We start from the raw sequence: 52,807 nt of genomic DNA, 5'->3' as shown, positions 1-52,807 counted from the left end.
GTGCGAAGGACGGCTCATCTTAACGCTTCGAGATCCTCGTCGGTGAGTTCGATCGATCCTGCGGCGACGTTCTCCTCAAGATGCTCGATCGACGACGTGCCGGGTATAGGGAGCATGACGGGCGAACGTTGGAGAAGCCACGCGAGCGCGACCTGCCGCGGTGTCGCGTCGCGTCGGTTGGCGACACGTTCGAGAGCCTCGTCCTTGGAGCCGAAGCTACCCGCGCCGAGAGGGAACCACGGCATGAAGCCTATACCGTGGCGCTCGGAGTAGTCGACAACGTCGTCGTGTTCGCGGTCGGCGACGTTGTAACGGTTCTGCACCGTCGCTATATCGACGACGTCGCGTGCGCGCTCTATCTCCTCGACACCTACCTCGCTTAGACCTATATGACGGACGTAGCCTTCGTCCTTGAGTTCGGCGAGGGCGTGTAAGGAGTCTTCGAGAGGAACACAGTCCTCGACACGGTGTAGCTGGTACAGGTCGATCGTACCGACGCCGAGACGGTCGACTGAGCAGAGGCACGCGTTCTTCAGGTAGTCGGGGTCGGCGTTGCGCACCCATTCGCCGTCGGGACGGCGCATAAGACCGCCTTTGGTCGCCACCGTAACGTCGTCGTACGGTGCGAGCGTCTCACGTATGAGGCGTTCGCTCACGCCGGGACCGTACGAGTCGGCGGTGTCTATGAAGTCGACGCCGAGTTCGACGGCGCGGTTCAGGACGGCACGCGCCTGTTCTGTATCGTCGGGCTTGCCTATGATGTCGTCGCCCGTGATACGCATAGCGCCGTATCCGAGACGGTTCACGCTTATACCGTCGCCTATACCGAAGGTTTCGGGCTGGTCGGTACCCATACTTCAGGTTGTGGGTCACGGCGTAAAAGTTACGCGCCGAAGATACGGTACGCCGCCTGTCCGACCGCGACAGTCTCGCCGTCCTGTTCGATCCGTATCTCGGACACGCCGACGCTGTTTCCCGCACGGACGACGGAACCGCGCGCGACGAGGTCACCGTCGGCACCGCGGAGGTAGTTGACGTTGAGGTTTATCGTCGCGACCTGATCGCTGAACGGGTTTTCGAGATGGGGACGTAGAGCCAGACTCCCCACCGTGTCTACGAGTGTTGCGGTCGTACCCCCGTGTACGGTCGGGGGTTCGGTGGCGTTCGTTACGTGGTCATCGAAAGGAAGACGTATGACAGCACCGTCGTGGTTTACGTCGACGACCTCGCCGCCTATCCATGCGAAGAAGCTACCTTCGTCTTCGAGACGTTTCTGAACGAAGCCCGCTACGTCGTCGGGGGACTCTTCCATAATCGGGGTTTGAGACAGCGCGACATATCTCCGGCGTTCTTTTGTGACGCCAAGCCGAAGTAGAGGTGATGGAGAAGAACGTCCTTGGCGACGAACTCACACCGTGTAGCGATGAACTATCGACGGGGTTTACGCGTTCGGGATGCTGTGAGACGCATACACAGGATCGCGGTAGACACGAACTGTGCGCCGTTGTGACGCAGGGGTTCTTGGAGTTCAGCAGAAAAAAGGGGAACGACCTTGTGACACCGCGTCCCGAACTCGACTTCCCCGGCTTGCATCCGGGCGACCGTTGGTGTCTCTGCGTTCCACGTTGGAAGGAGGCGAAGGACGCCGACGTAGCCCCGCCCGTGGTTCTCGAAGCGACGAACGAGGCGGTTCTTGATGAGATACCTTTGGAGACGTTACGCGAGCACGCCCATGAGGACGGGCGGCAGGATTAACAGTCGGGAAGACGTATACGCGGCATGGATCCGCCGCGCGTAATGAGCACCCAGCACCCCGACAACGCGACGGTACCGTTCTTCGTCGACGGCGAGGTGGTTGAGGGCGAGGACGAGATACAGGAGGCGTACTACGTCTACTCGCATCTCGGATGCGACGAGCAGATGTGGGACTTCGAGGGTAAGGAGGGCGACGAGTACGCCGTGCAGAAGCTACTTTCGCGCCAGTCGGGTTTCTTCGAGGAGAACGTACTCGGCGAGGATATACGTCTCACGGTACGTGGACCCAACCCCGACGTCGAACCCACGGAGGCGAAGGTACTTCTGGAGATTCTGGAGAGCATACCGCGTTCGTACGACGCCGCGGCGACGTTCGCCGAGGAGTGCGGCGTCGACGAGTTCGCCCCCATACACGAGGTCATCGTGCCTATGGCAACCTCCGCCGAACAGCTACTCCTCGTACGGCGTTACTACGAGGAGTTCGTCGTCGGAAAGGGGGACAGACGCGTCGTCGGCGACCGCACCGTCTCGGACTGGGTCGGCGGGTTCCGACCCGACACCGTCGGCGTCATACCGCTACTCGAAGACCGCGAGCATATGCTCGACATAGACGGAGTCGTCGGCGAGTACGTACGCGAGACGGGCGTCAACGAGCAACGCGTCTTCCTCGCGCGTTCGGATCCGGCGTTGAACTACGGTTCGCTCTCCGCCGACCTTCTAAACCTCGTCGCACTCTCGCGTCTCGGTTCGGTTGAGGAGCGCGAGAGCATCGACGTACATCCGATGTTAGGCGCGGGTAGCGCACCGTTCCGTGGCGGTCTGTCGCCCGACGACGCCGGGAACGTCGCCGAGGCGTATCCGTCGGTCGAGACGTTTACGGCGCAGTCGGCTTTCAAGTACGACCATACGGTTGACGAGGTACGTGACGGTGTCGAGGCACTCAAGGATGCCGACAGGAGCACGGCGCGCCCGATCGACGAGGAGCGCGCACTCGAAACGGTCGACCGCGTCGCCGAGAGGTACAGCAAACAGGTGGGCGTCGTCGCGCCGACGGTCAACCGTATCTCCGACCTCGTGCCCGACAGACGCGCGCGCCGTCTACACGTCGGTCTGTTCGGATACTCGCGCGAGGTGGGTGAGAACGCACTACCGCGCGCCATCGGATACACGGCGGCGCTGTACAGCATCGGTCTGCCGCCGACGCTCCTCGGTATCGCGGGTATGACGGGCGACGACGCGGATTTTGTCGAAGATAACTTTCCGCGTTTCTACGACAACCTCGGCGAGGCGGTTCGTTACTACAACCCGCGCGCCCCCGAGTTCGTAGGTCTCGACGCCGAGGAGGTCGAGGAAGGTCTGGAGTACGTCGACAGAGAGACGAACACGACACACCGCGAGGCTACGGACGCCGCCATAGACGGACTCAAGACGGGCGACTCCGACACCGTAAGAAACGCCGTGCGCGAAGCCGCGAAGGAGCGCGGCTTTCTGGGTTAGTACGCCTCGTCCGCCTCTTTCTCGACCTTCCTTTTGGCGTACCGTTCGGCAACGTCGAAGGCGCGTACCGACTCCTCGGTGTACGTGAACGTCTTCGTCCGAAGAGGGACGGGAACGGTAACCTGCATGACGATACCGTCGCTGAAGGCGTCGGCGGTCTCGGCAACGGTGAAAAGGCTTCCGAGTGCTTCGACGGCTTCGTCACGGTCGTACGTTTCGCGGGCTGCTTCCCAGAAGCCGTCGGCTTCGGCACGGACGATGGGTTCGAGGGCGTCACGGATACGGCGCATACGTTCGACGAGTGCGTCACGGTACCCGTCGTCACGTCCACCCTCGTAGTTACGGTAGAAGGCGTCGTAATGCACGAAGTCGTCGGCGTGGCTGTCGATACCGTCGTAGACAGCACCGATAACTGCGCCGTACTGCTGTTTGAGCGCCCTTTCCTGCCCGTCACGTAGGTCTTCGATCGTCGACGATATGATGCTCTTGGCGCGTTTATCGCTCACGCCGGGAACGTTGACGACGTTGGTCGGCTTGAACTCGTCGGTCGCCTTGCGCGCCACGTACTCCGCGTATCCGTCTAGCTTCTCCGAAACACCGGTCATCGTACGTGTTACGTGTCCGGGGTTAAAATACCCCGCGCCGCGGATGGATTCAAGTGGACACGGTGCTAACGGGGTGCATGGAAGAGGTAGCAGGGCATCCGACGGTTACGTTCGGGGACGGTGACCGTACGCTCGTCGTGGTTCCGGGTCTGAGCGACACGTTCCCTGCGAGCACGGGGTCTAAGATGTCGGAGGTTCTTCTCCAAAGGTACTACTACGCCGACTTCACCGACGACTACACCGTACGTGTCGTCGGGCGTCCGTCGCTCGGAGACGAAGCAACGACACGTGGGATGGCGGAGGGATACGGAGAGGTACTCGGCGCGCTCGGCGAGGGCGTCGACGTACTCGGTCTTTCTCTCGGCGGCATGGTCGCGCAGTACATCGGCGCGGAGCACGCCGAAAACGTAAGACGTCTCGTACTCGGTGTCACGGGGTACCGTCTCGGTGAGGAGGGACGGCGCGTCGTCGAGGGATGGAGGTCGGCGGCTCTCAACGGTGACTGGGACGAGGTATACGTCGACGCAGTCGGGACGACGTACGCGAGCAGGTACAGGGAGGTGGTGTACGCCGCGATCGCACGTCTCCCGGTTGAGTTCTTCGAACCTTCTCGCGACGACTTCGTTGCGTCGTGCAACGCTATCCTGCGACACGACGCCGGCGACGTTCTCGGCGATATAGACGCACGGACGCTCGTCGTCAGCGGGAGCGACGACGTTCTCTTCCCCGACGGTATAGCCGAGGAGACGGCACGGCGTATCCCTCGCGGCGAGCTACACGTCGTTGAAGACTGCGGACACGGAGCCTTCGAGGAGCGCAAGAAGGAGTTCAACGGAGAGGTTCTTAGGTTTCTGAAGGAGTAGGGGAGGCGAGGTGACGGTCGAAGAGGAGAGGAGCCGGAGCGAGGCGATAGAGGTAGGGGTAGACAAAGGGAACCGATAGCCGAATAGAAGAGGTATCAGAACCGGTAGTCGAAGGAAGCGATATGGGGAGTAGCCGAAGGTAAGATACGCACGCGTGACGAAACGGGTGCATGGAGCCGCGTTCGGAGCCTTTCGAGGAGAACACCGAGAGGTACGACGTATGGTTCGACGAACACCCTTACGCGTACAGGTCGGAGCTAAGGGCGCTCGAAACGCTCGTCCCCGACGACCCTGACGGTGTTTCGGTGGGCGTGGGAACGGGGAGGTTCGCTGTGCCCCTCGGTATCGGGACGGGCGTCGATCCGTCTGAACGTATGTTGGAGCGAGCGAAGGAACGTTGTGTGGAGACGGTGCAGGGCGTCGGCGAGGCGCTTCCGTTCCGCGACGGTGTTTTCGGTACCGTCCTGATGGTCACGACTGTCTGTTTCGTCGACGACCTCGGCGCGGCGTTATCCGAGGCGCACCGCGTACTCCGCCCCGGAGGTCGTTTTGTCGCGGGGTACGTCGACCGTGAGAGCGCCCTGGGACAGCGTTACGTCGAAGGGAAGGAGGAGAACCCGTTCTACCGTGAGGCTACCTTCGTCTCGACTGATGAGATAGACGACGCGTTGACCGCCGCGGGCTTCGGTGGGAGAAGGTACGTTCAGACGCTTTTCGGCGCGCCGGAGGGGATGAACCGCACCGACGAGGTACGTGAGGGCTACGGCGACGGCTCCTTCGTCGGTGTGTGCGCCTCACGTGACGCGTAACCTACTTCCGACGCGTCCGCGTAGCGGTTGCGTGGAAAGCATCGAGGAGTACCGCGAGGTACGTTCGGAGGTACGCGAGGTCGGTGAGGAGAAAGCGGAGAGGACACGGGAGCTGTACAGACGTATCGACGATGCCTTCGACGAGTACCGCGAGGACGCGACGGGACACGGCGAGTTCAGGAGGTTCGTCGAGTTCCAGAACATCGTCATAGATATAGAGGAAGGGATCGGGGACGTCTACGGCGCAGAGGATATAGAGACCGCGCTTTCGCGTCTCGACGCGAACACGCTACGCGACAAGCATTTCCGGCGGGCTAACGACGACCTTAGCGATGTCCGTAGCTTCGTCGAGACGTACGAACGTTACCTCGAACTCGGTGACTCATTAGGCGACGAACTCAACGACCTAGAACACCGCGCCGACGAGCTGGAACGGGAGATAACCGCGAAGGAGGACGCGCTTCGTAAGGCGCGCGAAGCCGAGGGCGTCGACGTATCGGCGTTACGCGAAGCCGTCGAAGGGTACAACGAACGGTTGCGTGACGACTTCGGAAGCTTCGTACGCGACGCACCCGCCGTTGAGGTTGCGCGTCTCGGCGAACGGACGCACGACGCGCCTCTGGTGGACGACGCTCCCGTCGAGGAGGGTACAGCCGCCCGTCTCGCGCGTTACGTCGACGATGAGACGGTTGACCGCGTCCTCGAACTCGCCGGTTCGTCCGACGCTAAGCTCTCGCACTACGTCGACGACACAGACGGCTTCCGTGAGGCGGTGCCGCACACGTACTTCGAGACGGCGGGCGCGGAGCGTTTCGAGCTTTCGTACGGATCAGAGGGCGTCGTCCTACGTCGCGCCGAGGAACTTATCTCACTCGTCCGTGGCTTCGCCGAAGACGGGACGGTGACCGCGCTCCGGCGCGTCCGCGACATGGCGGCGAACGGAGACTACGGCGAGATGCGGCGCGCTCTCGTGGCACGCGAGGAGGCGGGCGCGGGCGTCGACGAACTCCAAGATGAACTCGACGAACTCCGCGAGGAGAAGGAGGAGGTCGAAGAACGTACCGCCGAGTTACGCGAACTCTTGGACGAGGCTTAGGGCGTCCGGAGGTACGGTCTCTACGGCGTAGACGCCGTCGCCGCGTTCGACGGCTTCGAGTCCTGTCGCGTCTACCTCGAAGACGACGGGGTCGCCGTGGCGCTCGCCCACCTTGCGCGCCTCGTCGACGGTTTCGGACAGGTAGACCTCGTTACGTCCGACCGGGACGATACCCTCTTCGAGTATCGGCTCCACGTTACCCCGCGCAGTGCCGTGGTAGAGCCTTCCGGGCGTACCGCCGTCGGCGTCGTCGAGCGAGACTTCGACCGAGTGTCCGTACGCGGCACGTATATCCCCGCCGTCACGGTCGAAACGCCCCTTCGGGTCGGTAGAGACGACAGCGTCGACCTCCTCGGAACACGCACTGTCGTAACGTTCGGTTACGGCTTTGACGACCTCACCGTACGACCCCATCCGTTTCTGTCGAGGGTTACGCCGGCGTCGTCGGGGAAATGGCGTAGAACGCCGCTGAGGAACTTCGAGATACGTAGACGGCGGTCGTCGTCGAGTATACCGACGCCCTCCCTACCGCAGTCACAGGCTTCGCCGTCGAAGTATCCGTGTTTAGGGCACCGTCGTACAGGCATGTTCTGAGTACGCGCCGCGCACGGATCTTACCTTTGGTCGGGGTACCGGAAAGAACAAATGCGGGCGACGACACCTTCTCCCATGTCCGGTCTACGTGACGTGGCTCCCTTCGTCGGTATGGCGGCGCTTTTCATCGCCGTCGAACTCCTCGCTATCGCTCTCGTGCCGTCGTTCGAAGCCGCGGGTCTTCAGGCGACCGAGAACGCTCAGGATCCGACGAACTCCGTCATCTACTTCGCCGCCATACTCGTCTTCACGGGCTTCCTACTACTCGCCGTCCGTCTCGGCTACGGTATCGTCCTACGCGCCGTGATCATCGCCAGCGTCGGCGTCCTGTGTTTCTACGCGCTCTCCGCACTCATACCGTTCGCCGCCGCCGTCGCAGGTGGCGTCGGTGTCGCGGCTCTCGTCGCCTTCTACCCCGAATGGTACGTCGTCGACACCGCGGGCGTTCTTATGGGTGCGGCGGGCGCAGGCATCTTCGGCATAAGCTTCGGGATCGTCCCCGCTCTCCTGCTTCTCGTCGTACTCGCAGTCTACGACGCCGTCGCCGTCTACCGTACGGAGCATATGCTAACGCTCGCCGACGGCGTCATGGATCTCAAGCTACCCGTGATGTTCGTCGTACCGCGTAGCGCGGGCTACTCGTTCGTCGATGCGACGGACGAGGTGACCGAGGGTGACGAGAGCGACGCACTGTACATGGGTCTCGGTGACGCCGTCATCCCCGGCGTTCTGGTTGCGAGCGCGGCGCATTTCGTCGGCTACGCGCCCGCCGTCGGCGCTCTCGTCGGCGCTCTCGTCGGCTTCGTTTTCCTCATGCGTAAGGTCGCCGAGGGCGAGCCCCACGCGGGTCTGCCGCTTCTAAACGGCGGCGCTATCGCGGGCTTCTTCATAGCGGCGTACGCCGTCGGTATAACGCCGTTTGAGGCGATGGGTCTATAGACGAGACGACGGCAGAACGTGCCGTATCCGTAAACAGTATGACGCTGGCTACGTAACCTTGGTCATAATGGTAGACGAGATACAGCCCGAAGATCTCAAGAGGAGCATAGACGACGGCGACGCGCCACAGATAATCGACATACGTAACCCACGGAACTTCGAGGAAGGACATATACCGGGTGCTGAGAACGTGCCTTTCAACAAGATCACGGAGAGCATCGACGAGTACGAATGGAGCGACGACATCGTTGTCGCGTGTCCGATCGGTCAGAGTTCACAGCAGGCGGCGCGTCTCATAGAGTCGTACGAGGGATTCGACGGCGAGATTGCGAACCTCGAAGGCGGATACCGCGACTGGGAGTACGAGTTAGAGGACGGTTAGAAGCCGAGAACGAACCTTTGGGGTTCGTCGGACATGTCGATAAAGGCGTCCGCCGCCTCGACGAGATCCGACGACGTGCTACTGCCGAACCCCATTATCTCGACGCGCACGCCTTTCTCACGGACATGGTGAATGAGACGCGTAAAGTCGCCGTCTCCCGTACACAGAACCATGGCGTCGAGATGGGGCGCGAACGTGATGGCGTCGATAGCGATACCCATGTCCCAGTTCGCCTTACGCGTCCCGTCGGGGTAACGTTTCATCTCCTTGACCTTTGTCTCAAAGCCTATACGCGTCAGAGCGTCGAAGAAGCTCTCCTCCTCGTCGTTGTCGGTACGTACGACGTACGCAAGCGCGCGCCTCAGACGTCTGTCGCGTGCCGCCTCCTCAAGAACCGACGAGTAGTCGAGGTTGTTGGAGTAGAGGCTCTGCGCCGCGTGGTACATGTTCTGCGTATCGACGAGGACGGAGACGGACTGGTCGGGATGGACGGGCATTGGACGCCGAAGGAACGCGACGAACTAAGAGGTTCTGGTTACGATGACTCGGAGTAGAGGTAGAGGGCGCAGACGACGATACCTACCTCGACAGCCTTGGAGACCACAGCCATCGGGTTCAGGCTACCCTGTCTGTAGAACGCCTCGACGCCGAACCCCTGAAATACGAACAGGGCGACGATCGTAGCCAGCGCGTACAGAGCCGCGACGACGTAGAGTTCGCGCCGCCAGAACCGCGTGAAGTAAACGGCGGTACCGCCGAAGAAGCCTATACCGTTGAGAGCGAACAGAACGCCGAGCGTGGTACTAAAGCTTATGACGCTAACCGCGAGGAGGAGATGTATGGCACCAGTCACGACGGCAAGGAGTACCATCACGTAGCCGACGGGGTTTTCGGGTGTACTAACGAGCGGTTCCTCTCCGGCTTTGTTGGTTACGCCCATACGGCTACGAACACGCCGTCAACGGATAAGCTTTTGTCCGGTTCCGGTGGTTTGGTGTCAGACCCTGTTCGCCGAAAGGTTTATTAGTTAGCCACACTTACTCTTGGTTAACCTATGTCAGTACAGCTAAAGGTAGGAGGCGTCAAACCCGACGACGCCGGAAGGGGTATAGCGCGTGTAGACAAGGACGCGATGCGTGAACTCGGTGTCGTGTCCGGTGACGTTGTAGAGATAGAGGGCGAACGCGAGACGGTTGCAAAGGTCTGGCCCGGATACTCGCAGGACACGGGCAACGGCGTCATACGTATCGACGGCGAGACGCGTTCGAGCGCCGGCGTCGGTATCGATGACAACGTCGTGGTGTCACAGGTCGACGCGTCGGAGGCGGAGAGCGTAACAGTCGCGCCGACACAGAGCGTCCGTATACGCGGGAGTCAGGCGTACATGGAACGTCTGCTAAAGGAGAAGCTCGAAGGACGCGCCGTTACGAAGGGTCAGCGGATGAAGGTGGGTCTTCTCAACACGCCGCTCGTCTTCGCAGTGACATCGACGAGTCCTTCGGGAACCGTCGTCATCGGTGAAGGGACGGCGGTCAGCTGGAACAACGAGCCGGTCGCAGAGGAGGAGTTCGACGGCGAACGCGGCGATGTCCCCGACGTGACCTACGAGGATATAGGCGGTCTTCAGGACGAACTCGATCAGGTTCGTGAGATGATAGAGCTTCCCCTGCGCCATCCTGAGCTTTTCGAGAACCTCGGTATCGAACCGCCCAAGGGTGTGCTTCTACACGGACCGCCCGGTACGGGTAAGACGATGATAGCCAAGGCGGTTGCGAACGAGGTCGACGCGCATTTCGAGACCGTGTCGGGTCCTGAGATAATGTCGAAGTACTACGGCGAGAGCGAGGAACAGCTACGTGAGATCTTCGAGGAGGCGGAGGAGAACGCGCCTACGGTCATCTTCATAGACGAGATCGACTCGATCGCGCCGTCACGCGACGAGGTTTCGGGTGAGGTCGAGCGCCGCGTCGTCGCACAGTTACTCTCGCTCATGGACGGTCTTGAGGCGCGCGGCGACGTTATCGTAATCGCGGCGACAAACCGTGTCGATGCCGTAGACAACGCCCTCAGACGCGGCGGACGGTTCGACCGCGAGATAGAGGTCGGTGTCCCCGACCGCGACGGACGTCTGGAGATACTAAAGATACATTCACGGAGCATGCCTCTTGCAGACGGGGTCGAACTCGGCGAGTACGCCGACCAGACGTACGGATTCGTGGGCGCGGATATAGCCTCGCTCACAAAGGAGGCGGCGATGTCGGCGCTCCGACGCGTACGTCCGCGTATCGATATAGACGAGGAGGAGATACCCGCCGAGGTTCTCGAAGATCTTGAGGTGACCGTGGGTGACTTCGAGAACGCGATGGGCGCGGTCGAACCAAGCGCTATGCGCGAGGTCTTCGTTGAGGTTCCCGATGTCACGTACGACGACGTGGGCGGTCTCGAAGATATAAAACAGGAACTCGTCGAGGCTGTCGAATGGCCCCTTGACTACCCGGAGGTCTTCGAGGCGCTCGACACCGAACCGCCCAAGGGTATACTGATGTACGGTCCGCCCGGTACGGGTAAGACGCTGTTAGCGAAGGCGGTTGCGAACGCGAGCGACTCCAACTTTATCTCGGTGAAAGGACCCGAGCTACTCAACAAGTACGTCGGTGAGAGCGAGAAGGGCGTACGTGAGGTCTTCAAGAAGGCTCGCCAGAACGCGCCTACGGTTATCTTCTTCGACGAGATCGACTCGATAGCGCCCGAACGCGGCGGTTCGATGGACACGCAGGTGACGGAGCGCGTCGTCTCACAGCTCCTGACGGAGCTTGACGGTATCGAGGAGCTGAAGAACGTCAAGGTCATCGCGGCGACCAACCGCCCCGACCGTATCGACAAGGCGCTCCTGCGTCCGGGACGCCTCGACTCGCTCGTCGAGGTTCCGGTTCCCGACGAGGAGGCGCGGCGCGAGATTCTGGAGATACATACACGCGGCTCGCCGCTTGCGGAAGGCGTCGACCTCGGCGGTATCGCCGAACGTACCGAGGGCTACACGGGTAGCGACCTAGAGGCGCTCGCGCGTTCCGCGAGCATGAACGCGATGCGCGGCTTCATCGGTACGGTCGAAGCCGACGAGATAGGCGAGGCTGTGGGTAACGTCCTCATAACGGCGGACGACTTCGAGGAGGCGCTTGACGATATCAAGGCGTCGCTCGACGAGGACGATATAGAGGAGTACAGAAAGATGGCTGAGGAGATCGGCTCCGAGGAAGTCGACGAGGTGGGTGCGACGGAGAAGACGTTCCAGTAGACGGAGCGGTCTACTCGAACTCTACAAGCGGCTTGATTATACCGTCCTCCTTCGTCTCCATCAGACGGAAAGCCTCGTCTATCTCGTCGAATCCGAACTCGTGGGTCGTCATATGCGTCGGATCGAGACGATCCTTTTCGAGGAGGCGGAGAAGACGTTCGAGACGTAGACTTCCGCCGGGGCACAGACCCGTTGCGATGTCTATCTCAGCCATACCGACGCCCCATTCCTCGCGTGGTATGTTGACGTACTCGCCCTCGCCATGATAGCCGACGTTCGATACCGTACCGCCCGCCTTGGTGACCTTGACGCACTGCTCGAAGGTTCCGCTCGTGCCTAACGCCTCCACCGCGGCGTCTACACCCTCGCCGTCTGTGAGTTCGTGTATCTGTTCGACAGGATCGCCGTCGTCAAAGTCGACTATATCGTCCGCGCCGTACTCGCGCGCAAGCTCCTGTCGCTTAGGGACGGTCTCTACGGCGATTACGCGCCCCGCGCCCTGTAGACGCGCGCCCTTGGTCGCCATCAGACCGACGGGTCCCTGTGCGAAGACGGCTACGGTGCCGCCGACGGGTATCTCGGCGTTCTCCGCACCCATGAATCCGGTGGTCATCATGTCGGTGACGTAGACAGCCTCGTGGTCGGTAACGCCGTCGGGGATACGCGCCATATTAGCGTCGGCTTGGTTGACATGGACGTACTCCGCAAACGTGCCGTCCTTGACGTTTGCGAACTTCCAACCCCCAAGAGGCTCGTTCGACTGCGAAGGGTGTCCGTCCTGCGCCGCGGGCGAGTCCCAGTCGGGTGTGATAGCGCCGACAGCGACACGGTCGCCCTCCTCGAACCCGTCGACCTCCTCACCGATCTCGTCGACGACGCCGACGGTTTCGTGACCCAAGGTGAGGTTCTCGCGCTCGCCGATAGCACCGTGTAACGTATGGACATCCGACGTACAGACGAGACCCTTGGTCGGACGTACAACCGCGTCGTTGGGACCCGGTTCCGGGACTTCTTTTTCAGCGAAGCCTGTCTCTCCTATCTCGTTCATTACAAAGGCTTTCATGATTTCTACCCCGTTCGTATACGGAACGGGGATACATAAGACCGGTGGAGGGTAAGCCCGCGTCGAAATGACCGTTTTGTTCGTGTCTTTAAATTTTCGGGTGAGCTATCACCGCGACGAACGGGTCGGTCTCCGGTCGGTCTTCTATTACCCTTTCTACCTCGATACCTCCGGCACAGCAGTACGAACGAACTATGTCTTTCCTCCCTGCCATGTCCGTCTCTCTCCATGCCCTCACCGCCTTCCTCGGAAACATACGGTTGGTGAAGCTGACGACCAAGACCCCATCGTCTTCGAGAACCCTTCCGAACTCAGAGAAAACGGATCCGGGATACTGTAGATACTGAACCGAAAGGGCACAAAGAACAGCATCGAACGAACCGTCTTTGAGCGGTAGGGACCGGTCTTCGTTGAGGTTTTGACAGAAAGACTCATCGGCGTCTTCGTTCTCGGTGAGTTCTGCCTCATTGAGTCCGTGTGCTACAACCCTCTCGTAGTTCTTTTCGGGGAGGTGAGATACCCAGCTACTCATCGCGTCGAATACACTGTCCCCCGTAGAGAGCACAGAACCGTATGTATCGGTCAGACGGTCTATGAAGCCGTCGTCGGCGTGTGTGACGAACCGTGGGCTGTCGTAGAACGCCTCGTCGTTTACCGTGTTTATCTTCGAACGCTCCGGGTCAGAGAGAACCTGTTTCACGGATATACGTACTGCCGCCGCCGAAAAAAAGGCATCGTCAGACCGTTGTACTCAGCCTCTGATGGTCAACTACCCCGCCCTACTTCGCTCGGTCTGACGACCTCGCTCGTTGAGGGCGTTCGTCAGAGCGATGCTCTGACGAGCACGTCAATCTGCGGTTGACGTACAGGGCTTGTCCGTGTACTCAACCTCTAACCTCTCGGTGGAGGAACTACCCTCACTCGGTTTCAGCGTACCGGAGTTAAGGGCAAGTTGACACGTTGCCCGTCCGTCGTCTGGCTTTTGCACACGACGGACGTAACGAAGACCGACGTTCTTAGAAGCGTTGTAGTCAGCGTCTACGGAGTACCCACACTCTCGACACTCAAAGTCGTGTTTCGTCCTGCGGTTACTCCGTTCGGTGTGTCCACAGCGAGAACAGGTCTGACTCGTGTACTCTGGATTCACCGACTCGACAGAAACGCCGTACTCTTCGGCTTTGTACTCCACGAACGCGACGAACTGATTGAACGCCCACTGCTGAAACTCCTTATTGTTCGAGATATGGTTACGGATACCGTCAAGCTCCTCGAACACGATAGTAGAACAGTCGTAGCGTACAGCCTCTTCTACGACCTCGTTAGCCCACTCGTGGAGCTTCTGATTACTCCACCGGCTGAAACGGTCGCCTATACGTTCTATGACCTCGTGAGCGCGACGTGAACCGTTCTGTTGGAGTGACGCACGCCTACTCTCGTATTCGTCGCGTTCGTGGTTGATATGGTCGGTTGAGCCTACGAACCGTCCCGTGGAGGTGACGGCGAAACTACCTGTGCTGTTGAGGTCTACACCGAGAACCGTTCGCAAATCGGAGATTTGCGAGCCATCCAAGCTCCCGCTTGGAGATGTTCCGCTCTCGGTTTCTCCTACGTCCTCTTCCTTTACGACCGAGATGTGCAGGTAGTAGTTACCATCTCTGTGGTGTAGCGTCGCCTCTTTCCGTTCCCACTTTTCGGAAAGGTACTCTGTCTGCGGGTTCTCGCCCGTCTCGTCTATCACGAAGTCAGCTTGTACACGCCCGTTCTTGGTTGCGAGTGTACAGCCTTCGTCGGTGTACGTGATGGTTCGGTAGTCGTAGGCGACGAACCAACTCCCGAAGGTGGGTTTCGTGGCTTGTTCGCCTTCTTTCCACCGACTGATTACCTGTTCAAGAGCGTCTACGGCGTAGTCACGCGCCTTCTGTATCAGTCCGGTGTTGAGACCTGTCTGTTCCTTGATGTCGTCGTAGGTCTGTTTGTGGAGCCACGTTTTGCGCGTGTCTATCTGTCCTTCGTCGGTTCGGTTGTCCCATGCGTAGTCTACGGTGCACTGACAGGCTTCTCGGAACGCTCTGAACGTCTCCCGTAGACGTTCCTCGTCGGATTCGTCAACGTCAAGCTTGACCTGTACAGTACGCCGTAATTCCATGTTGTCAGACTACCCCTTGCTGTTCTACGTACTCTTTGAGTTTGTCGAGCGACACCTGTCCCGTGGATATGAGACAGTACGACGGGGACCAAAAGGTTCCGCCCCACAGCCTGTCCTTGTACTCTTCGCCGTACTCCTCGTTTATCCGTCGCGCGGTCGCGCTCTTGAGTACGTTGATATACTTGATTATCTCCGTCGTAGGCGACGCACCGAACAGTATATGCACATGGTCTTCGTCGTGTTCCATGTCCTTGATACCTACGTCGTAGCTTTCGGAGACCTGTTCGGTGGCACGACGTAGTAGTTCGGTGCGTTCGTCGTTGAGTACGCTACGCCGGTACTTGACTACCAGTATCAGGTGGTAGTCAAGCGAGTACACGGAGTGAGAACCGCTGTTTAGGTCGTATTCCATAGTTACTTCTCGGAGATTTGTTCGTCTGCTCCTTCTATTCCGTTGGCGAGTTCTCTACACACCGTGTTGATGACTTCGCACCGCGTGTTCACTGCTCGGTTGAGAGCTATATCCAGTGCTTCTTCAACCTCTTCGTTCTCTGCCGACCTCTTCGCTACTTCGAGGTGGGCGAACGCCTCTATCGTATGCCGAAGAGCGTCTATATCCGACATCCCTACTCATACTCCTTGACGTGCTTGAAGCTGTCCGCCGAAACGTGTTCGTGACCGCACTCAGTGCAACGGTAGAACTCGTGGAGCGTACCTGTCTCGTCGTGGTCTGTTTCTCTGACGACGCTATGCTGACCGAAGTCTTTTGTCACGGTAGTTCCTACACTCATTTGCTCTCACCACAGAGCGCGGTTCGGTGCCTCAAACACCGAACCACCTTTCTCAGAGAACTGTTCTCTGAGAGGGTGGTCTGTCCCGCGCTTCTTACGTACACATTATACCCTTTACCAATTATAGTTTATGGATATGCCTATCCAGCAGACTTATTATCTCGCGGACTAAGAGATTGACATGGCGAAGATAGTCGTTGAGAAGCCAGACCTACACGAAACGAAGAGCGTTGACAAGCAAGGACGGGTGTACTTGGGTACAGATTTTGCAGAGAAGGATGTTGAGATAGTGGTGGAGGTTGTGGACGAAGACGCCGAAGACTAAGCGTTGACGGGCTGTATCTCCACCCTACTCACTCCATTCGGTCGTTCGTTGAGGGTGGAGTCTTAGCCCTGTCCCGAAGATAAAACTACGTCGTACCTGCAGTGGTACAAGAACCGGATACCAACGACCGTCTTTCATGAAAGCCTAACCATCTACGACGAGTACGCTGTCTGTCATCCAGCAGCCCTCGAAAACTCCGCCGGACTGCACCGAGAGACCGAAATCGTAACTGACGGTTCGTCCGTTCTCGCTGTTAACCGTCACCCTCTGTTGTGCGGTCTCTCCGGATCTTTCTATCGGCTCTCGGACGACCTCGTTTGAGTCTATCATGACGCTGTACCGTGGTGACCCCACCATCCTGATGAACCGACCGAGTGGCCCGGTTGAGCGCCGGTTCGCCGGTGAGGCGTAGTTGTAAGCCGTCATGACGCCTGCGTTCTCGTACGGATCGTCGTTGTCTCCGAGAGCCTCCACCTGGACGGAGACGGCGTCTTCGGGGCTCTCGGTCGGATCCGGTGTGGGAAGACCCTCTATCGGGTGGCTCTTTTTTGACATATATTACCCTAAGGGGCCTGTGGTATTAGACCTGTTGGCGGCGCGAGTATATAGGAGAACCGGAGTCTGGGATAAGGTTCACCGACCACGGTATACCGGCGTCATTTAACGGGGATCGCGTGGAGCGGGCGGCGTGGTTCGGGTTCACTCCTTGTACAGGTTCACGAGTTCTTGCATGGTGTCTTTCGCGTCTCCGAACAACATATTTGTGTTGCCCTCCGCGAAGAGAGGGTTCGGAATACCCGAGAACCCCGTACTGAGACTTCGCTTGTTGACTATGACCGTACCGGCGTCGGACACCTCAAGTACCGGCATACCCGCTATCGGACTCGAAGTATCGGTGTTCGCTTTCGGATTCACGACATCGTTCGCCCCCGTGACTATCACTACATCCGTCTGTGAGAAGGTCGGATTCACCTCCTCCATCTCGCGCATCCTCTCGTACGGAACGTCCGCCTCCGCGAGAAGTGCGTTCATGTGCCCCGGCATTCTTCCTGCGACAGGATGTATACCGAACTCTACGTCAATACCGTTTTGTTCGAGTAGTTCTGCGAGCTCCGAGACCGCGTGCTGTGCCTGTGCTACCGCCATACCGTAACCGGGCACGATTACGACACGTTGGGCGGCTTCCAACAGCATCACGACCTGTTCAGGCGATGTCTCTGTGATGTTCCCCTCGTAGATATCGTCCAGCTCCTCCTGCTCTGTGGTTTCGCCGAAGCCTCCGAACAGGACGTTTGTGAGAGACCTGTTCATGGACTCACACATGATGACCGTGAGTATCATGCCTGCCGCACCGACGAGGGTTCCTGCTATGATTAGTGCGGTGTTATCAAGTACAAACCCCGTACCCGACGCCGCCAGCCCCGAGTAAGCGTTGAGCAACGCTATCACAACGGGCATGTCTGCACCTCCGATGGAGATTACGAGTAGGACGCCGAGGACACAGGCTGTTGCGACGAGTAGCCAGTACGAAGGTACCCAGACGGCTTGTAGGAATCCAAGGACATCTGGCTGTACGATGAGGTACGCACCGAATCCGAGCGCTACCACCAGGAAAACGATCTTCATAACCTGTTCGCCGGTATAACGGACGGCATCGGTGGTTAGTACACCGTGTAGCTTACCCGCCGCCGCCATGCTTCCGGTGAAGGTCACTGAACCGACGATGCCCGAAAACACGGCTGCGACGGCTACCTCGGTCGGGATGGAACCGACGGCAACCCCTCCGGATTCGGTGCTTATCTCGATGAGTTCCGCCCCCGCTATCACCGCTGAGGCACCCCCACCGAGACCGTTGAAGACACCGACGAGTTGGGGCATCTCCGTCCGTTCGACGGTGAGCGCCAGGACGGTTCCGATACCGGCACCGACGATTAGACCACCGAAAAGCACCAGCGGGGTGAGCACCTCAAACCAGACGACAGTAACACCGACGGCTACGAGCATACCTCCGGCAGAGATCAGGTTTCCCCTCGCGGCTGTACGCGGATGTGTCATGTCGCGTAGACCCTGTATGAACAGGATCGCCGCGACCGTGTACGCAAGAGGTAGCACCGAATCAGGTAACAGTTCGACCACCAACTCAGTTACTCCCTCCTTGCCGGAAGTCTTCGAGCATGATGTGGGTAATCAGGTATCCGCCGACGACGTTTACCGTAGCCATGACAACGGCTACGAACCCGAGGACGGTCGCGAGCGTGGTAGATCCTGAACCCGCGATCGCGACGGCACCGACGAGCGTTATGCCTGTGATAGCGTTAGCACCCGACATAAGCGGCGTATGTAGGTTGGTGGGTATCTTGGTGATGACCTCGTATCCGAGGAAGGCTGCCAGAACGAAGAACGTCAGGTTGGTGATGAGACTCATTCCCCGACCTCCTTCTGTGCCTCTTCGTTCTTATTCTCGTCACCTTCGTCCTCGTCTTCTCCCTGATCTTCCCTGTGAGGTGCACGCACCTCGCCGTCGTGTGTGAGCAACGTCGAGTCCAGTATCTCGTCCCCTGTATCTATATCCATCTCTCCGTCCGAGATCAAAAGATCGAGCATATTTTTTATGTTGTTGGAGTACAGATAACTCGCTGTCTGAGGGATTGTCGCGGGCAGGTTCGTGGGACCTCGTACCTCCACCCCTCCGTGTTCGACGGTCTCGCCCGCTCGGCTGGGCTCACAGTTACCTCCGCTCTCAGCGGCAAGGTCTATGACTACAGAACCCGGATCCATCCTCTCTATCATCTCGTCGGTTATAGGCTGTGGCGCAGGTCTACCGGGTATCGCGGCGGTCGTGATGACAACGTCTGCTTCGGGTACCACCTCCATCAGCATCTCCTTCTGTTTCTGCTCGAAGCTTTTCTCCTGTTCGGTCGCGTACCCTTCCTCATCGGACATCTCCTCGGTTTCGTCACCCACGGATACGAACTCTGCACCGAGGCTTTCTACCTCCTCGCGTACCTCCGGTCGGACATCGTTAGCCACCGTTGAGGCACCGAGGCGCTCTGAGGTAGCGATGGCTTTGAGACCCGCGACACCCGCGCCCAGTACAAATACCTCTGCGGGCTGTACCGTCCCTGCGGCGGTCATCTCCATGGGGAACATCTTGGGCAAGGAGTTAGCCGCCATGGTGATGGCTCTGTACCCGCTTACGCTGTCCATAGATGATACCGCGTCCATGCTCTGTGCCCTGCTTATCCGTGGTATTAGTTCGAGAGCAAATGCGCTGACGTTACGATCGGCGAGCTCCTTGAGCTCTCCGTCAAGCCCGTACGGTCCAAGGAGACCTACCACGACCTGTCCTTCGCTGTACCGATCCGTCGAAGCCTCTTCGTCAGCACCGAGTCCACGGACGTGTAACACCACGTCGGATCTGTCGAAGACATCCAACCTGCCTTCGAGCACCTCGCACCCGGCTTCCCTGTACTCGTCATCCTTCCAGTCCGCGCCTTCGCCCGCGCCTTCCGCTACACACACATCGTGTCCGTCTTCGACGAGTTCGCCTGCAACGGGCGGGGTAAGCGCAACACGTGTCTCTCCCTCGGCGGTTTCGCCCGGTACACCAATAATCATGAATGTTTACGATAGATATTAACCTGTCGGTCGTACTTATTTCTTTGTAATGCGGTAGATTCTCCAACCGCGTCATTCGTTTAGTCCTTAGGATGACAGAGAGTTCTACCCTCTAAGCAAGGGGGCGTACCCCTCGCGGTAGGTCGGATACTCAGGCGTCCATCCGGTAGAACGCAGACGTTCGTTCGAGCAACGTTTGTTGGGCGTACGCGTCTCGTCGACGAGTTCGCCGTGAGGGCGTCCGACGCGCTCCGACATCCAACGCGCGAGATCATGTCTATGTACAGGCTCGTTATCGACCGCAACGTACAGGTCGTCGTCGCCCTCGTGCGCGGCGAGTAGCGCGGATGCGGCGTCCCTGCCGCGTATCAGGTTTAGGTAGCCCGCCTTTACGGTCGTTTCGCCGAGGTAACGGTCGACGCCGACGCGCCCTGAACCGTACAGACCGCCGAAACGGACGGCTGTACCGCCGGCATCGCGTGCAACCTCCTCCGCGCGCAGAAGGACGCGCGTCCTCTCCTTCGTCGGCTCTATCCCCGTCGTCTCGTCTACCCAAGAGGCGTCGTCGGCTTCGTAGACGCCCGTCGACGACGAGTACACGACGGGTGCGTCGGTGGCTTCAAGTGTGTTACGTAGACCATCGACGTACGCCGAACGGTACGCATCGATGTCACGTCCGCCCGCGCTCACGAGGTAGAATACACGGTCTACGTCGGGAAGTTCGTACGTCCCCGTTACGTCGCGTTCGATGCTTTCGACGCCTTCGAGGGAGACGCCCGAACGCGTCACTGCGACGACATCCTCGCCTTCGTCTACGAGTATACGCGCGAGACGTTTTCCCACGAAGCCGCATCCTACGACAGCGTTACGCATACCGTCTGTACGTCTTGAGCACTTATTAACCTCGTGTGACCTATTCGCCCCGGAACATATCGGGCTTCTGTACCATATCTACGGCGTCCGATCTTATATCGTCGTATCTAAGGGCTATGTCGGTGATTGTGACGATACCCGTGAGTTCAAGATCGTCACCATCGATTACGGGTAGTCGTTTCACGCCTTCGTCGAGCATCTTCTCTACCGCGTAACGTACAGTCCGTTCCGGCTCGACGGTAGTTAATGGAGAGGTAGATGCTCCTTGTACAGGTATCCGGGAGAGCGGCTTGTCCGTGGGAAGAGCACGTCTAAGGACATCGGTTTCGGTTAAGATACCTGCGGGCGCGGCTTCATCCTCGGGGAGGACTACCAGGCACCCGATGTTCTCTTCGACCATCCTTTTTGAGGCTTCGCTCAGGTATGCGTCCGAAGACACTGTTACGACCTCGTCGGTCATGATTTCGTCCACTAACATAACTAAACATACCAACCGGTGGGGATATGTCTGGCGGCTGTCAAGTTATTAGGATCTCCGATGACCGTGGTGTCAGATCTCTACCGCGCGCTCCTCCATCGTGCGCGGATCGGTGACACATACCTCACCGTCGTGCATCGATCCATCGAGTTCGCGGAGGATCCGGAGATCCTTACGGAGGGCGCGTTTTACCGCCTTCTCGCGCCCTTCCTGCCATTCGAGCGGGAGACGACGCGGGTCGTCACGTTCGACGCCGAGGGTTGCGCGCGCGGCGTTGTTCAACGAGACGCGTTCGCCGAGCGCGTCCGAGATACGTTTCTGTACGCCGACGAAGCGGGATCGCGGAAACTCTCCGTGGGGTTCGAGAGCCTCGACGACGTAGTCGTTGACACCGACGATACGTTCGGCGCGTCGGAGTAGATCGAAGAGGCGCGCAAGCCGGGTACGGTCGAAGTAGTAGACGGTACCGTCGTACGCGACGGCTACGACGGCGACACCCATCGCCTCAGGGTCGTACTCCTCGGTGGAGCGCCTGGGTGCGACGGCGACGTACGCGGTTCGTTCTTCCACGTTGACCGTACGCGCGGCGACGAAATGAAACTACCGTGTGACCCAACGTCAGATTTATGAGTTCGACGCGTCTACCAGAAGTATGGCGCAGTCACAGAACACACAAATCTTAACGATCACCGATGAAGCGGCTGAGAAGGCGCAGAGAATCAAGGACGAGAAGGATCTTCACGGTTACGGCGTCAGAATCTACGTCCAACAGGGTGGCTGTTCGGGCTACTCCTACGGGATGCAGTTCGACGACGACGTGAGCGACGACGACATCGTCGTCAGCGACAAGGGTGTGGAGTTCATCGTCGACGAACACTCCGCCGAGTACCTCGAAGGTAGCGAGGTCGACTACGTCGAGTCGCTTCAGAGCACGGGTTTCGACATAACGAATCCGAACGCGGAGTCGACATGCGGCTGTGGCGAATCGTTCAAGGTATAGGTAGTTAGTCCGTCCGTACCGGCTCTCAAGCGGTAGCGGGGTACTCGTCCGCCACCTCGTCGACGATCTCATCCACCATCTTCTCACGCACCAGCTTTTCGAGTGCTGTTTCGAGAGCGTCGTCGACGAGGGCGTCGGTTTCGTCCGCCTCGACGAGTCTGTCAGTAGCCGTGTCGACCGTACCGTGTACGACGGCATCGCTGTCGCCCTCCGCGACGATGTCGGCGATCGCTGTTTGGAGAACGTCGTCGACGAGTGCGTCCGCAACGTCCTCCTGTATGAGCCTGTCGGTGGATGTGTCGAGCGTTCCGTCAACGAGTTCGTCCGCCTGTCCGCTCTCGATAATATCCTCTATTGCGGTGTTCAGAACGTCGTCGACCATCTCGTCGGACGCATCCGCCTCGACGAGTCTGTCGGTTGCGGCGTCGAGCGTGTCGTCGACGATAGGGTCGGAGAGTTCCTCCTCTATTACCTTGGCGGCGGCGATATCGAGCGTCTCGCCCACGATCTCGTCGGCGCGCCCCTCCTGAGACATCTTGTCGACTATGATGTCGCCGACATCGGCGACGACCATGTCCGCCTTTCTGCCTAACAGACGGTCGACTATCTTTTCGACAACGGTCTTGACGGGTCCGAGATGGCGGACACCGGGCAGATGGTTGAGGACGACCTGAGCCACCTCCTGCACGAGTTCGTCGGCGTCGTCGCCCTGTAGCCGTCTTATGATCTCATCGCCAACGTCCTCCATAACGTCCTCGGAGAAGTCCTCCTGGGTCAGGTTTTCGGTGAGAACGTCGGCTATATCGATAACGAGCTGATCGGACAGATCCTCCTTCTGAACCCTATGGGCTATGGTTTCGCCCGCGTCCTCTACGATTACGTCGGACAGACCGCTCTCCTGCGAAAGGGAGACGATGAGGGCGGCTACGTCACGTATAACGTCGTCGGATACGTCCTCCTCGGCGGCGCGTTCGGATATCGCCGCCCCGACATCGTCGACCATACCTTCCGACAGGTCGTCGGCGACGATACGTTCGGAGAGCGTGTCGCCAACGTCCTCGACGACGGGATCGGACAGACCGCCCTCTTCGACACGGTCGGCGACGACATCCCCAACGTCCTCGACGACCTCGTCGGCGTGTTCGCCGGAGATATGTACGGTGATCTCGTGTTTTATCTTGTACGCCACTTCCTCCGTCTCGTCGTCGTCGAACTGTATAGTATACCCCTGTGTCTTCGACATGGAAGTTAGTCGCGGGGAGAGTACAAAAACGCTACGCCGGTTTTCGGGGGTTTAGAAGATACGGCTCAGGAAGCCTTCACCGTCTCCGTCGTCCTCGCCGTTCTCCTCGGCGTCGGAGTCGACGACGACCCAGCCACCGCCCGCGTCGACCTCGGAACGGATCGGGTCTCCGAGATCGACCGGCGCACCGTCGACCGTCTCACCGTTACGGAAGGTAACGACCTTACCGTCGCCGACGGCGTATCCGGTTAGGTCGTTCCGTGAGACGTACCTTTTGAGTGAGACGGCGTCGGCGGTGAGTGCGACACGGTAGCCTTCGGGGAAGAACGTCCGATCCGAGGTGTCGGATTCGCCGCGCCACGACGCCGCCGCGAGGTTTCTAACGCCGTCGACGAGTACGCCCTCGATCCTCTGCATCTCGACGTGTGTGGCTTCAAGGGGTTCGGAGCCGAGGACGGCTTTGTCGCCGAGATAACGGACGTACGTCCGGAACATACGTACGTCTTCGGGCGCGCATTCGCTTACCCTGAACCCGGCTTCGGAGTCGGCGAGCCTGTCGAGTGCGCCCCCACCGTTTTCATCCCTGCAACGTGCGTAGACAGCCACGCCGTTGAGAAAGACAGCACCCGCGTCGGTGCCGTCTTCGGACTCTACGACCCCCGTGGCTCCGCGACGCCTCATACCTCGGTGCGCGGGGACGAAGCTCTCTTCGCTCCTTTCGTCGGTTGTAGTCTGTGGTACCCTCATTCGGCTCATTTGTGACCACGCGGCAACCACACTTTACCTTTGCTAACTGTTGCTTCACCGTTCGGTCTAAGAGTTAGGTTTTGTATGGAAGAAAACCCGAAAACCAGACGTACGCAAACCTACATACCCATGTCGCGCGCCGCTTCGGGAACGTCGACCTCACCGGGCGGGACGCCGAGAGCCTCCGCGGCGTGGTCGAGAGCCATGTCGAAGCCGTAGTAACGTTCGAGTTCACCCGTCTCGTCTGCGACTATGAGCATGCCGTAGCCTTTCTTTGTGACGGAGACGGTTACGCGCGTGCTGTCGCGCCGTAGTTCGAGGACGCGTTTGTCTTCTGTCTCGCGGTACTCGGTGTCAACGTCGGTTTCGGTGTCGTTCATAGGTACCACAGTTGATATACGTTAAGCGTACGTCTCGTACGCATGGAGTTCGGCGGTATCTTCGTGCTCGTCTTCGGCTTCCTCGCCGTACTCGGCGCGGGCGCTATACTTTACACGATCCTGAAGCCTCTTCTCTTCCCTAACTCGTAAACAGGGCGGCGCAGTGTCCCTTCGATGCGTCGTAGCACGAAGGACACTCAGGCTTCTGATCGACTATGTCTCCGAGTTCGTCGGCGACATCGTCGCTCATCACGTGTTCGATACGGCAGGCTTCGTCGTGGAAGCCCTCCTCGACGCCGAGGAACTTTACGAGGAAACGTTCGACGAGACAGTGCTTCTGTAGAACGTCCTCCGCCGTCTCCTCTCCGTCGGGGGTGAGACGTGCGCCCTTGTACTTCTCGTACTCGACGAGACCCGCATCTTCGAGCGACGAGAGCTTCTCGGTGACGCTCGGCGGCGAGACACCGAGACGGTCGGCGATGCTCCCCGTCTTCGCACGACCCTCGTCACGCGACAGTAAGTATATCTCCTTGAGGTACATCTCGGTGCTTTCCGTAATCGTTAGCTCTGTCATGTTTTGGTGAGTTCTTTCTGTATCTTCTCGGCGTCCTCGTACTCATCGTCACGTATCTCCTCCAACGTCTCCACGATCCGTCCGACGGTCGCGTCGTCTATACGAGTAGAGGCGCGGCACGTTTCTATCACGCTGTCGTAGTACGAACCCGCGAGACGTTCGCTTTCGAGCTGGTGGCGGAGTGCCTCGTCGGGGTCGTCGGGCGAAGGGACGTTCGACTCGACGGATTCGCGGACGAGACTCTCGACGCGTTCCTCGTCAACGTCCTCGCCTACCTCGCGTACGAGCGAGAGGAGGCGGCGTCTGTGTTCGTCGCTCTCCGTCAACGCTTCGTCGAGTGTCTCACGTACCTCCTCGTCCTCAACCTCGTCCGACAGGAGGCGTGCGCTCTTCTCCTCGGCGTACTCCTCGATGACGACCCCTATCTGGAGGAGACGCGCGAGGTCGTCCTCCGAAGGGACGGCGACCCGCGAGTCAACGGCTGTCATCGTCCGGGTTACGCGCGGAAGCCGTAAAGACGTTACGAGTCCGCGCCGACACGATCCGAACACCAGTACCGTCCGAGCCACAATGCCCTCACAAGAGACGGATGAGATGGTCGGACGGATCTGAACGCCATTACCGTCCGAGCCACAAGCCGTAATAGACGAGGGTTCGTGGGGACTCCATGGGAAGACGTACCGTACTCGTCGGTTACGGCGGGGTGGACGCCGGAGAAGCGGTCGAGGCGGCGACGGCTGAGAGGTTCGACGGAGGCGGCGACGACGTTGCGTGACTTCGTCTTCGTCGCGCACGAAGCACCGACCGACGGCGGGTTCTCGCTCGACGACCTGCCGGGCGCGGGACGTCTCGACCTCGTCTGTCGGTGCATCAACGCCGCGCTCCTCGTCTCGCACGGCGTGCGCGAGGACACGACGGCGCACGTCGTCCTCCGTGGGGGCGAACGCGACGTAACGGTGCGGTTCGAGGGCGACGAGGTGCGCGGTCTAAACCCCGACGAACGGAGCATCGCGGGTGTCTTGCGAGCCGCGCTCGCCGAACGTACGTACCACGAGGTCGAAGCGCGGGCGGGTGTCTACGTCGCGGAGCGCGGGGTCGCGGAGGTTATCGACAAGACGGACGGCGATACTATCGTACTTCAAGAGAACGGCGAAGGCGTCGAGGACGCGACTGTACCGGACGAACCGACGTTCGTCGTCTCGGATCACCTCGAACTCACCGACGGAGATCTCGAAGCCCTCGGTGACGCGCGCCGCCTCTCTCTCGGTTCGGTGGCTCTACACGCCGACCACGCGACGGCGGTCGCGCAGAACGTGTGCGACACAGAATGGCGGTGACGTTCACAGACCAACGTAGACGGCGTAGTTGAGATAGACTGCGAAGGATAGCCACGCGAGGTACGGTAGTAGAAGAACGGACGCCCTTCTGTCTACCCTGTCGAAAAGGGCGGCGGTGGTTAAGACGGATAGCCATAGAAGTACGACGACCACCAGACCCGCCCCCGGTCGCCGTAGTCCGAAGAAGACAGGTGTCCATGCGACGTTCAGAGCCATCTGGACACCGAAAGCAAGAAGGGCAACCCTCACGTCGCGTCTCGATACTCCGGCGCTGTATACGAGAAACAACGAGACACCCATCAGGGTGAACAGGAGTGTCCAAGCTACTGGAAAGGCGATGTCGGGCGGGAAGTACCACGCTGAGTCGTCGAGCCAGCCGGTATCGGCACCGAACAGGAACGCGGGCGACGCACCGACGGCGTTGACCCCAACGACGAAGCCGAGCATACGGACGGTATCCGCCGCCGAGAAACCGTCGGTCACCTCCATACTTAGACAGGACGGCGTGTTCGGATACGTCTTTCGCGTAGGAGCAAGAACCCTAACCGTCTTCCTTCAAAGAAAGAACCGTCCTGTCGAACTCGCAGACGACGTCGTCGTCTTGGTTCAGAACCTCGACGTGCATATCCACGACGCCGCGTTCGCCGTCGCTCGTCTCGCGTTTGTCGGTGACGGTGGTGCGGGCGTGCAGTGTGTCGCCGTGGAAGACGGGTTCGGGATGCTCCACGTTGTCGTAGCCGAGGTTTGCGACGATGGTGCCGTCGGTCGTTTCGGGTACCGTCATCGATACGCCGAGCGACATCGTGAGGAGACCGTTTACGAGACGTTCGCCGAACCCCGTCTCGCCCGCGAACTCCGCATCGAGATGCAGGGGCTGTTGGTTCATCGTCAGGTCGCAGAAACGCTGGTTGTCCGCCTCGCTTACCGTACGTCTGCGGTCGTGCTCTACCGTCTCGCCGACCTCGAACTCGGCGTAGTACTTACCGGTCATGTTCCGAAGTCGGACTCGACCGTATAATTTCTTACCGTACGGGACGTACGGAGTGCATGGCATCCCAAGGAAGAGCGAGACGTTCGGTTCTTTTCACACCCGGCGACGAGACGGAGATGATGCGTAAGGCGCTCGGAGGGGACGCAGACGTGGTCGTCTTCGACCTCGAAGACGCCGTAGCGCCCAACGAGAAGGATACGGCGCGCGAAGCAGTCGACGACGTACTCGGCGACGTTCCTGAGGACGCGCCCGAGGTATGGGTACGTCTCAACCCGTTGGGGGACGAGGGCGGGAGCGACGACTTGGACGGTATCGACGCCGAGCCTTCGTGTTTCGTCGTACCCAAGGCGGAGTGCGCCGACGACGTGGAACGCGTAGCCGAGGCGCTCGGTGAGGACGGGAACGGTGCGGGTCTTGTTCCTATAGTCGAAAACGCCGCGGGCGTACTCAACGCGGGCGAGGTCGCCGACGCACCGCGTGTCTCGGCGGTTGTCTTCGGTGCGGAGGATCTCGCGGCGGATCTCGGCGCGACACGTACCGACGAATGCGACGAGGTAATGTACGCACGCCAGAAGGTCGTTACGGCGGCAACCGCGGTGGGTATCGACGGTATCGACACGCTCTGGACGGGGTTCCGCGACGAGGAGGGTCTACGAGACGACACGGAGCGCGGTATCGGCTTGGGCTACGACGGAAAGCTTGCGATACATCCTGCGCAGGTCGGTATCATCAACGACGCCTTCACGCCCGACGAGGAAGCCATCGACCGTGCGCGACGGGTTCTGGAGGCGAAACGCGAGGCGGACGAAGCCCGAAAAGGCGTCTTTGAGGTAGACGGCGAGATGGTTGACGCGCCTCTCGTAGAGCAGGCGCGTACGGTCAGGGAGCGCGCACGCGCCGCGGGGGTCTGGTCATCCGGGTAGTAAGACGTTGATGAGGGCTACGAAGACGCCTGCGAGACCCATACGCGCACCCGCGACGTACCACGCCCGTCTCGAAAGCTTCCCCATGTAGGCTCCGAGCGCGAAAAGTACGGCGACGGCGACACCGACGGAGACGAGGGTCGCACCGAGCATACCGAGTGGTTCTCCTTCGAAAAGGAAAGGGGAGACGGTGAGGAGCACAGCGAGAATAGGACCGAGTCCGCTCATGAACGCGTTGGAGCGGCGCGCCTCGCGTTTCTTGAGATGGGGACGTGTCTCGTCGAGGTCCTCTAGCATCGACTCCTCTATCTCGTACAGTTCGGCGAGCTTCTCAGCCTTCTCTATCTCCCAGACGCTCCAGAACCCCGACGTTCCGAGACCCACAGCCGCACCCACGCCTATCTTGACAACCGTGAAGCCGTCGGGGACGCCTGAGAGGTAGGCTCCGACGACGATACCGACGCTCGTTAGCGCCCCGTCGAAGCCGTTGGAGACGAAGTAACGTCTCGATATAGGGTCCACGAGTACCTCTGAGATACGTGTCATCTTTCCTGTGGCGTCGGTCTCTCCTCGACGATACGTTCGCCCACGGCGACCTCGTCGACCGAATGTACGCTCCCTCCCAGACCCTTTACCTCGGATTCGATATCCTCGGTGTCTACGTCGTCACCCTCGACGGTGAGCTTGATGTTCTGCACCTTGTCGTCGGTCTCGACGAGCGCCACGTTGACAGCCTCGACGGTCGCCACCGAGGCTATCTCCGACGCGAAGGCGGTCATAGAGGGCTTGTGAGGCTTGAGCACGTCGAGAACCAGACGTCTCATCGGCGGTGTGGACATAGCCAAGGGTTGAACCGCGACGACAAAAGTTTACAGGACGGTACCGTGCTTCTTGTCGGGTAGCTCCTTCTCCATACCCTCGTAGAAGTCGTACCGCTGTACGAGTTCGTCACGTAGCTCGCTCGGAGGTACGATCTCGTCTATGACGACCTCCGAAGCCATACGGTGTACGTCGATATCCTCGCGGTACTCCTCCCTAAGCTCCTGCTCCTTCTGAGCGCGCTCGTCCTCGTCGTCTATCTCGTCAAGCTTACGCGCGTAGACGGCGTTTATAGCCGCCTCAGGACCCATGATAGCGATCTCTCCGCTCGGTAGTGCGAGCGTCGATTCGGGGTCGTACGCGGGTCCGCTCATCGCATAAATGCCCGCACCGTACGCCTTACGTACGACGACCGAGAGCTTGGGTACCGTCGCCGAACTCGTCGCGTAGATGAACTTCTTGCCCTTTTCGAGTATGGCGTCCTTTTCTACGTCCGAACCCGCCATGAATCCGGGCGTGTCGCAGAGGTACAGGAGGGGTATCTCGTAGGCGTCGCACGTCCATATGAACTCAGCCGCCTTCTCTGCGGAGTCGGGGAAGATAGCCCCTGAACGCTCGTCGGGCTGGTTCGCCACGATACCTACGGGTCTTCCGTCGATACGCGCGAACGCAGTCACGATCTCCTTGCCGTACTCCTCCCTTAGCTCGAAGAACGACCCCTTGTCGACGACGCGGTCTATGAGTTCCTTGACATCGTACGCCTTGTTCGGCTCGCTCGGTATCGTCGCGTCGGTTCCACGTGGTGACTTGACGGGGTCGCGGGGTTCGCCGCGCGGCGGCTTCTCACCAGCCTTGTCGGGGAGGTACTCTATGAGCTGTGAGACGAGACGTCGCGCGTGTCTCTCGTCACGCGCAACGAGGTCGGCGCTTCCCGACTCCGACGCGTGTACGGAAGCTCCGCCAAGATCCTGCATCTCTATATCCTCGCCCGTCACCATCTCGACCATACGCGGCGACGCGATAGCCATGGCGCTCATATCCTCGACCATGACGGTGAAGTCGGCGAAGACGGGAGTGTACGCCGCACCGGCTATGCAGGGACCGTACAGGACGCATATCTGCGGGACGCGCCCGGAGAGCATCGAATGGTTGTAGTAGTACTTGCCTATACCCTCACGGTTTGCGAAGAAACCCGTCTGCTGATCGATACGTCCGCCGGAGGAGTCCATGAGGTAGAGGACGGGCTTGCCGTTCTTGACGGCGCGCTGTTGCATACGGAGGAACTTCTCGACGCCCTTCTCCGCCATGCTTCCCGCCTTGACGGAGAAGTCGTTCGCCATGAAATGCACGTCGCGTCCGTCGAACGTCGCCGCTCCTGTCAGCAGACCGTCCGCAGGGAGAGGATCGTCGGGATCGGAGCCTTCGACGCTCTCGTGCCACTCGTCGAAGTTTGCGAACCTTCCGTCCTCGAACCTGAGCGCGCTGTCGTCGTCCTCGTCGTTGAACCACAGGTCGAGACGGTCGCGTACGAAAAGCTTTCCTTGCTCCTCAAGCTTCTCGCGGTACTTCTGCGGACCCCCGGACTCTATCGCCTCGATCTCAGCGCGTAGACGTTCCTCGCGTTCCGTCGGTTCGGCGTCGTCGTCGTACCTCTCGTTGGGGACGCGGGGAGGGTCACGTACCGCTGTAGGTTCGGCGTCGTCGCCGACGTAGACGTTCACGCGGTCGTCGAGATGTTCGGCGAGCGCCGTCGCTATGGCGTCCGCCTCGTCGTCGGACGCGTCGTCATCGAGACGTACGTCCATTATTCGATGGCGACGAGTAGGTCGCCTTGGTTGACGCTGTCGCCGTCGGCAACAGCCACCTCGGTCACCGTCCCGCCGACGGATGTCGTGATATCGTTCTCCATCTTCATCGCCTCTATGACACAGACGACTTCGCCTTCGCCTACCTCGTCGCCCTCCTCGACATCGGCGCTCAGAACGTTACCCTGCATCTCGGCTGTTACGGGATGTCCGTCAACGTCGATGTTCTGTCCGCCACCGCCTCCGCCGCCCCCGCCGGTCGCTGTGCCTTCCGCAACGAGCATCTCAGGCGTGTAGTCCTCAAGGTTTACCTCGAACCTTCTGCCGTCTACCTCAACGACGAACTCGCGTTCGAGCGTCTCCTCAACGCCTGCGGGCGCGGGCTTCTCGTCCGTCCCCCACTTCTCGTAAGCCTCCTCGACAGCCTCCTGTTCGAGTTCGTGATCGAGGTACTTGGTGTCGTGGCTTCCCTCGACGAACGCCTCGTCTTCGAGCATCAGGAGATGGAACGGTATGATCGTCTTGATCCCCTGTATCTCGTACTCGCCGAGAGCGCGTTTCGACCTCTCTATGCACTCCTCGCGGTCACCGCCCCAGACGATTAGCTTCGCGATCATCGAGTCGTACTCGCCCGAAATCTCGTCGCCTTGGCGGACGCCGTCGTCGATACGTACGCCCACGCCGCCCGCGGGGTCGTACTTGTCGAGACCACCCATCTGAGGCGCGAACTCCTGCACGGCGTCCTCGGCGTTTATACGGAACTCGATCGCGTGACCGTTGAAGCTCACGTCGTCCTGCGCGAAGCCTATCTCCTCGCCGTCGGCGACGCGTATCTGCCATTTGACGATGTCGATATCTGTGATCTCCTCCGTCGCGCAGTGCTCGACCTGTATACGCGTGTTGACTTCCATGAAGAAGAACTCGCCGTCCTCTACGAGGAACTCGACAGTGCCGGCGTTGTGGTACTCCGCCTCACGTACGCCTCGGCGCGCCGCGTCGCCTATCTCCTCGCGGAGTTCGTCGTCGAGTATAGGCGAAGGAGCTTCCTCGATGACCTTCTGGTGACGGCGCTGTAACGAACAGTCGCGCTCGCCGAGATGGCGGACGTTTCCGTGTTCGTCGGCGAGTATCTGAACCTCTATATGCTTGGGGTTTTCGAGGTACTTCTCGACGTAGACGTTTGCGTTGTCGAAGTACTCCTCTCCCTCACGTTGCGCGCTTTCGAACTGATCCTCGATCTCGTCCTCGCTCCGGACGACCTTGAGACCGCGTCCTCCGCCTCCGCCCTCAGCCTTGATAGCGATGGGGTACGAGACGCCTTCCTCCTCGACGAAGTCGCGTATCTCGTCCGCCGACCCGACGGGTTCCTTCGTTCCGGGTACGATAGGCACGTCGGCGGCGTCCATTATCTGACGCGCCTGTGTCTTCTCGCCGAGGTTCGCCATCGCGTCCGACGGCGGACCTATCCATTTCATCTCGGAGTCCTCGACCTTCGATGCGAACTCGGCGTTCTCGGCGAGGAAGCCGTACCCCGGATGGACGGCTTCCGCACCAGCCTTCTCGCCCGCTTCGATGACAGCCTCGTGGTCGAGGTACGACTCCGACGCCTTCGCAGGACCTACGTTGTACGCCTCGTCGGCGTAACGGACGTGTCCGGCGTTCTTGTCCGCCTCGGAGTAGACTGCGACGGTTCCTATACCGAGTTCCTCACACGCGCGCATGACGCGTACGGCGATCTCACCACGGTTTGCGATCAGAACTTTATCGAACATCCTTGTTCGAAGGAGGCGACGGTATTATATATTCTTTAATCCTTCCGACCGCCTCGTTAACCGGGAAGCCGAGCACCGAAGACGAGCGACTACATGAAGCCCCTGTCGCCCTCGGTGCTTCCGTCGGGTTCGGGCCCGCCACCCATGTCGAGCGCAAGCTGGAGATGTTTTATTCCGCGGTCGCCCTGCGCGACGACGGCGCGGACAGCCTCCTCGAAGTCACGGACGCCGAACGACGGGTCGTCGACGAACAGCTTGCGTTCGACGGTGAACGCGGCGAAGACGCCGTCGTCGGTCGTCTCCACACCGACCTCGACCGACGGGTGCGAGATTTCGCGCATCAGGTTTAGGACGAGCGTCTCCATCTCCGTCTCGTCGCCGGTTAGCGCCTTCTTGGGGTTATCGACGCCTGAGTTACGTAGGTTTTCGAGTAGGTTGAAGCCGAAACGCAGGAGGAAGTAGTCGGCGTTCGCGGAGCCGAGAACGTCGTAGACGTAGCCCGCGCGTCCGACGCGGAAGCCGCGTATCTCCTTTCCGTCCTGTATCTCAGGACCTATATCCTCCTCTACCGTCCCGTCGGTCATCTTTACGTATTCGCGGACATCACCGAGGAGCGCCTCAAAGGCGTCTTCGTCTGTCATGCGACGGTGTATGTAACGGTGACTAAAGGCTGTTGGTGTTCGGTACGGCTAGTACGACTTGGGGAAGCCGAGCTCCTGAGCGATATGGTTGTACGCCATCTGCTGTGTGACGGGGGCGAGACGTGTCAGGTTGATCTCGCGCCACCAACGTTCGACGTCGTACTCCTTAGCGTACCCCCATCCGCCGAAAGCCTGCATCGAGTGGTAGACGGCGTCGATACCCGCTTCGACTGCGACAGCCTTCGAAACGTTCGTTTCGTAGGCGCAGTCCTTTCCGTTGTCGAACATCCAAGCCGCCTTCTGACGCATCAGCGAGGCGGTCTCCATCTGTGTGTACGCCTCCGTGATCGGGAACTGTATCGACTGGTACTGACCCACGGGACCGTCGAAGACCTCGCGTTCGTTGGTGTACTCTACGGCGGCGTCGGCGGCGAGCTTTCCGATACCCGTCGCCGCGGCGGAGAACGCGATGCGCTCAGGGTTGAGCGTGTCGACAAGCCCCCACCATCCGTCGCCCTCCTCGCCGATGAGGTTCTCCTCGGGGACACGGACGTTCTCGAAGAAGACCTCGCACGAGTTGGAGTAGTTCATGCCGTGTTTGGGTATGGGCGAAACGTCGACACCATCCGACTCCATCTCGACGGAGAAGAGCGAGATACCGTCGGTCGGACGGTCAACCTCCTCGCGCGGAGTGGTACGCGTGACCAGAAGTATACGGTCGGCGATGTCGGAGAACGTAATCCAGCACTTCTTACCGTTGAGGACGTACTCGTCTCCGTCCTTCTCGGCGTCGGTGGCGACGTTTAAAGTGTTAGTCCCCGCCTCAGGTTCGGTTATTCCGATACAGAACTTGGTATCGCCCTCCGCGATACGCGGAAGGTACGCCTGCTTCTGCTCCTCGTTGCCGTGTTCACGTATACCGACCGCCGCCATACCTGCGGTGAGGACGAGGTACCACGTCCCCGCCATTCCGCATCCCTCGGCGCAGAGCGTCTCCATCGCCGTACCCATCTCCTGAAGACCCATTCCCGCGCCGCCGTACTCCTCAGGGACGAGCAGTCCGTGGAAGCCCGCGTCGCCGAGTTCGTCCCAGAACTCCCACGAGAACTCGCCCGCCTCCTCCATCTCTCGCCAGTACTCAGGACCGAACTCGTCGGCGATTTCGCCCGCCGTCGAACGTATCATCTCGGTCTCCTGCGACTCTGTGAAGTCGACCATACGTTACGGTGGTGCGCGCGGAACAAATACCTGTCCGTTACGGAGCACCGGGCGCGCGGTGATAGACACGTGTCGGCTCCGTGCCCCGAATAACCGGCAGTTGGACAGGGGAATTCGACGTACGTCGATGGATATGTTTGGAAGAATCATGCAGTTTATATACTCGAAAGCACAATTTCACGTATGGATTTTGAGGTACCGGAAGAGATAGAACAGGTTCGCGATGAGATACGTCGTTTCGGCGAGAACGAGATAGAGCCGGTCGCGTCCGAGTACGACGAGAAGGAGAAGTACCCGTGGGAGGTCATGGAGAAGGCGCAGGACGCGGGTCTGCTCGGCTCCAACATCCCTATCGAGTACGGCGGTGTGGGATACAGCCCTGTCGAGAACGCGATACTCGTAGAGGAGCTTTTCTCGATCGACGCGGGTATTGCGCTCTGTATAACCAGCACGGCGTTCGGTGCGGACGCTATCATGGAGTTCGGTACGGAGGAGCAGAAGGAGGAGTACCTGAGACCTGTCGCGGAGGGCGACGCGATCATGGGCGCGGCGATTTCTGAGCCAGACGTTGGTAGTGACGTGTCGAGCGTATCGACGCACGCCGAAAAAGACGGCGACGAGTGGGTCATAAACGGCAACAAGATGTGGATCACGAACGGTACGGTCGGAGACTACTTCGTCGTCCTCTGTGACACCAACCCCGACGCCTCGTCGCGTTACTCGGGCTTCTCGCAGATACTCATCGAGTCCGACCGCGACGGCTTCGAGGCGGACAAGATTACGGGCAAGATGGGTATACGTTCATCCGACACCGCGGAGCTAATCTTCGACGACGTACGCGTGCCGGAGGAGAACCTCATCGGAACGCGCGGCGCGGGCTTCATGCAGTTGATGCAGTTCTTCGACGAGACGCGTACGATGGTAGCGGCGCAGGGTGTGGGTATCGCAAGAGGTGCGTACGAGCGCGCGCTTGAGTACGCCCAACAGCGCGAGCAGTTCGGACAGTCGATCGCCGAGTTCCAGGCGATACAGCACAAGCTCGCCGAGATGAAGACGACGACGGAGGCGGCGCGCCAGCTTACGTACAAGAGCGCGTGGAGCGTCGAGAACAAGGACGAACAGCTCACGGCGCTCGCGAGCATGGCGAAGGAGTACGCTTCGCGTATCGCCGTTGAGGTTGCGGACGAGGCGGTTCAGATACACGGCGGGAGCGGCTACGTCAACGACTTCGACGTCGAGAGGTTCTACCGCGACGCAAAGATCACGCAGATATACGAAGGTACGACGGAGATACAGAAGAACATCATCGCACGCGAGCTTCTCGGCAAGGGCTTCTGAGCGCCTCGGCGACAGGGGCGATGCCTAAAGATACTTGTAACGCGGGTGTTTAGCTCGGCGTATGAATCCTCTCTTCGTCGGCGGAATCGGACCGCTGGAGATACTGGTACCGGTCACGATGGTCGTACTTTTCGTCGGTGTTATCTACGCCGTCGCCAACCGCGCCGTCTCGTCGAAGCTTCCCGGATACAACGTCGATGCGGAGCGTGTAGGCGGCGACGAGGTGGAGGTGACGGTTGAGGGACTTGGCACGGCGTCTAAGATACAGTTGGTCGTCGACGGAGAGGTACGGGTTGAAGTCAACGCCGAACCCGACGCGACGGCGACGGTGGAGGTTGCGAAGGACGAGGAACTTTCGGTGCGTAAGATGGGTGGGACGTAGCCTAAAGCTCCAACGGCTTAGCGCCGTCCCACCGCTCGTCGAACTCCTCCCCGACACTCGCGGCGAACTCGGGATCCTTGAGATCTATCATAGCGAGGACGCGGTTTGGCGCGAGCGGGTTTGCGACCTCGACACATACCTCGACGCCGTCAACGACGTTGAACGTACCACGTATCTCCTCGACCGTCCGTATCTCGAAGCCGGGGTACTCCGAGAGAACGTCGGTGTACCGCGCGCCGACCTCCTGACCGAAACGGCTCACGAGGTCGGAGGAGACGAGTATATGCACCGAAACGCCGTCGTCGACAGAGTCGGCGAGACGGTCGAGCACCTGTTCGCCCACGTCGTCAGGGTCTATCTGTGGCGACAGGTCGCCGACGACCATCGACACGGAGTCGCGCGCGGCTTCGAGACGTTCGAGGAGTAGCTCGATGCTGTCGTCCGCACCGACCGCCGCCGTCCAGAAACGTTCCTCGACCGTCTCAGCGGTGTCGAGCTTCCCCGTGAGTTCGTCCGCGACCTTCTCGTACCTCTCCATCTCCTCACGTAGCTCGCGTTTCTTTTCGTCGACGAGACGGTCGAGCGCGGTCTCGGGTTCGACGGCTACGTACTTCTTTGGGCGGCTCGCCGCTTGGCTCCTGACGAGGCTGTTCTTTTCGAGGCTTCCGAGCACGTCGTAGACGCGTCCCATCGGCACGTCGCTCGTAAGCGAAAGCTCCTTTGCGGTCGCCGAACCCGCGCTCAGAAGGGCGCGGTATACGCGCGCCTCGTAGTCCGACAAGCCGAGGTCGTTGAGCGTCGGCATGTCGGACGTAGAGGCTCGTTCCGCATAAACTGTTCGAGAGTTGAACGTGTCTAGGCTCAGAACGCGTTGGTGGGTTCGAGGTTATGACGATCGGGGCTACGGCGACGGGTGACCGCCAACCCGAAGCCTGATTGTGGACGCGCGACGATCTGAGGTATGACAGCCGCAAAGCTCGTCGGTCCGCGGGCGCTCCGTGACCCCGAGGATGTCGAACCGTACTTCCGTTTTGGGGCGGAGTACGTCGTCGACGTTGCGGATACGATGGGCTGGAGCCATACGCTCAACGGCACCGTCGAGGAGGCGTGCGAGGCTATGCGCAACGGACGTACCGACGTACGTGACGATGTAGAGACGTTGATAGCGTCGGTTGTGGTCGCCGACGCCGAGTACTGGCATCCTATCGGACGTTGGCTACCGCGCGGATACGCACTTCTCATGCGCGGTCTTTCGCACGCCCTGAGACGGAAGCTTCTACGTCTCGCGGGCGTATACACGGGTACGTACGCCGGAGGGGCACGCGAGTTCTACAGGGCGCATCCGTCGGTACGCGACGCGCTCGACGCGCCGGTGTTCTCACGTCCGTCGGATCATACGGTCGACGGCGTTCCGGCGACGGAGCACGTCACCGGTCTCTCACTCGACGCCTTCGCCCGGCGTACCGTACTCGGCGACTCGGTTCTACACGTCGAGTGGTACGAGTACGTCGCCGAACGTGTCGGTGTGGAGTACGACGCGGAGCTATGTGAGCGCGCACGCGAAACGTCGCCCGTCTACTTCGCGGGTGTGCGCGACGAACTCCCCGAGGACGTACGTGAGCTACAGCACGCGATGTTCTGTGACGACGACTGGATACGTAAGTTCCACGACGAGTACGAACTCCGTTCCGTCCTTTTCCGGCGCGCCGCCGACGGTATAGAACGTACCGCCGAGGCGCTCGCGTAGCCACCGCAACCGTTATTCGGCGAGCGGCGCACCGTCCTATATGGCACTCAAGGACGAGATACTCGAAGCGTGGGAGACGGGAGACGCGTCGGGGTCACTCCTCGACGACTTCCTCGACGGTCTGAACGAGGGCGAGATACGCGCCGCCGAGGAACGCGACGGCGTCTGGTGCGCCAATGAGTGGGTGAAGAAAGGCGTACTCCTAAACTTCTCACAGCGCCATAGTCGCGCGGTCGAGCATGGGGGCGTGACCTACCACGACAAGTTCGAACTGAAGGATACGTCGGGCTTCCTCGAACGCGGTACGCGTAACACCCCCGACGGAACCGTGATACGCGACGGGGCTTACATAGGGGACTCGGCTATAATGATGTCGCCGTCGTTCGTCAACATAGGCGCGTACGTCGGCGACGGTACGCTCGTCGACTCGTGCGACACCGTGGGTTCGTGCGCTCAGGTCGGTGACGATGTCAAGTTAGGAGCTAACACGCTCGTCGGCGGCGTTCTCGAACCCGTCGAGGACGCACCCGTGATCATCGAAGACGGCGTGTCCCTTGGCGCGGGATGCCGCGTAACCTCCGGATTCGTCGTCGGCGAGGGCTGTATCGTCGGGGAGAGTACGCTTCTCAACCCTTCGATACCCGTCTACGATCTCGTTGAGGACGAGGTGGTGTACGGACACGTACCCGCCGAAAGACGCGTCATGCAGAGGTACGTCCGTTCGTCGGTGGGCGACCGTATAGACGGGGACGTATTCAAGCCCGCCGCGGTTGCGACGTCGCTCGAAGACGACACGTTGGAGAAGGCTCAGAAGGAAGACGCGTTACGCGCATAGATGACGAAGAGATTAGTAAGCCGAAGCCCTCGCCTCCAAACGTGAAAGCAAGCCTCAAACGGAACATCGCCAGCGGTATCATCGTCCTTACACCCGTAGCGGTTTCGGCGTACGTCGTATACTGGATATACCAGAGGGTCGCGGGTCTTCCGGGGACGCAGTACCTCAGGGTCACGGGCAGTCAGACGGTTAACGAACTCATACAGGTCGGTTTCGCTATCGCCGTCATCGTCGTCATACTCGGTATCGTGGGCTACGTGGTTCGTACGGCGGCGGGAAACATACTCAAGGACGAGATGGATCGCCTCGCGGGGCAGATCCCCGTCGTACGTATCGTCTACAACGCGACAAAGATGGGTGTCGAGACGATCATGGGGAGCAACGCAGAGGAGTTCGACCGACCCGTTAAGATAGAGATCGCGGGTCTACGTATTACGGGGTTCAAGACGGGAAACACGACGGAGGATGGACGCGAGGTCGTCTTCTTCCCCACGTCGCCCAACATCACGTCGGGGTACGTCGTCGATGTCGAACCCGAAAGGCTTGAGACGACCGACGAGAGCACCGAGGAGGCGTTGACACGTGTCCTTAGCGCGGGGTTTGGGATGGAGGCTGACGACGATATAAAGGGGCTTCTTCCGGAGGATGAGGACGAGGGGGGTTCGGAAGACGAGGGTTAGACGATTGACGTTAAGGGGAAGGAATAAGTACGGTCTGCGTAATTAAACCGTTATAGATGCCTAAGAAAGCTCTCGTAACGGGCGCGTGTGGCTTCACCGGGAGCCATATGCTCGAACTACTCGCCGACGAAGGCTGGGACGTGGTCGCCACCGACCTCGAAGGCGCGGAGCGTGACGCCTACTACACGGAGGCGGAGGGCGACGTACCCAACCCCGTCTACTACAGGGATATATTCGAGGAGGTAGGTGCGGAGTTCATACCCGCCGACATTACGAAGCAGAGCACGCTCTACCCCGTCTTCGAGGATCACGACTACGACGTCGTCTTCCATATAGCGTCGCTGTTCGACTACTTCGCCGAGTGGGACGTCCTCCACAAGGTCAACATCGAAGGCGGACGTAACATCGGTGAGGTCGCGGCGGAGCACGATGTCGGTCATTTCGTCCACTGGAGTACGCTCGGTGTTCTCGGAGACGCCGGGTTCGACGAACCGAACAAGGAGGACGCGCCTTACGAACCGCACAACCGTTACTGTAAGTCGAAGGTCAAGCAGGAGGAGGTTCTCCACGAGCTCCACGAGGAGGAGGATCTCCCCCTGTCAATCGTCCGTCCCGCACCTATCTACGGACCCCGGCACGGCTACGGAGTCTACCATATACTCCTCCTTCTACGTAAGTTCGGCTTCGCACCCGTGACACGTATCTATCCGCGGAGCAAACAGCTGATGTTCCCGTGTGTACACGTTCACGATCTCGTAAACGGTGCTCTGTTCGTACACGAGAACAAGGAGGAGACCGTCGGTGAGACGTACCACGTCCTCAGCGACTGTATCGGACAGGACGAGCTAATAGAGTTCCTCGCGGAGTCGCTCGGTGTGAAGAAGAAACGTATACCCGCCTCGTTCGGCGCGTACAAGCTCTACGGAAGGATCGCCAAATGGGCGTCGCACCGTATAGAGAGGCAGGCGCGCGAGAAAGGTACGCGTCCCAAGGTCGACGCCTCGATGACCCACTACCTGACGCACAACATGTGGTTCTCGAACCAGAAGATAAAGAACCTCGGCTACGACTTCAAGTACCGCGACGCACGGAAAGGGCTGTGGGACTACATCACGTGGTGCAAGGAAAAGGGGATGGTCTAAGTGCTCGTCTCACCGTTCGACGTGCCCGCGGTCGCACTCATCGGCTTCGTCGGTGCGTTCGTCTACGCGCGTTTCCTCAAGCCGCGTAACCCCGACTGGTATCCGTTCATCGGTGTCGGTACGGTCGGTCTGTTCTGGATACACGCCGTCCTCGCGGTCGCGGGCGTCTCGCCGTTAGGCGTCGATGTGGATAACTCGCTTATCGGAGTCGCCTACATACTGTCGTACCCGATGTGGTTCCGGTGGGCTTCTGAGCGCGCCTTCGTGCTTTTCGGGCGCGGATCCGAACAGGGCGGTATCGCGTGGGTGCTACGCGTACGCGATACCACCGAAGGCTTCGAACCCGACTGGGAGAAGGAGTAGTCAGGAACCGCCGCTGACCGCCGGGAGTATCGATATTTCGTCGTCGTCGTCGACCTCGGTGTCGAGACCCTCGCCGTGGCGTACGTCGTCGCCGTTGACGTACAGGTTGACGAACCTACGGAGTTCGCCGTCGTCAAGGAGTCTTTCCTCGAACTCATCACCGTACTTGCCCGCGAGTTCGTCGAGCGCTTCGCCTACTGTCTCCGCGTCTACCTCCGTCGTTCTCTCGTCCGTCACGCTTTCGAGCGCGCTTGAGAATCTTACATCCGTCATTGTGCTGTCACCTTCTTGTCCTCCTTGTTCCTGTTCTCAAACTCGGTGAGCGACGGTGATATGCTTTCGGGAACGTCGACGTACTGCGAAACCGTCTCCTCCGCCTTCAGACCGTTGCCCGTGATGTTGACGACCACCGTCTCGTCCTCCCCTATATGCCCCTCGTCCGCCAACTGCTTCAGACCCGCGATCGTCGTCCCGCCCGCGGGTTCGGTGTAGAGTCCTTCGGTGCTCGCCAACAGCTTTATTCCCTCAACGATTGCGTCGTCGTCGGGGTCGGCGGCGTACCCGCCCGTCTCGTTTATAGCGTCCTTGGCGTAGAAGCCGTCCGCCGGGTTGCCGATGGCGAGCGAGTGCGCCAGCGTCTCGTAGTCGTCGACGGGTTCGACGGGTGCGTCGTCGCGGACGGCGCGCGCAATCGGGAAGCCTTCGGGCTGTGCGCCGCTCATCCTGACATCCGAGTCGTCGATGAGACCGAGACGTTCGAGGTTCTCGTAGCCGCGTTTGACCGACAGGAGCGACGCACCCGCCGCCATGGGATGGACGACGTGGTCGGGCGACTCCCAGCCGAGCCCCTCCGCCGCCTCGTACGCCATCGTACACGAGCCTTCGGTGTAGTACGGACGTAGGTTGATGTTGACGAAGCCCCATCCGTTGTCGTCGGCGACCTCGGTGGCGAGACGGTTGGCGTCGTCGTAGTTGCCGTCGACGGGTACGATCTCAGGCTCGTACGCGAGCGTCTGTGTTATCTTTCCTTCCTCGATAGTGTCGGGTATGAATATGTACGCCGGTAGATCCGCCTTTGCGGCGTGCGCCGCGACGCTCGAAGCGAGGTTGCCCGTCGATGCGCACCCGATCGCGTCGACGCCGAAGTCGATCGCACGCGCAACCGCAACCGCAGTTACGCGGTCCTTGAACGAGAACGACGGGTTGACCGAGTCGTTGAGTATGTAAACTTCGTCGATACCGAGTTCGTCGGCGAGGTTGTCGGCGCGGTGAAGACCGTTCCTTCCCGTCCCAAGGTCAACCTGCGCGAACGAGTCCTCGTTCTCGACGGGGAGGAGATCGACGTACCTACGTATCGACGCGGGTCCGTCCTCTATCTCCTCGCGCGTCACGTCGACGTCGTCCCAGTCGTAGACGACTTCGAGGGGTCCGAAACAGGCTTCGCACGTGTTACGTATCTCGGCGGGGTACTCGCGCCCGCATTCGCGGCACCGGAGGCAGTCCACTGTCATTGTGATACCGAAGGAGATGCACGCATATAATATTTGCTACTTAGATTATGCGCCGAGGTTATAGAAGCGGCGGGAGGTGACGAGTATCCATACGACGAAGGCGGAGACACCCAGAGCCTCAGGGATGGCGAGACCCGGAGCGTAGACGCGCCATCCCGCCCACGAAGCCCAGACGAAGACGTTGGCGTTTCCGAGCCAGACGGTGGTGAGTCCGCGTCCCGTCTCGCCCGCGAGCGCCTCGCCGGTTCCGTGCACCCAGAGCGCGGTGGTGAACGAGGCATAGAGGGTGAGAGCGGCGGGGATATGGTACGGATCTCCTATGTGGAATACACCGAGTCCGGCGAGAGAGACGAATGAGACGGCGACGAGCACCGCGCCCGCGGTTTCGTAGATGTTGCGCGCCTCGGTGAGGAGGAGAACGGCGAAAGGGACTGCGACGAGACCACCGACGACGAAGGAGGTGTTCATCACCGCCGAGTACGGCGCTTGGGGCGCGCCGAGTTCGGAGATAGCCTGTGTCAACGGTGCGAGGGGCGTCAGTACGGCGGCGAGGGCGATACCGACCGCGGCGACGAGAACGCCCGCGGGTGCCGAGAGTGCGGCTGTTCTGCGCGTGTCCATACACGACATCGGGGACGTTCTATAACAACTCTTATGGACGGAGACGAACAACGGGCTTCCATGAGCGCACAGCAAGGGCGCAAACGGTGTGTCTCCTGCGGGGTCAACATCGTTGGTGCCGGATTCACGGAGTTCGACTGTCCCGAATGCGGACATACGATAAACCGATGCGACAAGTGTAGGAAGCAGAGCAACCTCTACCAGTGCCCCGACTGCGGCTTTACGGGACCCTGAACAATGGGAAAGGTAATCGCACAGATCAAGGTGATGCCCGACGACGCAGACACCAACCTCGACGCTCTCGAAGATAGTCTGAAGGAGGCTCTTCCTGAGGAGGCGGAGCTAAACGGCATCAAACGTGAGGATGTCGCTTTCGGCTTGGTCGCACTCCTCGTAAACGTCGGCGTCGAGGACGAGGCGGGCGGAACTGAGGCTGTCGAGGAGTCTTTCGCGGGTATCGAAGACGTGGAGAGCGTCAGCGTCGAGGACGTCGGGCGCGTCTAAGAGCCGGGTTCGACGACATCGTTTTCGAGAGTACCTATACCTTCGATCTCTACCTCGACGGTATCGCCCGGCTCCATCGCTCCGACGCCTTCGGGGGTTCCGGTGGCGATAACGTCGCCCTCGCGTAGTGTAACGAAACGCGAAGCCTCTGCGACGAGTTCGGCGACGCCGTAATGCATCAGGGCGGTCGTCGACTCCTGCACCGTCTCGCCGTTGAGACGCGTCTCTATACCGCGATCATCGACGTGCTCGTCGTGTATGCACGGGCCGATCGGGCAGAAGCCGTCGCCGCCCTTTGCGCGGAACCACTGAGACTCGCGCCCCTGCCAGTCGCGCGCCGTCACGTCGTTGACGCAGGTGTAGCCGCCGACGTAGTCGAGCGCCTCGTCCTCGGAGACATCGCGGCACGCGCGCCCGATGACGACGCCGAGTTCCGCCTCATAATGTAGCTCGTCGGTCGTGTCGGGATAGACGATAGGATCGCTCGCGCCTATAACCGCCGTCGACGGCTTGAGGAAGAACAGCGGGAACTCCGGCACGTCGTTACCGAGTTCGTCGGCGTGCTCTGCGTAGTTGCGTCCGACTCCGATGACCTTGGTGGGTCCGCAGGGCGCGAGGAAGTTCACCTCTTCGGGCGGGTACGTCCCGCCGCTCTCGGAGACGATTTCGTCGTCCCTGACCGTTCCTTCGTGTATAATACCGTCCTTCACGAAACGTGCGCGTCGCATGGAAGACGAAGGCGTGCACGTCTCTTAGAAGTACCCTTTCTCTACGTTTGAATATACGAAGTCGTTCTATCGGCTACTTCGCCCACGAGATCATCCTCAAGCTCACCCTGAACGCCTACTACATGAACCTCCTCCTTCAGCGTCGCCACAGTCCATGGGAGGACGTAACTATCCCCCTCAGGATCACCCTTTACCCGGTCATCAGAAGCGACGCGGACGCTACCCCGATGATGAGACGCCGTGGTTAGTGCGACACCTATACACTCTTCATCCGGGTATGGTAGACTATCGTTGGATATGATTAACCAGGGGCGCGGATTGCTTTCTCCCTCGGAACGGAAAGGGTCGGGTGCCCAGACCACCTCTCCGCGGTCAGCCATCGTTTCTCTCTTCGATAGGATCTACTGCGTGTTCCATCCATTCTTCTATCTCCTCGTCACTGAAACCACCGTCACGCTCGTCCGCAGTACGGGCGCTCAGAACTCCGGCTGAAGCCACAGCGTGTTCCGCGTCCGAGATAGACCAGAACCTGTCCCTGTGTTCTACCAGACCGTGCCCTTTGAGACGTGAGAGGGTGGGACCCACGCTCCCCTTCGGAACATCCACGTTCTCTACGACTTCACGTTGCCTGAACGCCTTGTCGCTGTTCTCTAATAGGAAACGGTATATCTCCCCTTGTGTCGTATCCGGGGATAGATCCGGTAGCGACTCGTCGTCTTCTATCGACTCGAACTCCTCCTTCGGTATTGGCATCACGAAATATTACATATTGGATTGTATTAGGTCTTATTACCGCTCCATACCGGTGGGTTTCGACAGGAAGCTCTGTACTCTGTGACTTAGAAGTACTTCTTCCGCGCCGCGCCGTCGCGGTGGTAGACGCCGAACTCGCCGTTCGTGAGTTCGTCGCCTCTGTACACGGGTCCGTCGGAGCAGACGGGCGAACCCGTGTCGTCTATACAGCAAGAGCCGCAGATGCCCACGCCGCACTTCATGTAACGTTCAAGGCATAGCTGTACGTCGCCGGGGCGGTCGTCGAAACGGTCGAGGACGGCGGACATCATGGGTTCGGGACCGCACGACCCGACGTTCGACGGCGCTCCCTTCTCGTCGGTAACGTCGTCAAGGAGTCCGGTCACGAGTCCTTCGTATCCGGCGGTACCGTCCTCCGTTGCGACGCGGACATCGGCAACGCGCGACAGACGTTCCTCGAAGACGAGTTCGTCGGCGGTTCCTGCGCCGATTAACGTCGTCACGTCCGCTCCGTTCGCAGATGCGGCTTCTGTAAGAAGTGCGACGGGTGCCATACCTGTACCGCCGCCGACGATTACGACATCGTCGTCGGGTACGTCGAAAGGCGTACCGAAGGGTCCACGTACGCCGAAGGTGTCGCCCTCGCTCAGGGAAAGCATGGCGTCCGTCGCCTCGCCGACGCCGCGTACGGTTACGCCGTCGTCGTATGCGAACGACATGGGTATCTCGTCGACGCCGTGTACCCAGAACATGCCGAACTCGCCCGGCGAGACATCGAACGAACGGTCGAAACGGAGCGTGGCGATACCGTCGCCCTCCTTGACGCGGTCGGTTACCTCAAGCGTGATCGGTCTCATCCTTCACCTCCGTCGCCGTCCTCCTTCGGCGTGAGTTCGTGCGCCCTTCCGACGAGTTCGTCGTGCGACAGGTCGTTGTCCTTCTTGTACGTCTCGATACCGTCGGCTATCTCGCCGAGAACCTCGACGCCGTCCCAGACTGCGGTTCCGACTTCGACTGCGCGCGCTCCCGCGAGCATGTACTCTAAGGCGTCTTCGGCGCTCGAAACGCCGCCGACGCCGACTATAGGTATGTCAAGAGCATCGTACAGGTCGTAGACGCACCGGACGGCGACGGGCTTTAGCGCCGAACCGCTCATGCCGCCGTGTGCGTTTCCGAGGATAGGGCGACCCGACTCGACGTCTATCGCCATCGCGCTCAGTGTGTTGGTTGCGACGACGGCGTCCGCGCCTCCCTCCTGCGCCGCAACCCCTATCTCTGTCACGTCGGTCACGTCGGGGGTCATCTTTACCCAGACGGGAGCATCGACGGCTTCGTCGACCGCGGCGGTTACGTCGCGCGTCAGTTCGGCGTCAGCGCCTATATCGACGCCGTACCCTTCGGCGTGGGGGCACGAGACGTTTAGCTCGAAAGCGTCGGCGTACGGCGCGAACGTACCTGCCACGTCGGCGAACTCGTCCGCCGTGCCGCCGAAGACGCTGACGACGGTCGGTCCCTCGACCTTCTCAACCTCGTCGGTGAACGCGTCGGAGGGGTTCGAAAGACCGACGGCGTTGAGTGCGTACTCCTCGGAGTCGTCTACGAAGACGTTCGGACCCGGATGTCCCGTGCGTTCACGCGGACCGATGCTCTTGGTGACGACACCGCCCGCCCCGGAACGCAAGGCGCGGTTTAACGACGCACCCGTGGAGCCAAGAATACCCGAGGCAAGAAGAACCGGGTCGTCGAATCCTATACCCGAAACCTCAACCGACATTCAGTCGCGTCTGTTGAGGAAGACCGCGGCGGTCAGACCCGCGACGAGCGCCCCGAGCGCCGTGAATCCGGGCAGACCCTGCGGCTCTTCGGCTCCGTCGTCGGAGGTGTTGTTGCCGGTGCCGTTACCTTCGTCCGCGCCGCCGTTACCGTCGCCGTCAGAGCCGTCGGTCTCGGACTGATTAGACACCTCTTCGAGAAGGCTCTCCGTCTCCTGTATGGTGGAGTCTATGGAGTCGAGGCTGTCTTGTGTAGATTCGAGTTCGTCGCTGACGGTGTCTATCTGATCCTGAAGATCGCTGTCGGCACCGCTCGCCCTCTCGGAACGCCGTTCAAGCTCGTCAAGGCGATCCTGTAGAGAGTCGATCCTGTTTCTGAAGTCACGGCGCTGTTGGTTCGCCTCGGCGTAGCTTCCGAGTACGTCCTGCGTACCGACGGCAACGTAGAAGTCGTCCTGCACCGTCGAGTCGTTGTACGTAACCTCGGTGTCCTCGGGGTAGCTGAACTCGCCCGCGCCCTCCTCCTCGTAATGGAGAACGGCGTAGTAGAAGTCGTTCTGTTCGAGTCCGTCGGTCTCGATCAGGATGTCGTCGTTACCGCCCTGTTCGACCTCGGCGGCACCTTTGAGATCGTCAAAGTCGGGTTCTCCGTCAACCGACTCGGGGTAGACGGCGACCCAGCCGTCGTCGTCTATCTCCACGCTCTCTACGGTAACGTTGTCACCGGCGGTAGCCTGCGGCTCGGCGTTCACCGATGCGTCCTGTGCCGCCGCGGGTGCGGCTACGACGAACAGGCTTACGGCTACAGCGGCGAACAGCATCTTCTTTCGCATCTTGAAGTTTAACGACGGAGACGAGAGATAAAGTTTGCGGAACGGCTTCGGAGCGGTTCAGCGTACGCCGGTTCCGAGGAACGAGCGCAGAGGGGGTCCTATCTTTTCGGGTTCGACGAGAAAGGCGTCGTGTCCGTAGTCGCTCTCGATAACGTGGTGTTCGACATCCGCGCCCGCCTCTTCGAACGCGCGGGCGAGCGACTCCGCCTGATCGACCGTAAAGTGCCAGTCGCCCGTGAACGAGATAACGAGGGCTTCGCCGTCGTACGCCGCAAGTGCGTCGGCGTCGGAGTCGTAGCCGCTCGCAAGGTCGTACTCGTCCATCGCGCGTAGGAGGTAGAGGTACGAGTTGGCGTCGAAACGTTCGACGAACTTTTCCGCCTGATAGTCGAGGTACGACTCGACGTCGCGGTAAGGGAAGAAGTCAGCCGTCGGGTCTTCGGTGACGGGTGCGTCGTCGCTGGGTTCGCGCCGCGCCGAGCGCCTACCGAACTTGTCGCGCATAGAGTCCTTCGACAGATACATTATATGCCCTATCTGACGCGCGAGCGCGAGTCCGTCGTCGGGTGGCTCGTCGTCGTCGCCGTAGTAGCTTCCGGAGTTCCAGTTGGGGTCGGAGAGTATCGCACGGCGTGCGACGGCGTCAAGGGCGAGGCACTGAGGGTCGAGACGCGCCGCTGTTGCGACGGGTATGAGACGGTCGACGTAGTCGGGGTACAGCTTCGCCCATTCGAGTACGTTCATACCGCCGACGCTCCCGCCGATTACTGCGTGGAGGCTGTCGACGCCGAGTATTTCGAGTAGACGGCGCTGTGAACGCGTCCAGTCGGAGACTGTTACCGGCGGGAACTCGGCTCCGTACGGTTCGCCCGTATCGGGGTTCTCGGTCGCGGGTCCCGTCGTACCGTAACACGAACCCGGAACGTTGGCGCAGACGACGTAGTAGTCGTTGGTGTCGACCGCCTTCCCCGGACCTACGATGTCGTCCCACCACGCTGAAGCCTGTCCGGCGGTGCCGCGGTCCTCCTCGCGTCCCGCGACATGTGCGCTTCCCGTAAGCGCGTGGCAGACGAGGACGGCGTTGTCGCCGTCGTGGTCGCCGTAGGTCTCGTAGGCGACCTCAAGTTCGAGCTTCTCTCCGCTCTCGAACTCGAACTCACCGAGGTCGGCGGTCTGTGACTCCATCACGTGGCTGTGTCTATAGCCTGCGACAGGTCGTCTATTATGTCGTCAACGTCCTCGATACCGACCGAAAGACGTACGAGTTCGTCGAGGACTCCGCTCGACTCCTTCTCCTCATCTGTAAGCTGTTGGTGCGTGGTCGAAGCCGGATGTATGATCAGCGTCTTGGCGTCGCCGACGTTTGCGAGTAGCGACGCGAGTTCGACCTCGTTACACAGCGTACGTCCCGCCTCGTATCCGCCCTCGATACCGAACGTTATCATGCCCCCGTAGCCACCGTCGAGGTACTCGGACGCGTTTTCGTGTGTCTCGTGAGACTCAAGACCGGGGTAGTTGACCCAGTCGACGGCGTCGTGGTCTTCGAGCCACCGGGCGACTTCGAGTGCGTTCTCCGAATGGCGTTCGACACGGAGGGGGAGCGTTTCGAGCTTCTGGAGCGTCACCCACGAGTCGAAAGGTGCCTGCTGGTTGCCAAGGTCGCGCAGACCGCGTGTGCGTGCGGCGTACGCGAACGCGGCGTCCCCGAATGCGTCGCGGAAGTTGAGACCGTGGTACGCGGGGTTGTCCTCGGTCAGGTTGGGGTAGTCGCCGTTCTCCCAGTCGAACGTCCCGCCGTCGACGAGGACACCGCCTACGGTGGAGCCGCTTCCGTGTATCCATTTGGTCGTCGAGTGCCAGATTATGTCCGCGCCGTGCTCTATGGGGTTGCAGAGGTACGGCGTGGCGAACGTGTTGTCGACGAACAGAGGGACGTCGTTCTGGTGCGCGATTTCGGCGACGCGTTCGATATCGGGGATATCGAGAGCGGGGTTGCCGATGGTTTCGAGATGTACGTACGCCGTATCTTCGTCTATCTCCTCTGAGTACGCGTCGTAGTCGGTCGAACCGACGAAACGCGTCTCGACACCGCGCCGCGGAGCGGTATGCGTCAGGTAGGTGTAGGTTCCGCCGTACATCGACGAGGACGCGACGACGTTGTCACCCGCTTCGGCGAGGACGAAGTTGGCGAGGTCGAAAGCCGCCATACCGCTCGACGTTGCGAGCGCCGCAACGCCGCCTTCGAGCGACGCGATACGTTTTTCGAGCATCGCGTTCGTCGGGTTCATTATACGCGAGTAGATGTTGCCCGCCTCTTCGAGTGCGAAGAGATCGGCGGCGTGCTCGTCGTCGTCGAATACGTACGAGGTCGTCTGGTAGATAGGGGGTGCGCGTGCGTTCGTCGCCGAGTCGGGTTCCTGTCCTGCGTGTACGCTACGTGTGTTGAATCCTTCGTCTTCGTCGGACATACGTCTAAGACCGGGTCGTACCTACATAAGTTCGGCGGAAGGGGAAGATGTTACACGAACTCGTTGACGATTTCGGAGTCGACGGGTACGTTGAGACGTGCGGAGCAGGACTCACATACGACCGCGGCACGTACCTCCTCGCCGTTTACACCGTCGCCGACGCCCCAGATATCGACTTCGAAAATCTCCGAGTCGCACGACGGACAGCCGAAGCCGCGTTCTTCGAGGTCGTCGTGGAGTGCGGAACGGATGTCGTCCTCTACTTCGTCTGTCATGCCGTATAGACGGGTTAGACGCTCAAGGGTGTTACGACCTCAACGCGTCTATCTCGAACTCGAAAGCCGCGACGGGCTGTAGGATCTCGCGTTCGGCGAGTATCTCAGGATGGAGTTCACCGATTACGCCCGCGTCGTCGCCGTCGATTACGACGGTCGCGGCGCGTCCGTCGATGAAAGAAGGGTGCTCCGTCGTCGGTGTTCCGACTGTCGCGTCGAAGTCGTCGACGAGGGAGGTGAGACGCGACTTTGCGCCCTCGTACCCCGCGTCAGTTCCGGAGACGGCGGCGGCGACGTGTGTCTCCTCGCGGATCCCCGTGTTCTCGTCGTCGTCCTGTACGGCGCAGAAGCCGACTTCGGCGAGGTTCTGCGGATACCCGCGGTGTGTGTTGTTGGCGAGAACCGAGACGATCGACGGAAGGAGCCAGCTACGTACGACGTCGTACTCCTCGCTGTACGGGTTGGGTATACGCACACCATCATCGGGTGCGTCGCGGCGCATCCGCGTGTAACAGTCGTCGTCGTTGGTCAGTACGAAGCTGAGTAGATCCTGAAACCCGAGACCTACGAGCTGTTTACGTACGGCGTTTTCGAGACGTGTCGACTCGGTTAGACCGCCGACGGTCGACACGTCGGGGTAACGCGGCTCCATCTCGTTGAAGCCGTACGCGCGTCCGATGTCGTCGACAACGTCGAGAGGGTGCATAACGTCGGTACGGTACGGCGGTACGGTTACGTCGTATGCCGTCGCGCCGTCGCGCGTCTCCGTCTCCGCGTCCATCCCCGAACGTTCGAGAAGGTCGACGACATCGTCCGTCCCGAACTCGACACCAAGCATCGACTCGATACGGTCGTGCGTCACGGTCTTAGACTCTGTCGACAGGTCGGGCTTGAGTGCACGTCGGTCGTCGTACTCGACCTCGACCTCCTCGACAGTAGCGCCGCGGTCGGAGAGGGCGTAGACGAGTATGTTTAGCATCTTGTCGACGGTCCATTCGTCCGTACCGGTCATCTCGACGAGAAGGTCGCGCGAGTCCTCGCGTACCTCCGTACGTTTACCGTTGATAACGGGCGGGAAAGAGAACATGCCTATGTCGTCGTAGATACCGGGGACGCGTTCGGCTCCTTCGAGTATACGCGCGTACTCCTTACCGACCGGATGGTCTTCCATAACCTCGCGCGGCGTCATCTCGCGCGCGCCCGCGTCGCCGATTTCGAGAGGTACGAAGCTCTCGTCGTCGGGGTCGATACCGCGGTAGACGAACTCCTCGCCCTTCAGCATCGTCAGGTCGTGTACGCCTATAGCGCCCTTGTTCCTGCGCCTTCCGAGCGTCGCGTGTAGCTTCTCCTGTAGCTGTATGAGCGAGTCGAGGACGCCGCCCGTCAGATCGATGTCGCGGACGACAGCGCCGACGATGTAGGGGCGTTCGGGAACGCTCTCGACGCGTATCTTGTAGTCGCTCCTTCCGATCTCAGGGACGCGGACGCCACGGTCGTCGCCGAACTGGTACCGCAGTGAGCGCGCGAGACCCTCGACGCTCAGACGGTCGGGGCGGTCGGGTACGACCTCGAACTCCAGACCGTCGTCGCCTTCACCCTCGAACTCGACGCCGAGGGCGAACAGTTCGTCGACGAGTTCGTCGCGCGACAGATCGCGTCCTACGAGCCTTCGTAGTTCGTCGGGGTCAGCCTCTACTACAGCCATGGTGTCACCTCCTTGGTTTCGTTACGTACCATCCGTCTCAGTTCCATAGAACGGGCACCTCCCTGAGGAGTTCGAGATCGCAGAGCGTCCCGTGTACGTCACGTATATCCTCGAAGCCGTAGATAAGCATCAGGAGACGTTCGAGGGCGAGTCCCCACGCCATGACCTCGACATCTTCGTCGATACCGTGAGGCTCGACGACCTCGCGTCTGAACATGCCTGAGTTGCCGATCTCGATCTGCTCACCCGTCTCGGGATGTTCGCCGAAGATCTCGAAAGACGGCTCCGTGTAAGGGTTGTAATGTGGCTTGAACTCTATGTCCTCGATGCCGAAATGGGAGTAGAACTCGACGAACGTACCCATGAGGTCACGTACAGAGAGGTCGCGCGCCATCACCCAGCCCTCTATCTGGAAGAACTCCAGCAGGTGCGTCGGGTCGAGGGTGTCGTTCCTGTAGACCTTGTCTACGCTGAAGTACCGCGCGGGGGGTTCGACGCCCTCGGCGAGGTAACGCATCGAAAGGCTCGTCGTGTGTCCGCGTAGGTTAAGCGTACGCGCGACGTCGCGATC

Annotated in this window: 69 protein-coding genes and 1 pseudogene (2 of these 70 only partly in view); 21 read left to right on the top strand and 49 right to left on the bottom strand. The window is 60.3% G+C overall.

Features of this window, described 5'->3' with window-relative positions:
• The 3 genes in view from EGH25_RS00595 to EGH25_RS00585 are tightly spaced (at most 29 nt apart) and all read right to left on the bottom strand, a layout consistent with a single transcriptional unit that may run on beyond the window.
• A protein-coding gene (locus EGH25_RS00595; protein WP_266085373.1) for a class I SAM-dependent methyltransferase crosses the window boundary here: on the bottom strand, nt 1–18 show its 5' end (the start). 594 nt of this gene lie to the left of the window's left edge; the window shows 18 of its 612 coding nt (coding positions 1–18); it begins with the start codon at nt 16–18; its stop codon lies beyond the left edge, outside the window.
• Nucleotides 15–854, bottom strand: coding sequence for an aldo/keto reductase (locus EGH25_RS00590; protein ID WP_266085372.1), 840 nt, complete (start codon nt 852–854; stop codon nt 15–17). Before EGH25_RS00590 ends, EGH25_RS00595 begins: the two co-directional genes overlap by 4 nt.
• Before the next feature lie 29 nt (nt 855–883).
• On the bottom strand, nt 884–1,312 hold the full coding sequence (locus EGH25_RS00585; RefSeq protein ID WP_266085370.1) for a PaaI family thioesterase: 429 nt from the start codon (nt 1,310–1,312) through the stop codon (nt 884–886).
• Between the two features lie 68 nt (nt 1,313–1,380).
• Between EGH25_RS00585 and EGH25_RS00580 the strand changes: the two genes are divergently transcribed.
• Nucleotides 1,381–1,755 carry a DUF2237 family protein gene (locus tag EGH25_RS00580; RefSeq protein WP_266085369.1) on the top strand — a complete coding sequence of 125 codons (375 nt, stop codon included), beginning with the start codon at nt 1,381–1,383 and terminating at the stop codon, nt 1,753–1,755.
• 24 nt (nt 1,756–1,779) lie between these two features.
• The gene (gene ppcA, locus EGH25_RS00575) at nt 1,780–3,252 is read left to right on the top strand and encodes a phosphoenolpyruvate carboxylase (protein WP_266085368.1); all 1,473 of its coding nucleotides are present in this window, start codon (nt 1,780–1,782) and stop codon (nt 3,250–3,252) included.
• Here ppcA and EGH25_RS00570 read toward each other — a convergent pair.
• Nucleotides 3,249–3,857 carry a hypothetical protein gene (locus EGH25_RS00570; RefSeq protein WP_266085367.1) on the bottom strand — a complete coding sequence of 203 codons (609 nt, stop codon included), beginning with the start codon at nt 3,855–3,857 and terminating at the stop codon, nt 3,249–3,251. The two genes, ppcA and EGH25_RS00570, sit on opposite strands and share 4 nt — an antisense overlap.
• Nucleotides 3,858–3,934: 77 nt before the next feature.
• Between EGH25_RS00570 and EGH25_RS00565 the strand changes: the two genes are divergently transcribed.
• From EGH25_RS00565 to EGH25_RS00555, 3 genes are all read left to right on the top strand, one after another.
• Nucleotides 3,935–4,720, top strand: coding sequence for an alpha/beta fold hydrolase (locus EGH25_RS00565; protein ID WP_266085366.1), 786 nt, complete (start codon nt 3,935–3,937; stop codon nt 4,718–4,720).
• Between the two features lie 170 nt (nt 4,721–4,890).
• On the top strand, nt 4,891–5,529 hold the full coding sequence (locus EGH25_RS00560; protein ID WP_266085364.1) for a class I SAM-dependent methyltransferase: 639 nt from the start codon (nt 4,891–4,893) through the stop codon (nt 5,527–5,529).
• 31 nt (nt 5,530–5,560) lie between these two features.
• Nucleotides 5,561–6,625, top strand: a complete 1,065-nt coding sequence (locus tag EGH25_RS00555; RefSeq protein WP_266085363.1) for a DUF7118 family protein — start codon at nt 5,561–5,563, stop codon at nt 6,623–6,625.
• On the opposite strand, the gene EGH25_RS00550 is transcribed toward EGH25_RS00555, so the two are convergent.
• Both EGH25_RS00550 and EGH25_RS00545 read right to left on the bottom strand, forming a co-directional pair.
• On the bottom strand, nt 6,599–7,039 hold the full coding sequence (locus tag EGH25_RS00550) for an RNA 2'-phosphotransferase (RefSeq protein WP_266085361.1): 441 nt from the start codon (nt 7,037–7,039) through the stop codon (nt 6,599–6,601). The genes EGH25_RS00555 and EGH25_RS00550 overlap by 27 nt on opposite strands.
• Nucleotides 7,006–7,212: an RNA 2'-phosphotransferase gene (locus EGH25_RS00545; protein ID WP_266085360.1), complete on the bottom strand. Its 207-nt coding sequence runs from the start codon at nt 7,210–7,212 to the stop codon at nt 7,006–7,008. The genes EGH25_RS00550 and EGH25_RS00545 overlap by 34 nt, the downstream gene beginning before the upstream one ends.
• A gap of 82 nt (nt 7,213–7,294) precedes the next feature.
• Between EGH25_RS00545 and EGH25_RS00540 the strand changes: the two genes are divergently transcribed.
• Both EGH25_RS00540 and EGH25_RS00535 read left to right on the top strand, forming a co-directional pair.
• Entirely contained in the window at nt 7,295–8,158 is an 864-nt protein-coding gene (locus EGH25_RS00540; RefSeq protein ID WP_266085359.1) for a presenilin family intramembrane aspartyl protease PSH, read from the top strand.
• Between the two features lie 67 nt (nt 8,159–8,225).
• Entirely contained in the window at nt 8,226–8,540 is a 315-nt protein-coding gene (locus EGH25_RS00535; RefSeq protein ID WP_266085358.1) for a rhodanese-like domain-containing protein, read from the top strand.
• Here EGH25_RS00535 and EGH25_RS00530 read toward each other — a convergent pair.
• A complete protein-coding gene (locus EGH25_RS00530; RefSeq protein ID WP_266085357.1) occupies nt 8,537–9,037 on the bottom strand; it encodes a LabA-like NYN domain-containing protein in 501 nt (166 codons plus the stop codon). The genes EGH25_RS00535 and EGH25_RS00530 overlap by 4 nt on opposite strands.
• 38 nt (nt 9,038–9,075) lie before the next feature.
• Nucleotides 9,076–9,480 (bottom strand): DUF7475 family protein, encoded by a 405-nt coding sequence (locus EGH25_RS00525; RefSeq protein WP_266085355.1) that lies wholly within the window; start codon nt 9,478–9,480, stop codon nt 9,076–9,078.
• A gap of 114 nt (nt 9,481–9,594) precedes the next feature.
• Between EGH25_RS00525 and EGH25_RS00520 the strand changes: the two genes are divergently transcribed.
• Nucleotides 9,595–11,835: a CDC48 family AAA ATPase gene (locus EGH25_RS00520; protein WP_266085354.1), complete on the top strand. Its 2,241-nt coding sequence runs from the start codon at nt 9,595–9,597 to the stop codon at nt 11,833–11,835.
• Nucleotides 11,836–11,845: 10 nt separating this feature from the next.
• Here EGH25_RS00520 and EGH25_RS00515 read toward each other — a convergent pair whose 3' ends face one another.
• The 6 genes from EGH25_RS00515 to EGH25_RS00490 all read right to left on the bottom strand — a co-directional run bounded on the left by EGH25_RS00515 (nt 11,846) and on the right by EGH25_RS00490 (nt 15,817).
• Nucleotides 11,846–12,898, bottom strand: coding sequence for an NAD(P)-dependent alcohol dehydrogenase (locus tag EGH25_RS00515; RefSeq protein ID WP_266085353.1), 1,053 nt, complete (start codon nt 12,896–12,898; stop codon nt 11,846–11,848).
• 88 nt (nt 12,899–12,986) lie between these two features.
• Nucleotides 12,987–13,598: a class I SAM-dependent methyltransferase gene (locus EGH25_RS00510; protein WP_420841074.1), complete on the bottom strand. Its 612-nt coding sequence runs from the start codon at nt 13,596–13,598 to the stop codon at nt 12,987–12,989.
• Between the two features lie 147 nt (nt 13,599–13,745).
• Nucleotides 13,746–15,044 carry an RNA-guided endonuclease InsQ/TnpB family protein gene (locus EGH25_RS00505; RefSeq protein ID WP_266085349.1) on the bottom strand — a complete coding sequence of 433 codons (1,299 nt, stop codon included), beginning with the start codon at nt 15,042–15,044 and terminating at the stop codon, nt 13,746–13,748.
• 4 nt (nt 15,045–15,048) lie between these two features.
• Complete coding sequence (gene tnpA / locus EGH25_RS00500) at nt 15,049–15,456, bottom strand: IS200/IS605 family transposase (protein WP_266085348.1); 408 nt, start codon at nt 15,454–15,456, stop codon at nt 15,049–15,051.
• A 2-nt stretch (nt 15,457–15,458) separates the two neighbouring features.
• Entirely contained in the window at nt 15,459–15,668 is a 210-nt protein-coding gene (locus EGH25_RS00495; RefSeq protein ID WP_266085347.1) for a hypothetical protein, read from the bottom strand.
• Between the two features lie 2 nt (nt 15,669–15,670).
• Nucleotides 15,671–15,817, bottom strand: a complete 147-nt coding sequence (locus EGH25_RS00490; protein WP_266085346.1) for a hypothetical protein — start codon at nt 15,815–15,817, stop codon at nt 15,671–15,673.
• A gap of 199 nt (nt 15,818–16,016) precedes the next feature.
• Here EGH25_RS00490 and EGH25_RS00485 point away from each other — a divergent pair, with 199 nt between their 5' ends.
• Nucleotides 16,017–16,160 (top strand): hypothetical protein, encoded by a 144-nt coding sequence (locus EGH25_RS00485; RefSeq protein WP_266085344.1) that lies wholly within the window; start codon nt 16,017–16,019, stop codon nt 16,158–16,160.
• Nucleotides 16,161–16,304: 144 nt separating this feature from the next.
• Here the strand turns inward: EGH25_RS00485 and EGH25_RS00480 are convergent, their stop codons facing one another.
• The 7 genes from EGH25_RS00480 to EGH25_RS00450 all read right to left on the bottom strand — a co-directional run bounded on the left by EGH25_RS00480 (nt 16,305) and on the right by EGH25_RS00450 (nt 21,699).
• The gene (locus EGH25_RS00480; RefSeq protein WP_266085343.1) at nt 16,305–16,715 is read right to left on the bottom strand and encodes a DUF4864 domain-containing protein; all 411 of its coding nucleotides are present in this window, start codon (nt 16,713–16,715) and stop codon (nt 16,305–16,307) included.
• Between the two features lie 144 nt (nt 16,716–16,859).
• Nucleotides 16,860–18,287 (bottom strand): NAD(P)(+) transhydrogenase (Re/Si-specific) subunit beta, encoded by a 1,428-nt coding sequence (locus EGH25_RS00475; RefSeq protein WP_276591857.1) that lies wholly within the window; start codon nt 18,285–18,287, stop codon nt 16,860–16,862.
• Between the two features lie 13 nt (nt 18,288–18,300).
• A complete protein-coding gene (locus tag EGH25_RS00470) occupies nt 18,301–18,585 on the bottom strand; it encodes an NAD(P) transhydrogenase subunit alpha part 2 (protein ID WP_266085341.1) in 285 nt (94 codons plus the stop codon).
• A complete protein-coding gene (locus EGH25_RS00465) occupies nt 18,582–19,778 on the bottom strand; it encodes a Re/Si-specific NAD(P)(+) transhydrogenase subunit alpha (protein ID WP_266085340.1) in 1,197 nt (398 codons plus the stop codon). Before EGH25_RS00465 ends, EGH25_RS00470 begins: the two co-directional genes overlap by 4 nt.
• A 105-nt stretch (nt 19,779–19,883) precedes the next feature.
• Nucleotides 19,884–20,651 (bottom strand): Rossmann-fold NAD(P)-binding domain-containing protein, encoded by a 768-nt coding sequence (locus EGH25_RS00460; protein ID WP_266085339.1) that lies wholly within the window; start codon nt 20,649–20,651, stop codon nt 19,884–19,886.
• Between the two features lie 40 nt (nt 20,652–20,691).
• Nucleotides 20,692–21,129 (bottom strand): CBS domain-containing protein, encoded by a 438-nt coding sequence (locus EGH25_RS00455; RefSeq protein ID WP_266085337.1) that lies wholly within the window; start codon nt 21,127–21,129, stop codon nt 20,692–20,694.
• Nucleotides 21,130–21,201: 72 nt separating this feature from the next.
• Complete coding sequence (locus tag EGH25_RS00450; protein WP_266085336.1) at nt 21,202–21,699, bottom strand: hypothetical protein; 498 nt, start codon at nt 21,697–21,699, stop codon at nt 21,202–21,204.
• A gap of 82 nt (nt 21,700–21,781) precedes the next feature.
• Between EGH25_RS00450 and erpA the strand changes: the two genes are divergently transcribed.
• Nucleotides 21,782–22,129 (top strand): iron-sulfur cluster insertion protein ErpA, encoded by a 348-nt coding sequence (gene erpA / locus EGH25_RS00445; RefSeq protein ID WP_266085335.1) that lies wholly within the window; start codon nt 21,782–21,784, stop codon nt 22,127–22,129.
• Nucleotides 22,130–22,154: 25 nt separating this feature from the next.
• Here the strand turns inward: erpA and EGH25_RS00440 are convergent, their stop codons facing one another.
• From EGH25_RS00440 to EGH25_RS00420, 5 genes are all read right to left on the bottom strand, one after another.
• Complete coding sequence (locus EGH25_RS00440; protein ID WP_266085334.1) at nt 22,155–23,372, bottom strand: hypothetical protein; 1,218 nt, start codon at nt 23,370–23,372, stop codon at nt 22,155–22,157.
• 51 nt (nt 23,373–23,423) lie between these two features.
• Nucleotides 23,424–24,119: a hypothetical protein gene (locus EGH25_RS00435; RefSeq protein WP_266085333.1), complete on the bottom strand. Its 696-nt coding sequence runs from the start codon at nt 24,117–24,119 to the stop codon at nt 23,424–23,426.
• Between the two features lie 119 nt (nt 24,120–24,238).
• A complete protein-coding gene (locus tag EGH25_RS00430) occupies nt 24,239–24,499 on the bottom strand; it encodes a DUF7111 family protein (protein WP_266085332.1) in 261 nt (86 codons plus the stop codon).
• A 139-nt stretch (nt 24,500–24,638) separates the two neighbouring features.
• Nucleotides 24,639–25,073, bottom strand: coding sequence for a metal-dependent transcriptional regulator (locus EGH25_RS00425; protein ID WP_266085330.1), 435 nt, complete (start codon nt 25,071–25,073; stop codon nt 24,639–24,641).
• Nucleotides 25,070–25,561, bottom strand: coding sequence for a ferritin-like domain-containing protein (locus EGH25_RS00420; protein WP_266085329.1), 492 nt, complete (start codon nt 25,559–25,561; stop codon nt 25,070–25,072). Before EGH25_RS00420 ends, EGH25_RS00425 begins: the two co-directional genes overlap by 4 nt.
• 279 nt (nt 25,562–25,840) lie before the next feature.
• Here EGH25_RS00420 and trmY point away from each other — a divergent pair, with 279 nt between their 5' ends.
• On the top strand, nt 25,841–26,410 hold the full coding sequence (gene trmY / locus EGH25_RS00415; RefSeq protein ID WP_266085327.1) for a tRNA (pseudouridine(54)-N(1))-methyltransferase TrmY: 570 nt from the start codon (nt 25,841–25,843) through the stop codon (nt 26,408–26,410).
• Nucleotides 26,411–26,413: 3 nt separating this feature from the next.
• On the opposite strand, the gene EGH25_RS00410 is transcribed toward trmY, so the two are convergent.
• Nucleotides 26,414–26,899, bottom strand: coding sequence for a TspO/MBR family protein (locus EGH25_RS00410; RefSeq protein WP_266085326.1), 486 nt, complete (start codon nt 26,897–26,899; stop codon nt 26,414–26,416).
• A gap of 52 nt (nt 26,900–26,951) precedes the next feature.
• Nucleotides 26,952–27,401, bottom strand: a complete 450-nt coding sequence (locus EGH25_RS00405) for a MaoC family dehydratase (protein ID WP_266085324.1) — start codon at nt 27,399–27,401, stop codon at nt 26,952–26,954.
• 56 nt (nt 27,402–27,457) lie between these two features.
• Between EGH25_RS00405 and EGH25_RS00400 the strand changes: the two genes are divergently transcribed.
• Nucleotides 27,458–28,324, top strand: coding sequence for an HpcH/HpaI aldolase/citrate lyase family protein (locus tag EGH25_RS00400; RefSeq protein WP_266085323.1), 867 nt, complete (start codon nt 27,458–27,460; stop codon nt 28,322–28,324).
• Here EGH25_RS00400 and EGH25_RS00395 read toward each other — a convergent pair.
• The 6 genes from EGH25_RS00395 to EGH25_RS00370 all read right to left on the bottom strand — a co-directional run bounded on the left by EGH25_RS00395 (nt 28,313) and on the right by EGH25_RS00370 (nt 34,579).
• A complete protein-coding gene (locus tag EGH25_RS00395; protein ID WP_266085322.1) occupies nt 28,313–28,870 on the bottom strand; it encodes a VIT1/CCC1 transporter family protein in 558 nt (185 codons plus the stop codon). The two genes, EGH25_RS00400 and EGH25_RS00395, sit on opposite strands and share 12 nt — an antisense overlap.
• Nucleotides 28,867–29,148, bottom strand: coding sequence for a DUF211 domain-containing protein (locus tag EGH25_RS00390; protein WP_266085320.1), 282 nt, complete (start codon nt 29,146–29,148; stop codon nt 28,867–28,869). Before EGH25_RS00390 ends, EGH25_RS00395 begins: the two co-directional genes overlap by 4 nt.
• A gap of 45 nt (nt 29,149–29,193) precedes the next feature.
• Entirely contained in the window at nt 29,194–30,948 is a 1,755-nt protein-coding gene (locus EGH25_RS00385) for an acyl-CoA carboxylase subunit beta (protein WP_266085319.1), read from the bottom strand.
• Nucleotides 30,948–32,720, bottom strand: coding sequence for an acetyl-CoA carboxylase biotin carboxylase subunit (locus tag EGH25_RS00380; RefSeq protein WP_266085318.1), 1,773 nt, complete (start codon nt 32,718–32,720; stop codon nt 30,948–30,950). The genes EGH25_RS00385 and EGH25_RS00380 overlap by 1 nt, the downstream gene beginning before the upstream one ends.
• Nucleotides 32,721–32,809: 89 nt before the next feature.
• Nucleotides 32,810–33,361 carry a hypothetical protein gene (locus EGH25_RS00375; protein ID WP_266085317.1) on the bottom strand — a complete coding sequence of 184 codons (552 nt, stop codon included), beginning with the start codon at nt 33,359–33,361 and terminating at the stop codon, nt 32,810–32,812.
• A 48-nt stretch (nt 33,362–33,409) separates the two neighbouring features.
• Nucleotides 33,410–34,579: an acyl-CoA dehydrogenase family protein gene (locus EGH25_RS00370; RefSeq protein ID WP_266085315.1), complete on the bottom strand. Its 1,170-nt coding sequence runs from the start codon at nt 34,577–34,579 to the stop codon at nt 33,410–33,412.
• A 183-nt stretch (nt 34,580–34,762) separates the two neighbouring features.
• On the opposite strand from EGH25_RS00370, the gene EGH25_RS00365 reads away from it, so the two are divergent.
• Both EGH25_RS00365 and EGH25_RS00360 read left to right on the top strand, forming a co-directional pair.
• Nucleotides 34,763–35,917 carry an acyl-CoA dehydrogenase family protein gene (locus EGH25_RS00365; protein ID WP_266085314.1) on the top strand — a complete coding sequence of 385 codons (1,155 nt, stop codon included), beginning with the start codon at nt 34,763–34,765 and terminating at the stop codon, nt 35,915–35,917.
• Nucleotides 35,918–35,978: 61 nt separating this feature from the next.
• Nucleotides 35,979–36,299 (top strand): hypothetical protein, encoded by a 321-nt coding sequence (locus EGH25_RS00360; protein WP_266085312.1) that lies wholly within the window; start codon nt 35,979–35,981, stop codon nt 36,297–36,299.
• A 1-nt stretch (nt 36,300) separates the two neighbouring features.
• Here EGH25_RS00360 and EGH25_RS00355 read toward each other — a convergent pair whose 3' ends face one another.
• Entirely contained in the window at nt 36,301–37,104 is an 804-nt protein-coding gene (locus tag EGH25_RS00355; RefSeq protein WP_266085311.1) for a TrmB family transcriptional regulator, read from the bottom strand.
• A 156-nt stretch (nt 37,105–37,260) separates the two neighbouring features.
• On the opposite strand from EGH25_RS00355, the gene EGH25_RS00350 reads away from it, so the two are divergent.
• Genes EGH25_RS00350 through EGH25_RS00330 form a run of 5 tightly spaced genes read left to right on the top strand, consistent with a single transcriptional unit; the run spans nt 37,261 to nt 41,066 of the window.
• Nucleotides 37,261–38,046 carry a DUF8116 family protein gene (locus tag EGH25_RS00350; RefSeq protein ID WP_266085310.1) on the top strand — a complete coding sequence of 262 codons (786 nt, stop codon included), beginning with the start codon at nt 37,261–37,263 and terminating at the stop codon, nt 38,044–38,046.
• 40 nt (nt 38,047–38,086) lie between these two features.
• Nucleotides 38,087–38,881 carry a 2,3,4,5-tetrahydropyridine-2,6-dicarboxylate N-succinyltransferase gene (locus tag EGH25_RS00345; protein WP_266085308.1) on the top strand — a complete coding sequence of 265 codons (795 nt, stop codon included), beginning with the start codon at nt 38,087–38,089 and terminating at the stop codon, nt 38,879–38,881.
• Nucleotides 38,882–38,922: 41 nt separating this feature from the next.
• Complete coding sequence (locus tag EGH25_RS00340) at nt 38,923–39,561, top strand: DUF502 domain-containing protein (RefSeq protein WP_266085307.1); 639 nt, start codon at nt 38,923–38,925, stop codon at nt 39,559–39,561.
• 56 nt (nt 39,562–39,617) lie between these two features.
• Nucleotides 39,618–40,703 carry an NAD-dependent epimerase/dehydratase family protein gene (locus EGH25_RS00335; RefSeq protein WP_266085305.1) on the top strand — a complete coding sequence of 362 codons (1,086 nt, stop codon included), beginning with the start codon at nt 39,618–39,620 and terminating at the stop codon, nt 40,701–40,703.
• Nucleotides 40,704–41,066 carry a hypothetical protein gene (locus EGH25_RS00330; RefSeq protein ID WP_266085303.1) on the top strand — a complete coding sequence of 121 codons (363 nt, stop codon included), beginning with the start codon at nt 40,704–40,706 and terminating at the stop codon, nt 41,064–41,066. It begins immediately after the preceding gene.
• Here EGH25_RS00330 and EGH25_RS00325 read toward each other — a convergent pair whose 3' ends face one another.
• From EGH25_RS00325 to EGH25_RS00315, 3 genes are read right to left on the bottom strand one after another with little or no spacing between them, the layout of a single operon-like run.
• On the bottom strand, nt 41,067–41,339 hold the full coding sequence (locus EGH25_RS00325; RefSeq protein ID WP_266085301.1) for a ubiquitin-like small modifier protein 1: 273 nt from the start codon (nt 41,337–41,339) through the stop codon (nt 41,067–41,069).
• Nucleotides 41,336–42,577 (bottom strand): threonine synthase, encoded by a 1,242-nt coding sequence (gene thrC / locus EGH25_RS00320; protein WP_266085299.1) that lies wholly within the window; start codon nt 42,575–42,577, stop codon nt 41,336–41,338. The genes EGH25_RS00325 and thrC overlap by 4 nt, the downstream gene beginning before the upstream one ends.
• A 45-nt stretch (nt 42,578–42,622) precedes the next feature.
• Nucleotides 42,623–43,198 (bottom strand): DUF998 domain-containing protein, encoded by a 576-nt coding sequence (locus EGH25_RS00315; RefSeq protein ID WP_266085298.1) that lies wholly within the window; start codon nt 43,196–43,198, stop codon nt 42,623–42,625.
• Between the two features lie 60 nt (nt 43,199–43,258).
• Here EGH25_RS00315 and EGH25_RS00310 point away from each other — a divergent pair, with 60 nt between their 5' ends.
• Both EGH25_RS00310 and EGH25_RS00305 read left to right on the top strand, forming a co-directional pair.
• Nucleotides 43,259–43,432, top strand: a complete 174-nt coding sequence (locus tag EGH25_RS00310; protein ID WP_266085297.1) for an HVO_2753 family zinc finger protein — start codon at nt 43,259–43,261, stop codon at nt 43,430–43,432.
• A gap of 3 nt (nt 43,433–43,435) precedes the next feature.
• Complete coding sequence (locus tag EGH25_RS00305; protein ID WP_266085296.1) at nt 43,436–43,702, top strand: elongation factor 1-beta; 267 nt, start codon at nt 43,436–43,438, stop codon at nt 43,700–43,702.
• Here EGH25_RS00305 and EGH25_RS00300 read toward each other — a convergent pair.
• The 11 genes and pseudogenes from EGH25_RS00300 to pheS all read right to left on the bottom strand — a co-directional run.
• A complete protein-coding gene (locus EGH25_RS00300; RefSeq protein WP_266085295.1) occupies nt 43,699–44,430 on the bottom strand; it encodes a fumarylacetoacetate hydrolase family protein in 732 nt (243 codons plus the stop codon). The genes EGH25_RS00305 and EGH25_RS00300 overlap by 4 nt on opposite strands.
• A gap of 41 nt (nt 44,431–44,471) precedes the next feature.
• Nucleotides 44,472–44,810, bottom strand: a complete 339-nt coding sequence (locus EGH25_RS00295) for a type II toxin-antitoxin system PemK/MazF family toxin (protein WP_266085293.1) — start codon at nt 44,808–44,810, stop codon at nt 44,472–44,474.
• Complete coding sequence (locus EGH25_RS00290) at nt 44,803–45,183, bottom strand: MarR family transcriptional regulator (protein ID WP_266085291.1); 381 nt, start codon at nt 45,181–45,183, stop codon at nt 44,803–44,805. The genes EGH25_RS00295 and EGH25_RS00290 overlap by 8 nt, the downstream gene beginning before the upstream one ends.
• Before the next feature lie 86 nt (nt 45,184–45,269).
• Entirely contained in the window at nt 45,270–46,040 is a 771-nt protein-coding gene (locus EGH25_RS00285) for a dihydroorotate dehydrogenase electron transfer subunit (protein WP_266085290.1), read from the bottom strand.
• The gene (locus EGH25_RS00280) at nt 46,037–46,957 is read right to left on the bottom strand and encodes a dihydroorotate dehydrogenase (RefSeq protein ID WP_266085288.1); all 921 of its coding nucleotides are present in this window, start codon (nt 46,955–46,957) and stop codon (nt 46,037–46,039) included. Before EGH25_RS00280 ends, EGH25_RS00285 begins: the two co-directional genes overlap by 4 nt.
• Nucleotides 46,958–47,788 (bottom strand): DUF7282 domain-containing protein, encoded by an 831-nt coding sequence (locus EGH25_RS00275; RefSeq protein WP_266085286.1) that lies wholly within the window; start codon nt 47,786–47,788, stop codon nt 46,958–46,960.
• Between the two features lie 63 nt (nt 47,789–47,851).
• A pseudogene (metX, locus tag EGH25_RS00270) lies at nt 47,852–48,973 on the bottom strand (homoserine O-acetyltransferase MetX); the annotation flags it as partial.
• On the bottom strand, nt 48,973–50,256 hold the full coding sequence (locus EGH25_RS00265) for an O-acetylhomoserine aminocarboxypropyltransferase/cysteine synthase family protein (protein WP_266085283.1): 1,284 nt from the start codon (nt 50,254–50,256) through the stop codon (nt 48,973–48,975). The pseudogene metX and the gene EGH25_RS00265, both read right to left, overlap by 1 nt.
• 50 nt (nt 50,257–50,306) lie before the next feature.
• Nucleotides 50,307–50,531 (bottom strand): hypothetical protein, encoded by a 225-nt coding sequence (locus EGH25_RS00260; protein ID WP_266085281.1) that lies wholly within the window; start codon nt 50,529–50,531, stop codon nt 50,307–50,309.
• Nucleotides 50,532–50,562: 31 nt separating this feature from the next.
• On the bottom strand, nt 50,563–52,236 hold the full coding sequence (gene pheT / locus EGH25_RS00255) for a phenylalanine--tRNA ligase subunit beta (protein WP_266085280.1): 1,674 nt from the start codon (nt 52,234–52,236) through the stop codon (nt 50,563–50,565).
• Between the two features lie 37 nt (nt 52,237–52,273).
• A protein-coding gene (gene pheS, locus EGH25_RS00250; protein ID WP_266085279.1) for a phenylalanine--tRNA ligase subunit alpha crosses the window boundary here: on the bottom strand, nt 52,274–52,807 show its end. The gene runs 921 nt beyond the window's last position; the window shows 534 of its 1,455 coding nt (coding positions 922–1,455); the start codon falls outside the window, past its right edge; the stop codon is at nt 52,274–52,276.

Origin of the sequence: Halorutilus salinus (genome assembly GCF_026242195.1) — an archaeon.
Taxonomy (GTDB): Archaea; Halobacteriota; Halobacteria; order Halobacteriales; family Halorutilaceae; genus Halorutilus; species Halorutilus salinus.
Note: the sequence above shows the minus strand (reverse complement) of the source record. Positions and strands in the feature narration are given on the sequence as shown.

Coding starts and splice junctions, on each gene's coding strand:
- EGH25_RS00590 (WP_266085372.1), bottom strand. CDS start 854: ATGGGTACCGACCAGCCCGAAACCTTCGGTATAGGCGACGGTATAAGC.
- EGH25_RS00585 (WP_266085370.1), bottom strand. CDS start 1,312: ATGGAAGAGTCCCCCGACGACGTAGCGGGCTTCGTTCAGAAACGTCTC.
- EGH25_RS00580 (WP_266085369.1), top strand. CDS start 1,381: ATGGAGAAGAACGTCCTTGGCGACGAACTCACACCGTGTAGCGATGAA.
- ppcA (WP_266085368.1), top strand. CDS start 1,780: ATGGATCCGCCGCGCGTAATGAGCACCCAGCACCCCGACAACGCGACG.
- EGH25_RS00570 (WP_266085367.1), bottom strand. CDS start 3,857: ATGACCGGTGTTTCGGAGAAGCTAGACGGATACGCGGAGTACGTGGCG.
- EGH25_RS00565 (WP_266085366.1), top strand. CDS start 3,935: ATGGAAGAGGTAGCAGGGCATCCGACGGTTACGTTCGGGGACGGTGAC.
- EGH25_RS00560 (WP_266085364.1), top strand. CDS start 4,891: ATGGAGCCGCGTTCGGAGCCTTTCGAGGAGAACACCGAGAGGTACGAC.
- EGH25_RS00550 (WP_266085361.1), bottom strand. CDS start 7,039: ATGGGGTCGTACGGTGAGGTCGTCAAAGCCGTAACCGAACGTTACGAC.
- EGH25_RS00545 (WP_266085360.1), bottom strand. CDS start 7,212: ATGCCTGTACGACGGTGCCCTAAACACGGATACTTCGACGGCGAAGCC.
- EGH25_RS00540 (WP_266085359.1), top strand. CDS start 7,295: ATGTCCGGTCTACGTGACGTGGCTCCCTTCGTCGGTATGGCGGCGCTT.
- EGH25_RS00535 (WP_266085358.1), top strand. CDS start 8,226: ATGGTAGACGAGATACAGCCCGAAGATCTCAAGAGGAGCATAGACGAC.
- EGH25_RS00530 (WP_266085357.1), bottom strand. CDS start 9,037: ATGCCCGTCCATCCCGACCAGTCCGTCTCCGTCCTCGTCGATACGCAG.
- EGH25_RS00525 (WP_266085355.1), bottom strand. CDS start 9,480: ATGGGCGTAACCAACAAAGCCGGAGAGGAACCGCTCGTTAGTACACCC.
- EGH25_RS00520 (WP_266085354.1), top strand. CDS start 9,595: ATGTCAGTACAGCTAAAGGTAGGAGGCGTCAAACCCGACGACGCCGGA.
- EGH25_RS00515 (WP_266085353.1), bottom strand. CDS start 12,898: ATGAAAGCCTTTGTAATGAACGAGATAGGAGAGACAGGCTTCGCTGAA.
- EGH25_RS00505 (WP_266085349.1), bottom strand. CDS start 15,044: ATGGAATTACGGCGTACTGTACAGGTCAAGCTTGACGTTGACGAATCC.
- tnpA (WP_266085348.1), bottom strand. CDS start 15,456: ATGGAATACGACCTAAACAGCGGTTCTCACTCCGTGTACTCGCTTGAC.
- EGH25_RS00495 (WP_266085347.1), bottom strand. CDS start 15,668: ATGTCGGATATAGACGCTCTTCGGCATACGATAGAGGCGTTCGCCCAC.
- EGH25_RS00485 (WP_266085344.1), top strand. CDS start 16,017: ATGGCGAAGATAGTCGTTGAGAAGCCAGACCTACACGAAACGAAGAGC.
- EGH25_RS00480 (WP_266085343.1), bottom strand. CDS start 16,715: ATGTCAAAAAAGAGCCACCCGATAGAGGGTCTTCCCACACCGGATCCG.
- EGH25_RS00470 (WP_266085341.1), bottom strand. CDS start 18,585: ATGAGTCTCATCACCAACCTGACGTTCTTCGTTCTGGCAGCCTTCCTC.
- EGH25_RS00465 (WP_266085340.1), bottom strand. CDS start 19,778: ATGATTATTGGTGTACCGGGCGAAACCGCCGAGGGAGAGACACGTGTT.
- EGH25_RS00460 (WP_266085339.1), bottom strand. CDS start 20,651: ATGCGTAACGCTGTCGTAGGATGCGGCTTCGTGGGAAAACGTCTCGCG.
- EGH25_RS00455 (WP_266085337.1), bottom strand. CDS start 21,129: ATGTTAGTGGACGAAATCATGACCGACGAGGTCGTAACAGTGTCTTCG.
- erpA (WP_266085335.1), top strand. CDS start 21,782: ATGGCGCAGTCACAGAACACACAAATCTTAACGATCACCGATGAAGCG.
- EGH25_RS00440 (WP_266085334.1), bottom strand. CDS start 23,372: ATGTCGAAGACACAGGGGTATACTATACAGTTCGACGACGACGAGACG.
- EGH25_RS00435 (WP_266085333.1), bottom strand. CDS start 24,119: ATGAGGGTACCACAGACTACAACCGACGAAAGGAGCGAAGAGAGCTTC.
- EGH25_RS00430 (WP_266085332.1), bottom strand. CDS start 24,499: ATGAACGACACCGAAACCGACGTTGACACCGAGTACCGCGAGACAGAA.
- EGH25_RS00425 (WP_266085330.1), bottom strand. CDS start 25,073: ATGACAGAGCTAACGATTACGGAAAGCACCGAGATGTACCTCAAGGAG.
- EGH25_RS00420 (WP_266085329.1), bottom strand. CDS start 25,561: ATGACAGCCGTTGACTCGCGGGTCGCCGTCCCTTCGGAGGACGACCTC.
- EGH25_RS00410 (WP_266085326.1), bottom strand. CDS start 26,899: ATGGAGGTGACCGACGGTTTCTCGGCGGCGGATACCGTCCGTATGCTC.
- EGH25_RS00405 (WP_266085324.1), bottom strand. CDS start 27,401: ATGACCGGTAAGTACTACGCCGAGTTCGAGGTCGGCGAGACGGTAGAG.
- EGH25_RS00400 (WP_266085323.1), top strand. CDS start 27,458: ATGGCATCCCAAGGAAGAGCGAGACGTTCGGTTCTTTTCACACCCGGC.
- EGH25_RS00395 (WP_266085322.1), bottom strand. CDS start 28,870: ATGACACGTATCTCAGAGGTACTCGTGGACCCTATATCGAGACGTTAC.
- EGH25_RS00390 (WP_266085320.1), bottom strand. CDS start 29,148: ATGAGACGTCTGGTTCTCGACGTGCTCAAGCCTCACAAGCCCTCTATG.
- EGH25_RS00385 (WP_266085319.1), bottom strand. CDS start 30,948: ATGGACGTACGTCTCGATGACGACGCGTCCGACGACGAGGCGGACGCC.
- EGH25_RS00380 (WP_266085318.1), bottom strand. CDS start 32,720: ATGTTCGATAAAGTTCTGATCGCAAACCGTGGTGAGATCGCCGTACGC.
- EGH25_RS00375 (WP_266085317.1), bottom strand. CDS start 33,361: ATGACAGACGAAGACGCCTTTGAGGCGCTCCTCGGTGATGTCCGCGAA.
- EGH25_RS00370 (WP_266085315.1), bottom strand. CDS start 34,579: ATGGTCGACTTCACAGAGTCGCAGGAGACCGAGATGATACGTTCGACG.
- EGH25_RS00365 (WP_266085314.1), top strand. CDS start 34,763: ATGGATTTTGAGGTACCGGAAGAGATAGAACAGGTTCGCGATGAGATA.
- EGH25_RS00360 (WP_266085312.1), top strand. CDS start 35,979: ATGAATCCTCTCTTCGTCGGCGGAATCGGACCGCTGGAGATACTGGTA.
- EGH25_RS00355 (WP_266085311.1), bottom strand. CDS start 37,104: ATGCCGACGCTCAACGACCTCGGCTTGTCGGACTACGAGGCGCGCGTA.
- EGH25_RS00350 (WP_266085310.1), top strand. CDS start 37,261: ATGACAGCCGCAAAGCTCGTCGGTCCGCGGGCGCTCCGTGACCCCGAG.
- EGH25_RS00345 (WP_266085308.1), top strand. CDS start 38,087: ATGGCACTCAAGGACGAGATACTCGAAGCGTGGGAGACGGGAGACGCG.
- EGH25_RS00335 (WP_266085305.1), top strand. CDS start 39,618: ATGCCTAAGAAAGCTCTCGTAACGGGCGCGTGTGGCTTCACCGGGAGC.
- EGH25_RS00325 (WP_266085301.1), bottom strand. CDS start 41,339: ATGACGGATGTAAGATTCTCAAGCGCGCTCGAAAGCGTGACGGACGAG.
- thrC (WP_266085299.1), bottom strand. CDS start 42,577: ATGACAGTGGACTGCCTCCGGTGCCGCGAATGCGGGCGCGAGTACCCC.
- EGH25_RS00315 (WP_266085298.1), bottom strand. CDS start 43,198: ATGGACACGCGCAGAACAGCCGCACTCTCGGCACCCGCGGGCGTTCTC.
- EGH25_RS00310 (WP_266085297.1), top strand. CDS start 43,259: ATGAGCGCACAGCAAGGGCGCAAACGGTGTGTCTCCTGCGGGGTCAAC.
- EGH25_RS00305 (WP_266085296.1), top strand. CDS start 43,436: ATGGGAAAGGTAATCGCACAGATCAAGGTGATGCCCGACGACGCAGAC.
- EGH25_RS00300 (WP_266085295.1), bottom strand. CDS start 44,430: ATGCGACGCGCACGTTTCGTGAAGGACGGTATTATACACGAAGGAACG.
- EGH25_RS00295 (WP_266085293.1), bottom strand. CDS start 44,810: ATGGCTGACCGCGGAGAGGTGGTCTGGGCACCCGACCCTTTCCGTTCC.
- EGH25_RS00290 (WP_266085291.1), bottom strand. CDS start 45,183: ATGCCAATACCGAAGGAGGAGTTCGAGTCGATAGAAGACGACGAGTCG.
- EGH25_RS00285 (WP_266085290.1), bottom strand. CDS start 46,040: ATGAGACCGATCACGCTTGAGGTAACCGACCGCGTCAAGGAGGGCGAC.
- EGH25_RS00280 (WP_266085288.1), bottom strand. CDS start 46,957: ATGTCGGTTGAGGTTTCGGGTATAGGATTCGACGACCCGGTTCTTCTT.
- EGH25_RS00275 (WP_266085286.1), bottom strand. CDS start 47,788: ATGCGAAAGAAGATGCTGTTCGCCGCTGTAGCCGTAAGCCTGTTCGTC.
- EGH25_RS00265 (WP_266085283.1), bottom strand. CDS start 50,256: ATGTCCGACGAAGACGAAGGATTCAACACACGTAGCGTACACGCAGGA.
- EGH25_RS00260 (WP_266085281.1), bottom strand. CDS start 50,531: ATGACAGACGAAGTAGAGGACGACATCCGTTCCGCACTCCACGACGAC.
- pheT (WP_266085280.1), bottom strand. CDS start 52,236: ATGGCTGTAGTAGAGGCTGACCCCGACGAACTACGAAGGCTCGTAGGA.